47 protein-coding genes (2 of these 47 cut by a window edge) are annotated in these 57,671 nt (G+C 48.6%); 39 read left to right on the plus strand and 8 right to left on the minus strand.

All coding sequences use genetic code 11. From position 1 onward, the window contains the following. The 11 genes from BBD42_RS23180 to BBD42_RS23230 form a co-directional block, all read left to right on the plus strand. Positions 1 to 1,229: the 3' portion of a hybrid sensor histidine kinase/response regulator gene (locus tag BBD42_RS23180; RefSeq protein ID WP_237163200.1), read on the plus strand. Its footprint begins 1,900 nt before the window's first position; the window shows 1,229 of its 3,129 coding nt (coding positions 1,901-3,129); its start codon lies beyond the left edge, outside the window; the stop codon is at positions 1,227 to 1,229. 70 nt (positions 1,230 to 1,299) lie between these two features. Next, a complete protein-coding gene (locus BBD42_RS23185; protein WP_099520063.1) occupies positions 1,300 to 2,268 on the plus strand; it encodes a WD40/YVTN/BNR-like repeat-containing protein in 969 nt (322 codons plus the stop codon). Between the two features lie 44 nt (positions 2,269 to 2,312). Further along, complete coding sequence (locus BBD42_RS23190) at positions 2,313 to 3,401, plus strand: WD40/YVTN/BNR-like repeat-containing protein (RefSeq protein ID WP_099520064.1); 1,089 nt, start codon at positions 2,313 to 2,315, stop codon at positions 3,399 to 3,401. A 191-nt stretch (positions 3,402 to 3,592) separates the two neighbouring features. Next, complete coding sequence (locus tag BBD42_RS23195; protein WP_099520065.1) at positions 3,593 to 4,528, plus strand: ArsR/SmtB family transcription factor; 936 nt, start codon at positions 3,593 to 3,595, stop codon at positions 4,526 to 4,528. 186 nt (positions 4,529 to 4,714) lie between these two features. Further along, on the plus strand, positions 4,715 to 6,055 hold the full coding sequence (locus BBD42_RS23200) for an ABC transporter substrate-binding protein (protein ID WP_099520066.1): 1,341 nt from the start codon (positions 4,715 to 4,717) through the stop codon (positions 6,053 to 6,055). Between the two features lie 86 nt (positions 6,056 to 6,141). After that, complete coding sequence (locus BBD42_RS23205) at positions 6,142 to 7,032, plus strand: carbohydrate ABC transporter permease (RefSeq protein WP_099520067.1); 891 nt, start codon at positions 6,142 to 6,144, stop codon at positions 7,030 to 7,032. Further along, a complete protein-coding gene (locus BBD42_RS23210) occupies positions 7,032 to 7,838 on the plus strand; it encodes a carbohydrate ABC transporter permease (RefSeq protein WP_099520068.1) in 807 nt (268 codons plus the stop codon). The genes BBD42_RS23205 and BBD42_RS23210 overlap by 1 nt, the downstream gene beginning before the upstream one ends. A gap of 123 nt (positions 7,839 to 7,961) precedes the next feature. Beyond that, positions 7,962 to 9,716 carry a glycoside hydrolase family 2 protein gene (locus BBD42_RS23215; RefSeq protein ID WP_099520069.1) on the plus strand — a complete coding sequence of 585 codons (1,755 nt, stop codon included), beginning with the start codon at positions 7,962 to 7,964 and terminating at the stop codon, positions 9,714 to 9,716. A gap of 55 nt (positions 9,717 to 9,771) precedes the next feature. Then, positions 9,772 to 11,532, plus strand: a complete 1,761-nt coding sequence (locus BBD42_RS23220) for a glycoside hydrolase family 2 protein (RefSeq protein WP_172455596.1) — start codon at positions 9,772 to 9,774, stop codon at positions 11,530 to 11,532. Positions 11,533 to 11,758: 226 nt separating this feature from the next. Continuing rightward, positions 11,759 to 12,325, plus strand: coding sequence for a TetR/AcrR family transcriptional regulator (locus BBD42_RS31865; protein WP_172455597.1), 567 nt, complete (start codon positions 11,759 to 11,761; stop codon positions 12,323 to 12,325). Positions 12,326 to 12,338: 13 nt separating this feature from the next. After that, complete coding sequence (locus BBD42_RS23230; RefSeq protein WP_099520071.1) at positions 12,339 to 12,794, plus strand: hypothetical protein; 456 nt, start codon at positions 12,339 to 12,341, stop codon at positions 12,792 to 12,794. A gap of 103 nt (positions 12,795 to 12,897) precedes the next feature. On the opposite strand, the gene BBD42_RS23235 is transcribed toward BBD42_RS23230, so the two are convergent. After that, a complete protein-coding gene (locus tag BBD42_RS23235; RefSeq protein ID WP_099520072.1) occupies positions 12,898 to 13,761 on the minus strand; it encodes an AraC family transcriptional regulator in 864 nt (287 codons plus the stop codon). A gap of 220 nt (positions 13,762 to 13,981) precedes the next feature. On the opposite strand from BBD42_RS23235, the gene BBD42_RS23240 reads away from it, so the two are divergent. The 11 genes from BBD42_RS23240 to BBD42_RS32630 all read left to right on the plus strand — a co-directional run bounded on the left by BBD42_RS23240 (position 13,982) and on the right by BBD42_RS32630 (position 33,984). Then, positions 13,982 to 14,761, plus strand: a complete 780-nt coding sequence (locus BBD42_RS23240) for an SDR family NAD(P)-dependent oxidoreductase (RefSeq protein ID WP_099520073.1) — start codon at positions 13,982 to 13,984, stop codon at positions 14,759 to 14,761. A gap of 23 nt (positions 14,762 to 14,784) precedes the next feature. Continuing rightward, entirely contained in the window at positions 14,785 to 15,882 is a 1,098-nt protein-coding gene (locus BBD42_RS23245; RefSeq protein WP_099520074.1) for a mandelate racemase/muconate lactonizing enzyme family protein, read from the plus strand. A 17-nt stretch (positions 15,883 to 15,899) separates the two neighbouring features. Next, positions 15,900 to 16,673 carry an SDR family NAD(P)-dependent oxidoreductase gene (locus BBD42_RS23250; RefSeq protein ID WP_099520075.1) on the plus strand — a complete coding sequence of 258 codons (774 nt, stop codon included), beginning with the start codon at positions 15,900 to 15,902 and terminating at the stop codon, positions 16,671 to 16,673. A 41-nt stretch (positions 16,674 to 16,714) separates the two neighbouring features. After that, positions 16,715 to 17,632 (plus strand): fumarylacetoacetate hydrolase family protein, encoded by a 918-nt coding sequence (locus tag BBD42_RS23255; protein ID WP_099520076.1) that lies wholly within the window; start codon positions 16,715 to 16,717, stop codon positions 17,630 to 17,632. Positions 17,633 to 17,684: 52 nt separating this feature from the next. Next, a complete protein-coding gene (locus tag BBD42_RS23260) occupies positions 17,685 to 20,009 on the plus strand; it encodes a glycoside hydrolase family 95 protein (RefSeq protein ID WP_099520077.1) in 2,325 nt (774 codons plus the stop codon). Positions 20,010 to 20,189: 180 nt separating this feature from the next. Then, positions 20,190 to 22,490 (plus strand): helix-turn-helix domain-containing protein, encoded by a 2,301-nt coding sequence (locus BBD42_RS23265; RefSeq protein ID WP_099521764.1) that lies wholly within the window; start codon positions 20,190 to 20,192, stop codon positions 22,488 to 22,490. Positions 22,491 to 22,523: 33 nt separating this feature from the next. Next, positions 22,524 to 24,167 carry an extracellular solute-binding protein gene (locus BBD42_RS23270; RefSeq protein WP_099520078.1) on the plus strand — a complete coding sequence of 548 codons (1,644 nt, stop codon included), beginning with the start codon at positions 22,524 to 22,526 and terminating at the stop codon, positions 24,165 to 24,167. Positions 24,168 to 24,585: 418 nt separating this feature from the next. Continuing rightward, complete coding sequence (locus tag BBD42_RS23275; RefSeq protein WP_081418547.1) at positions 24,586 to 25,521, plus strand: ABC transporter permease; 936 nt, start codon at positions 24,586 to 24,588, stop codon at positions 25,519 to 25,521. Positions 25,522 to 25,539: 18 nt separating this feature from the next. After that, complete coding sequence (locus BBD42_RS23280; protein WP_099520079.1) at positions 25,540 to 26,463, plus strand: carbohydrate ABC transporter permease; 924 nt, start codon at positions 25,540 to 25,542, stop codon at positions 26,461 to 26,463. Between the two features lie 98 nt (positions 26,464 to 26,561). Continuing rightward, on the plus strand, positions 26,562 to 28,229 hold the full coding sequence (locus BBD42_RS23285; RefSeq protein WP_099521765.1) for an extracellular solute-binding protein: 1,668 nt from the start codon (positions 26,562 to 26,564) through the stop codon (positions 28,227 to 28,229). Between the two features lie 118 nt (positions 28,230 to 28,347). Then, the gene (locus BBD42_RS32630; protein ID WP_099520080.1) at positions 28,348 to 33,984 is read left to right on the plus strand and encodes a X2-like carbohydrate binding domain-containing protein; all 5,637 of its coding nucleotides are present in this window, start codon (positions 28,348 to 28,350) and stop codon (positions 33,982 to 33,984) included. Between the two features lie 74 nt (positions 33,985 to 34,058). Here BBD42_RS32630 and BBD42_RS23295 read toward each other — a convergent pair whose 3' ends face one another. From BBD42_RS23295 to BBD42_RS23305, 3 genes are read right to left on the minus strand one after another with little or no spacing between them, the layout of a single operon-like run. Beyond that, positions 34,059 to 34,772 carry a 2OG-Fe(II) oxygenase gene (locus BBD42_RS23295; protein WP_099520081.1) on the minus strand — a complete coding sequence of 238 codons (714 nt, stop codon included), beginning with the start codon at positions 34,770 to 34,772 and terminating at the stop codon, positions 34,059 to 34,061. Beyond that, on the minus strand, positions 34,765 to 35,313 hold the full coding sequence (locus BBD42_RS23300) for a methylated-DNA--[protein]-cysteine S-methyltransferase (protein ID WP_099520082.1): 549 nt from the start codon (positions 35,311 to 35,313) through the stop codon (positions 34,765 to 34,767). The genes BBD42_RS23295 and BBD42_RS23300 overlap by 8 nt, the downstream gene beginning before the upstream one ends. Before the next feature lie 19 nt (positions 35,314 to 35,332). Beyond that, complete coding sequence (locus BBD42_RS23305; protein ID WP_099520083.1) at positions 35,333 to 35,968, minus strand: bifunctional transcriptional activator/DNA repair enzyme AdaA; 636 nt, start codon at positions 35,966 to 35,968, stop codon at positions 35,333 to 35,335. 258 nt (positions 35,969 to 36,226) lie between these two features. On the opposite strand from BBD42_RS23305, the gene BBD42_RS23310 reads away from it, so the two are divergent. From BBD42_RS23310 to BBD42_RS23375, 14 genes are all read left to right on the plus strand, one after another. Then, complete coding sequence (locus BBD42_RS23310; protein WP_099520084.1) at positions 36,227 to 38,209, plus strand: AraC family transcriptional regulator; 1,983 nt, start codon at positions 36,227 to 36,229, stop codon at positions 38,207 to 38,209. A 154-nt stretch (positions 38,210 to 38,363) separates the two neighbouring features. Continuing rightward, positions 38,364 to 39,920 (plus strand): ABC-F family ATP-binding cassette domain-containing protein, encoded by a 1,557-nt coding sequence (locus BBD42_RS23315; RefSeq protein ID WP_099520085.1) that lies wholly within the window; start codon positions 38,364 to 38,366, stop codon positions 39,918 to 39,920. Positions 39,921 to 40,095: 175 nt separating this feature from the next. Further along, positions 40,096 to 40,554 carry an OsmC family protein gene (locus BBD42_RS23320; RefSeq protein ID WP_099520086.1) on the plus strand — a complete coding sequence of 153 codons (459 nt, stop codon included), beginning with the start codon at positions 40,096 to 40,098 and terminating at the stop codon, positions 40,552 to 40,554. A gap of 166 nt (positions 40,555 to 40,720) precedes the next feature. Next, positions 40,721 to 41,137, plus strand: a complete 417-nt coding sequence (locus BBD42_RS23325; protein WP_099520087.1) for an RrF2 family transcriptional regulator — start codon at positions 40,721 to 40,723, stop codon at positions 41,135 to 41,137. A gap of 102 nt (positions 41,138 to 41,239) precedes the next feature. Further along, positions 41,240 to 42,109 (plus strand): aldo/keto reductase, encoded by an 870-nt coding sequence (locus tag BBD42_RS23330; RefSeq protein WP_099520088.1) that lies wholly within the window; start codon positions 41,240 to 41,242, stop codon positions 42,107 to 42,109. A 129-nt stretch (positions 42,110 to 42,238) separates the two neighbouring features. Beyond that, a complete protein-coding gene (locus BBD42_RS23335; protein WP_099520089.1) occupies positions 42,239 to 44,185 on the plus strand; it encodes an AraC family transcriptional regulator in 1,947 nt (648 codons plus the stop codon). A 139-nt stretch (positions 44,186 to 44,324) separates the two neighbouring features. Next, positions 44,325 to 44,738, plus strand: coding sequence for a GNAT family N-acetyltransferase (locus BBD42_RS23340; RefSeq protein ID WP_099520090.1), 414 nt, complete (start codon positions 44,325 to 44,327; stop codon positions 44,736 to 44,738). 100 nt (positions 44,739 to 44,838) lie between these two features. After that, positions 44,839 to 45,285 (plus strand): GNAT family N-acetyltransferase, encoded by a 447-nt coding sequence (locus BBD42_RS23345; RefSeq protein WP_237163201.1) that lies wholly within the window; start codon positions 44,839 to 44,841, stop codon positions 45,283 to 45,285. 84 nt (positions 45,286 to 45,369) lie between these two features. Continuing rightward, on the plus strand, positions 45,370 to 45,816 hold the full coding sequence (locus tag BBD42_RS23350; RefSeq protein ID WP_348272574.1) for a nucleoside deaminase: 447 nt from the start codon (positions 45,370 to 45,372) through the stop codon (positions 45,814 to 45,816). A gap of 100 nt (positions 45,817 to 45,916) precedes the next feature. Next, complete coding sequence (locus BBD42_RS23355; RefSeq protein ID WP_099520092.1) at positions 45,917 to 46,606, plus strand: response regulator transcription factor; 690 nt, start codon at positions 45,917 to 45,919, stop codon at positions 46,604 to 46,606. A gap of 254 nt (positions 46,607 to 46,860) precedes the next feature. Next, positions 46,861 to 47,829 carry an ETX/MTX2 family pore-forming toxin gene (locus BBD42_RS23360; protein ID WP_172455598.1) on the plus strand — a complete coding sequence of 323 codons (969 nt, stop codon included), beginning with the start codon at positions 46,861 to 46,863 and terminating at the stop codon, positions 47,827 to 47,829. Positions 47,830 to 48,162: 333 nt separating this feature from the next. After that, complete coding sequence (locus BBD42_RS23365; protein WP_099520094.1) at positions 48,163 to 48,723, plus strand: GNAT family N-acetyltransferase; 561 nt, start codon at positions 48,163 to 48,165, stop codon at positions 48,721 to 48,723. Between the two features lie 94 nt (positions 48,724 to 48,817). Beyond that, positions 48,818 to 51,946 (plus strand): hybrid sensor histidine kinase/response regulator, encoded by a 3,129-nt coding sequence (locus tag BBD42_RS23370; protein WP_099520095.1) that lies wholly within the window; start codon positions 48,818 to 48,820, stop codon positions 51,944 to 51,946. A gap of 19 nt (positions 51,947 to 51,965) precedes the next feature. Then, positions 51,966 to 52,757 (plus strand): uracil-DNA glycosylase family protein, encoded by a 792-nt coding sequence (locus BBD42_RS23375; RefSeq protein ID WP_237163202.1) that lies wholly within the window; start codon positions 51,966 to 51,968, stop codon positions 52,755 to 52,757. On the opposite strand, the gene BBD42_RS23380 is transcribed toward BBD42_RS23375, so the two are convergent. Continuing rightward, entirely contained in the window at positions 52,754 to 53,527 is a 774-nt protein-coding gene (locus BBD42_RS23380) for a siderophore biosynthesis protein (RefSeq protein WP_099520096.1), read from the minus strand. The two genes, BBD42_RS23375 and BBD42_RS23380, sit on opposite strands and share 4 nt — an antisense overlap. 231 nt (positions 53,528 to 53,758) lie before the next feature. Here BBD42_RS23380 and BBD42_RS23385 point away from each other — a divergent pair, with 231 nt between their 5' ends. From BBD42_RS23385 to BBD42_RS23395, 3 genes are all read left to right on the plus strand, one after another. Beyond that, the gene (locus tag BBD42_RS23385; protein ID WP_099520097.1) at positions 53,759 to 54,367 is read left to right on the plus strand and encodes a DUF2087 domain-containing protein; all 609 of its coding nucleotides are present in this window, start codon (positions 53,759 to 53,761) and stop codon (positions 54,365 to 54,367) included. 103 nt (positions 54,368 to 54,470) lie between these two features. Then, positions 54,471 to 54,905, plus strand: a complete 435-nt coding sequence (locus tag BBD42_RS23390; RefSeq protein WP_099520098.1) for a GNAT family N-acetyltransferase — start codon at positions 54,471 to 54,473, stop codon at positions 54,903 to 54,905. Further along, positions 54,905 to 56,041 carry an SGNH/GDSL hydrolase family protein gene (locus BBD42_RS23395; RefSeq protein WP_099520099.1) on the plus strand — a complete coding sequence of 379 codons (1,137 nt, stop codon included), beginning with the start codon at positions 54,905 to 54,907 and terminating at the stop codon, positions 56,039 to 56,041. The genes BBD42_RS23390 and BBD42_RS23395 overlap by 1 nt, the downstream gene beginning before the upstream one ends. Here the strand turns inward: BBD42_RS23395 and BBD42_RS23400 are convergent. The 3 genes in view from BBD42_RS23400 to BBD42_RS23410 are tightly spaced (at most 37 nt apart) and all read right to left on the minus strand, a layout consistent with a single transcriptional unit that may run on beyond the window. Then, positions 56,031 to 57,125, minus strand: a complete 1,095-nt coding sequence (locus BBD42_RS23400; RefSeq protein WP_150131594.1) for a GerAB/ArcD/ProY family transporter — start codon at positions 57,123 to 57,125, stop codon at positions 56,031 to 56,033. The two genes, BBD42_RS23395 and BBD42_RS23400, sit on opposite strands and share 11 nt — an antisense overlap. Positions 57,126 to 57,153: 28 nt before the next feature. Next, the gene (locus BBD42_RS23405; RefSeq protein WP_150131595.1) at positions 57,154 to 57,384 is read right to left on the minus strand and encodes a hypothetical protein; all 231 of its coding nucleotides are present in this window, start codon (positions 57,382 to 57,384) and stop codon (positions 57,154 to 57,156) included. Positions 57,385 to 57,421: 37 nt separating this feature from the next. Further along, positions 57,422 to 57,671 carry the end of a Ger(x)C family spore germination protein gene (locus tag BBD42_RS23410; RefSeq protein WP_099520102.1) on the minus strand. Its footprint extends 905 nt past the window's final position, so only the last 250 of its 1,155 coding nucleotides appear in the window; the start codon falls outside the window, past its right edge; the stop codon is at positions 57,422 to 57,424.

The raw sequence follows: 57,671 nt of genomic DNA on the forward strand, positions 1-57,671 counted from the left end.
TCGTCCAATCCCAGCCGGGCAAAGGCAGCATGTTCAGCTTTAAATTGTCCGTGTTTGATGCGAGCGTGGAAGACGTTCTGCCTCAGACCATGATTCATGTGAAAAAAGAAGCGGAATCGCTGGCAGCTGTCGGCGCACAGCTTGCAGCAGGAGCGGACGCGATGGCAGCCGCCCGTTATGATTTAACTGAAGTCGCTCTGCCTGCCTCGAAGTCTGGTGGAGATGCAGACCGGATTCGTGTGCTGGCTGTTGATGATGATCCCGTCAATCTGAAGGTGCTGGTTCATATTTTGTCAGCGGAAATGTACCATATTGAGCTGGCGTTTTCCGCGCGGGAAGCGTTGGACAAGCTCCACCTAGAGCAGTGGGACCTTGTTATTGCAGACGTGATGATGCCCGGCATGTCAGGGTACGAGTTGACGCGATTAATTCGCGAGCGGTTTACGCTGTATGAGCTGCCGATTATTTTGCTGACCGCGCGCAGCGAGCCGGAAGATATTTATGCCGGTTTCGTGGCGGGAGCAAACGATTATGTTACCAAGCCCGTAGACGCACTGGAGCTAAAGTATCGGGCGGGGTCGCTTTCCTCGCTCAAGCAGGCAGTTAATGAGCGATTAAGCATGGAGGCCGCTTATTTGCAGGCGCAAATCCAGCCGCATTTTCTGTTTAATGCTTTGAACTCGATTTTGGCGCTAAGCGAAATTGATGCGGATAAGATGAGAAACTTAGCTGAGGCGTTTACGTCATACCTGCGTATTAGCTTTGACTTTCTCACCGCTGGCAAGCTTGTACCGCTGTCACGGGAGCTTGAGCTGGTAGAAAACTATTTATATATTGAGCAGCAGCGTTTTGGAGAGCGGCTTAAGGTGGAGTGGGAAGTACAGGCGGAAGTGGATAAGGACATGCCGATTCCTCCGCTTACCATTCAACCGTTAGTAGAAAATGCGGTCAGGCACGGGCTGTTGAGCCAGCGCAAGGGTGGGACGCTAGGCATTCGTATTGTACAGCACGCCGATACAGTGGAATTTTATGTGAGTGATACGGGGGTTGGCATGGATGCGGAGCAGCTTAGCAGGCTGTTAAGCCCGGCAGGCAGAGAAAATCGTGGGATTGGGCTGCTGAATACGCATAGCCGTTTGACGCGGCTTTATGGGAAAGGGCTTAGGATTGCGAGTAAGGTTGGCGAGGGGACCGTCGTAGAATTTGGCATTTCGAGGTTTGGGGAGTAGAAATTTTGCAGAATGCGATTGGCAGGGAACGTGCTGGCGTTCTAATATTGCAGGAATGGAGGGTATAGATTTGGACTGGAGAAAAATGCTTGGTACATTGTTGACCTTTGTTGTACTGTTGCTGCCTGGCAACACAGCGTATGCTGTATCAATGGATAGCTATACGTGGAAAAATGTATCGATTGGGGGAGGAGGGTATGTGACAGGAATTGTGATTCATCCTTCTGAACCGGATCTGGTGTATATCCGCACTGACGTTGGCGGGGCATACCGACTGGACCCGAATGATTCAAGCTGGATTCCGCTAATGGACGGACTAGGCCCGGAGCAAAGCAATTTATATGGAATTGATGGTATTGCGCTTGATCCACAAAACCCTGATATCGTCTATGCAGCAGCTGGAAAAACAGGGAGTGCATCTCCCAGTGATATTCTGAAATCTACCGACCGCGGGAATACGTGGTCCAGAACAAATTTGAACAAACGCAATGAGGCTAATGGCAATGTGGAGCGAGCCATGGGGGAGAGTATTGCTGTTCATCCCAATGTATCTAACATTGTGTATGCGGGTACCCGGTATGACGGGTTGTTTAGAAGCCAGGATGCAGGACAAACCTGGTCCAAAGTTAATGAGGTTCCCGCCGGGACAAGTGGCAAAGGGATTCGCAGCCTGATCTTCGGGAGCGTTCCCGGGGCAACTAACCTGGAGACAGCACTCTATGTCGGTGTAATGGGAATCGGGATTTATGAGACACATGGCGAGGGCTCTATTTGGAATCTGATTCCGGGAAGCCCTACCCATCCGGCTCGTTTGGCCACAGGACAGGACGGGTCGTTATATGTGACCACGCCCAATAACGGGGTACATAGGTATAAGGACGGAAGCTGGAGCAATATTACGCCTAATGCAGCATATACGTCCTATTATGGCATTGATATTGATCCGCATAACGATAGCCATCTCCTGGCAGCGGTCAGGACAAGCGGAGGCCAGCTTCCGCTGTACCGTTCTATAACAGGGGAGAGAGCTGGACGTTAGTGAACAAGGCTCAAACTTCCAAACCCGGTTGGTGGCAGCCCAATATGTTTTTTTCAGCCACTTCAACTGTCGTGTTTGACCCGCATCATGCCGGAACCGTTTATTCCGCTGACTGGTTTGGTGTCTACCGAACAAGAGACATCGGTACGTTATGGACAAAATGGGAGACCCTGTCCAAAGGCCATGAAGAAGTGGTTGCCCTTACAGGAGCAGCGCCGCCAGAAGGAGCACCGCTGTTCACGGGTGTAGCCGATGTTATTGGCTTTCGTCATATGGATGTGAATGCTTCGCCTGCAATGAGGCTGGAGATGAGCTCAATGCGGGAGTTGGTTAGTGTCGACTATCACGAAGCTAATCCGCAATATGTGGCCTTTATCGGGAGTGATGACTGGTATGGAACGGTTACCCGCATGTTCGTTTCATCGAATAATGGACAAACACTGGAAGCCCGCCCCGTACCTGTGGGCTCTAAGCTGGGCAGACTTGCTTATTCGGCCACAGATCTCAATACGATCCTATGGTTTCCCCAATCCGGCAGTCCAGTGAGGACAACAGACAGGGGAGCTACATGGGAGGCCATGACAGGGGCGCCGACGGGTACGGTGGGCGGGAGTATGATTTTTTCATACAATCATCCCGTAGCTGCTGATCGGGTGAACGGAAGCAAGTTTTATGCATATAAATCGGGCTATCTGCATGTGAGCTCGGATGCAGGACAAAGCTGGTCCATAGCTAACCAAACTCCGCTGCCAGGGGGAAGCCCTGTGAAGGTTGAGGCTGCTCCCGGAATGGAAGGCGTGCTCTGGATTAGCTTAGGAGCCAATGGCTTGTATGCCTCAGCCAATTCAGGATCCTCTTTTACCAAGCTGGATCAGATCAAGGAGGCGAGATTGTTTGCATTCGGGAAAGCGGCCCCGGGACAGACACAGCCAGCAGCTTTTATATATGGAGAGGCCGGCGGGTTGAAGGGAATATTCCGTTCGGATGATATGGGCAGCACATGGATACAGATTAATTCGCCGCAAATGCAAATCGGAAATGAGCCTCAGGTTATGGTGGCAGACCGTCAGGAATACGGAAAAGTCTATATTGGCACTAACGGACGCGGCTTTATGGCTGGAGCAAAGGATTAGGCTTGTGAGGCTGGAGGGGCTTGTCATGCAACGGGGCAACATCATTTTGATTATTTAAGATTGCAATGAATAGAAGACATAACATCATTCTTAGTTCATTCCATAAATATTGAAATAATCATATTCTTCAGGTAAAATCCAGGTAAAATCATTGTAATAAACAGATTAGGTATGGAGGGCGATATTTCAATATGCTGGAGCTAAGTTTTCGTGACCCTAACAGGCTTGTATCCGTCTCACATGCCTTATCCACCCGTGCCCGTGTCGATATGCTTCAACTGCTTAGCACCAAAAGCTTGAATGTAATGGAGATTGCGGAGACGCTGCAATTGCCGGTATCAACGGTTGCTAATAACGTGAAGATTTTAGAGGCGGCTGAGCTCATCAATACCGAGCTGCTGCCAGCTTCACGAGGAGCGATGAAGGTATGCAGCCGTAATTATGATGATATCCGCATTTCCTTTAATGTAGAGAAAACGTTCCCTAAAGGGGCGCTAAATGTATATGAGATGGAAATGCCGATCGGGCATTATAGTGAATGCGAGGCTCATCCGACCTGCGGCATGGCGAATGCCGAGGGGATGATCGTCAGGGAGGATGACCCTGCAGCCTTCTATCATCCGAAGCATACTGGAGCTCAAATTATTTGGCTGCGCAAAGGCTATTTGGAATATTTAATGCCGCTGGATATCCCCGCGAATGCCCGGGTTGAATCGTTAGAGGTGGCGCTGGAAATGTGCTCCGAAGCGCCAAACTACGACAATAACTGGCCTTCGGATATTACGGTATGGGTAAATGAAGTGGACATCGGAACTTGGACGAGCCCAGGCGATTTCGGAGATCGGCGCGGCAAGCTGAATCCAGCATGGTGGCCGGACTGGTCAACCCAATACGGGTTGCTCAAGACGTGGCGAATCGACCGGAAGCTGACAACGCTGGATATGGAGGAAATATCGGGCGTTACGGTCGATGACCTGCAGCTTATGCATCGTCCATATGTCAGGCTGCGAATCGGCGTTAAGCAGGATGCCGTCCACCAAGGCGGAATCAATGTATTCGGCAGACAATTTGGGGATTATGAGCAGGAGATTGTGCTGAAGATTTATTATTCCGAAACGCAGGAGTAAGCAAGGAAGCTCTTAACTACAGGTAAACTGTAGCTAAGGGCTTTTTTAATTACATCAATTCGGTTTGAAAGCGTTGACAAAAAGCGGATAGCGGCATAATATATAGACATTGGAACAAGAATATTGTATTAAAACAATAATGAGGTTTTGTTCCTGGAGATCATTTTAACTTTTAGGGGGGCAAACATGAAAAAGGTTTATGGTCCGGTATTGGCGGCAGTGATGTCGGTTGCGCTGCTGCTTAGCGCATGCTCGGGAGGCAATGGCGGCGGCAATGCAGCGGCAACGGGAGGAAACGCTGCTTCCGAATCCGGAGGCAGTGAGCAGGAATCGGCTGCCAGCGGCCAAAAGGTAACGTTATCGTTCTGGACGTTATTCAGCGGTGGCGATGGCGACAATATGCAAGCGCTGATCGATGAGTTCAACAAAACGCATCCAGACATTCAAGTGAAAAACACGAAGCTGGAATGGGGCGAATATTACACCAAGCTGATTACTGCTGTCGGCAACGGAAACGGTCCCGATATCGGTATTTCCCATACGTCCCGCTTGCCGGATTTAATTAATCAGGGAGTTGTCACGGAGCTCGACGATGTGGCGCAACTGGCAAATGTAAGCTGGGAGAGCTATAACGCCAATCTCTTGAATGCAACAATCGTAGACGGCAAGCATTTCGCCATTCCGATCGATACACACCCTTTCATCATGTACTACAATAAAAAGCTGTTGAAGGAAGCGGGTTTGCTTGATGACAACGGCAAGCCTGTACTAGAGCAGTCGGCAGACGGTTTTGTAGCCTTTTTGGATACGCTCAAACAGAAATTGCCTGCCAAGGTGACGCCGTTTGCCCTGTCGAACAGCAATGATGATCCATTCCGTCTATGGTGGTCGCTATACTCCCAATTAGGCGGCAATGATGTCGTTTCAGACGATCTTGCAACAGCGGCGCTCGACGCGGACAAAGGCACAAAGGCAGCCGAATATATCCAGAAGCTTTACACGAGCGGCTATATTAAGAAAAACGATCCGGATTTCTATAAGAACTTCCAAAGCGGGACGGCTGCGATTATGATGACGGGCGTCTGGGCGACAGGCACTTGGGAGGCGACGAAGGACTTCGAATTTGGGGCGATGCCGATACCGAAATTTTTCGATCAGGAAGCGACTTGGGGCGATTCGCATACGATCATTTTGCCAGTGACGAAGAAGGAAGATGAGGCGAAGCGCAAAGCTGCGATCACGTTCGCGGATTGGATTGCAGATAATGGCCAAATTTGGGCCAAGGCGGGACATATCCCTTCCAAGCCATCCGTTTTCGATAAGCCGGAGTTTAAAGCTCTTCCGAACCGCGGCGATTATGCTTCTGTAGCGGACACGGTCAAGTTCAGCAAGCCTTCTACGAAAAACTGGCAAATTAGGGACGATGCGTTGTTCAAATATTTGAACGAGGTTTGGGTAAGCAAAATGACGCCAGCAGACGTCATGACCAAAATGCAGGAAGCCATTCAAAAAATATTAAACAGCTAGTTTTGTAAAAGTTGGAGATTCCGCAAGCTTGCAGGCTGCCGCGGCAAGCTTGCCGATTCTTCATTAGAGAGGCGTGAGGCGCACGAATGAGGATAAGCAAGCTGAGAGCTGACCTTCTTGCATTATTGTTTCTACTGCCCTTTTTAACCATTTATGTGTTGTTTACGATTTGGCCTATGTTTAAGGGCGTCGAGATGACCTTCTACAAATGGACATTAATTAAGAAAATGGCTTATGTGGGCTGGGACAACTATCAACGTATGCTTCAGGATCAAGAGGTGTGGTCTGCAATTTGGCATTCCGCGATTTTTGTTGTCATTACGACGCCGACGATGATTGTGCTGGCGCTCGCGCTCGCGCTAATCGCTAATCGAAAATCGGTTTTGCAAAAATTTTATCGATCCATCTTTTTTATCCCGAGCGTTTTATCAGTTGCTGTCGCTTCATTTCTGGGCTTGTTTATTTTTCAGCCGTATATGGGACTTGTTAATACATTTCTCCATTTGCTGCATTTGCTTCCGGAGGAAATAGAAATTTTTTGGCTGACGGAAACGTGGTTGTCCTGGATTGCGATTGCGGCGATTACGTTGTGGTGGACGGTCGGCTTTAACTTTATTCTCTATTTGTCGGCGATGCAGGACATTCCGGAAGAAATCTACGAGGCGGCCCGTTTGGACGGCGCCAGCGATTGGAGCATTTTCTGGAACATTACGCTGCCGTATTTGAATCCGCTCACCAAGACGATTACGATGCTGCAAATTATTAGCTCATTTAAAGTGTTTTTGCAAATCTACATTATTACAGGTGGAGGCCCGCTTGACCAAACAAGGCCCATTATCCAATTGATCTATCAAACCGGCTTCCGCAAAAACGATTTGGGATACGCGGCAACGATGTCGTATGTCGTATTTTTTATTCTGCTTGCTTTGTCTGTCATCCAATATTGGTTCAACAATCGGAAAGGGGCGCATGTGTAATGAAATGGCTTTATCGGGCGATATCGCTGCTCGCGGCATTTTTCTTCACGGCCCCCATTATTTGGATGCTTGTCGTGTCTGTGAAAAGAGAAGGAATGAAGATTGTAACGCTGCTGGACTGGTTTACACCTCCGTATTCGCTAGACATCTATCAGCAAGTGCTGAACGAAACTAAAATTATGAGCTGGACCTTCAACAGCCTTTTCGTCGCCGTCTGTGTGACCGTTTTAACGGTGGCGATTGCAGCTTTGGCTGGCTTTGCGCTATCGAAGCTGCCGTTTCGCTATCGTTCGCTCATGTTTTTTGTCGTACTCGCCGGCTTGCTTATTCCTGGGGAAGCGATCATTATTCCGCTTTATCAGGTGGCCAAGGAGATGAACCTTTTGAACAGCTACCAGGGCTTGATTTTACCTGCGCTGGCCTCGCCGGTAGCGGTTATCGTGCTCAAAAGCTTTTTCGACGGCGTACCGAATGAGTTGATTGAAAGCGTGCAAATCGATGGCGGCGGCATTTGGCGCATTTTTGCCTACATTATGCTTCCCTTGACGCGCCCGGCTCTGGCCTCGATGGCGATCTTGACCTTCATCGGTTCGTGGAATAACTTTTTGTGGCCGTTCCTGTCCGTAACCGACGACAATCTGTTTACTATCCCAATGGGCATTCCGACCCTGATGAGCCAGTATTCGGAGGATTATGTGAAGCCGATGGTCATTAATACGCTTGCCTCAATCCCGATTATATTGCTATTTATTATTTTTGAACGGCAGATTGTTAAAGGAATCAGCTTGTCGGGAATTAAAGGATGAGTGCCACAGACGGAATCTGAGCCTGATGCAAAACTCGCATTCTGATATCCAAATGACAGCTAGAACTAGAAGCGCATCTTGAATGAGCAACCCCACAATTATACTGCAAAAGGAGTAAGAAAGATGAATCAGCAATTACTGCGCAGCGAATATCCCCGACCACAGTTTAGGAGAAAGCAATGGACTTCGTTAAACGGCACATGGGAATTTGAATATGACGATGAAGATACGGGTGAACGGGAAGGCTGGGAAGCCAGCGGCAAAAGCTTTTCCAAACGGATAGAAGTTCCGTTTTGCTATCAGAGCGAGCTCAGCGGAATAGCCGATACGGCGTTTCATGATATTGTGTGGTACCGCCGCGCCTTTGCGATACCTGCCGAATATGAGGGAAAGCGGCTGCTTTTGCATTTTGGAGCGGTGGACTATGAGGCCCGCGTATGGGTTAACGGCAAGCTAGTAGCGACCCATGAGGGCGGACATACGCCATTCCATGCCGATATTACCGATTCGCTGCACGAGGGCGAAAATATCATTGTCGTCAAAGCGATCGACCACAGCAAGGACGTTACGCTGCCAAGAGGAAAGCAGTACTGGGAAGAAAAGTCTGCTGGCATTTTCTACACCCGAACGACGGGCATTTGGCAGAGCGTTTGGCTGGAGCCGGTTGCCCCCATATATGTGAGCCGCATTCGCTTGACCCCCGACATCGACCGCAATGAGCTGAGGCTTCAAGCTTTTATTTCCGGGTTCAAAGAGGGAGCTGACATCTCCTTGCGAGCTTCGATTGGATTTGGGGACGAGGCGGTGGCGCAGGATGAGATTAAAATTACGAGGGGGTCGGTCACGCGGACAATCGGCATTCACGATTTTAACGATCACGGATTAGGGCGTTGGTGGACGCCGGAAAATCCGAATTTGTACGAACTTAAGCTCACGCTTCTCGTTGACGGCAAGGCGGTTGATGTGGTTGACAGCTATTTCGGCATGCGCAAAATATCAATCGAAGACGGAGTTGTCCTGCTTAACAATCGTCCTTATACGATGAAGCTGGTGCTGGATCAAGGTTATTTCCCAGCCGGGCTTCTTACGGCGACAAGCGACGATGAGCTGCGCCGTGATGTGGAGCTGACCAAAGCGATGGGCTTCAACGGAGCCCGCAAACACCAGAAAATAGAAGACCCTCGATACTTGTACTGGGCTGACCGGCTTGGCCTGCTGGTGTGGGGGGAGATGGCCAATGCCTATCATTTTTCAGAAGAATATGTAGGCCGTGTTACGAGGGAGTGGCTTCAAGCGGTGGAACGGGATTACAACCACCCTTGCCTTGTCGCGTGGGTGCCGATGAATGAAAGCTGGGGCGTGACCAACATCGTGGTAGATATTCAGCAGCAGCAGCATGCACTCGCCATGTATCATATGACGAAGTCGCTTGATCCGACGCGGCCCGTCATTTCTAACGATGGATGGGAGCTTGTCAAGACCGACCTGGTGACCATACATGACTATGAGTGGCGCAAAGACGTACTGGCGGATCGGTATTCCGAGCGGGAAAAGGCATTAAAGGCGCGACCCGGCAATCGCTGGATTCTCGTTCCAGGCTTCGATGACGAAGGACAGCCGATTTTATTAACCGAATTTGGCGGCATTTCGTTCAAGAAAAGCGGCTGGGACGGCTGGGGCTATTCAGGCGCGCAAAATGAGGACGATTACATTCAAAGATTGAAGGATGTCTTCGAGCCGGCGCATCGCTCGCCCATTTTACAGGGCTTCTGTTATACCCAGTTGACCGATGTCGAGCAGGAAATCAACGGCTTGTTAACGTATGATCGCCAGCCCAAGGCTCCGCTGGAGACGATTAGGCAAATCGTTGAAGGCTAGCTGCACCGGGCAATTCAAATTCGAGGAAGTAATAAAAAAAGGACAGGTGAAGATTGTGAGCTTAAAAAGTTACCGCAAAGAGTACCCGAGGCCGCAATTCGTTCGGGAGCATTGGCAAAATTTAAACGGCGAATGGGATTTTTGTTTTGATGACGAAAATATAGGCGAGCAAGCGCAATGGTTTAAGACGTTTCCGGGGGAATTGAAAATTCAGGTGCCGTTTGTCTATGAGACGCCAGCCAGCGGTATTGAGGAGTCCAGCTTTCATTCTACGGTTTGGTATCGGCGCAGCTTCACGATTCCTGCCGAATTTCGCAGCAAACGTATAATGATCCATTTTCAGGCCGTTGATTATACAGCAAAGGTATGGGTTAATGGTCAGCATGTCGGTCGCCATGAGGGCGGATATTCCGCTTTTTCATTCGATATTACCCCGTATTTGCGATCAGATGATAGTGACAATGTTATTGTCGTCAAGGTAGAAGACAGCAATGATTGCTCGCAGCCTAGAGGAAAGCAGCGCTGGAGAGAGCAGAACTTTGGCTGCTGGTATGTGCAGACCACGGGCATTTGGCAGACGGTATGGCTCGAATATGTAGAACAGCAGCATCTGAAGACGGTCAAAATAACGCCCGATTTGGATACCAATTCGGTTCGTTTCGATTATAGTGTCGATGACAGTGCCAGCAGCGGCGATCTTCATTTAATTACAAGGATTACAATGGATGGCGAACTGATTAAAGAAACAAGTCTCGCGATTGATCGCTCCTATTTGTCCGCAAGCGTTGAATTAATCAGCGACAAAAGGGAATGGCGTGTGGAGACGTGGAGCCCTGACCGTCCAAACCTCTATGAGGTGGAGTTCATCTTGCGCAACTCACAATCGGTAGTGGACCGCGTATCCTCCTATTTCGGGCTTCGCAAAGTGTCGATTCAGAAGGGCAAGGTTCTGCTGAACAATACGCCGATCTATCAGCGGCTTATTCTGGATCAAGGCTATTGGCCGGAAAGCCATCTTACACCGCCGTCGGTAGAAGCCATTATTGAGGATATTGATCAAGTATTAGCGATGGGCTACAATGGCGTGCGCAAGCATCAAAAAATCGAAGATCCGCGTTTTCTATACTGGTGCGATGTGAAAGGGCTGCTCGTATGGTCGGAAATGGCATCTACTTATGAATTTAATGATCAAGCGGTAGAGAAGTTCACCAAGGAATGGCTGGACATCGTTCAGCAGCAATACAATCATCCGAGCATCGTAACCTGGGTGCCCTTTAATGAATCTTGGGGAATAGCCAACGTATTCGTTGACCGCAAACAGCAGCAGTTCACGGAAGCAATCTATTATTTAACAAAATCGATTGATCCGCACCGGCCTGTCATCGTTAATGACGGATGGGAGCATACCATTTCCGATATTATTACTTTGCACGATTATGAAGAGTCAGGCGAAAAATTCCTCAAGCGCTACACGAGCAAGGATGCCATTACGAGCAATGAAATTTCCCATATGAATTGGAAATATGCGATGGCAGAAGGTTATGCTTATAAAGGACAGCCGATCATCATTAGCGAATTTGGCGGTATTGCTTTTAAAACCGAAGCAGGCTGGGGATATGGAAACCAGGTCGATACAGAGGAAGCTTTCCTCGAACGGTTTAACAAAATTACGCAGGCGATCAAAGCTACCGATTATATTTGCGGCTACTGCTATACACAGGTTACGGATGTGCAGCAGGAAGTAAACGGGCTATTGACGGAGGATCGCAAACCGAAGGTGGCGCTTGATCAGATAAGAGCAATAAATTTAGCATAATAAGTCGTAGGGAAGCCTTGAATATGAAAAAATAAAACGGCGGTGCAGGGCGTAGTTCCTGTAGCGCCATTTTTCTTTTTTCTGCAAGAGAGAATGCCTGTTTCTGTATGCTTAGAATAACGCAAGAGTGCAGCAAACAGCAGCATAGACGTTGCATTTGTATTCCACCCTCAACCTAACCATGTTAGATTAACGGTGTTAGGCTAGAGGAAGAAGGGGATAGTTTATGTCGAATTTGCCAAAAGAGCCATTAAGCCATGAGCGTATCATTCATGCAGCATTAGCCATACTGGATTCGCATGGTGTTACGGGATTATCGATGCGCCGACTCGGCGCTGCACTGAATGTGGAGGCTGCTTCGCTTTATCATCACATACCGAACAAGAACGTCCTGATACAGAAAGTGATAGATGCTGACAGTGCCAAGGCTGTAGTTGCGATAGAAGGCTCGCAGCCGTGGACACATACATTCCGCACTTTTGCAGCTCGTTTTAGGGAAGTATTACGCAGGCATCCGGGGGCTGTATCCCTTGTGGCTACGCACGCTGTTTCAGCAGAAGTAGGCACGAAGCTGGCTATGCCATTAATTGCCTCGTTGGAGCAGACGGCTGCCAACCACGAACAGGCGATTTTTGTTATCCAGTCGATTGCCGTGTTTGTCATCGGCCATGCGTTAGCAGAAGTGGGGAATTGGCCTGATCCGCCAACAGCGCCATTAAGCTATTACGATCAATGGTTTGAAATGGGCCTCTCTGCATTGATTAGCGGCTTTGAACAGCAATTTAACGAATAGGGTGATATCGTTTATGTTTATGATTTTACTTATTGTACAGCTTACAACATTTAGTTATCATCAGCTCACAACAAGGTTTGATTTTTACCCCTTTAACGGTATTCGCCATTATTCAGCCAAAGAACGCCGTAATGAGGCATTGATAAACGGTATTGTTATGGCGGTTCCCGTCATGCTCACGTTCGCTCGTACTCCGCTTTGGATTGGCATCGGCGGCTTGATCTGGACGCTTGTACTTGTCGGTGCCATACTAAACTGGTGGTTGCCGTATGTATCAGGTGTAACAGTATATAAAATGCCGAATAACGAAACATGGCAGCAGGTGTATGACAGGATTTTTTCGAAAACAATTATCCTATTGCCTTCGATTAAAAATAACCCGAGACCTAACTTGGAGCATATCATTCTTCATGTTCTCATCCTAAGCTCGGCGATTACAGCTTGGATGTATGTGCTTGGGCAGCCATAAAAGCATAAAAACAACACAAGCGGCCACCGCGCAAACGGTGGCCGTTTGGCGTTGGGCGAGTAGCCCCGAGGCGAGCCTGAGTGAGCCCAAAGTGAGAAAAAAATTAAGCTCTTGCCTGTGGCTGTAGTCGATATTGCTTCGGGCTGACCCCATAGTAGGCGCTGAAATGGCGTGTGAACGGATGGATGGCGGGGTAGCCGAGCCGCTCAGCGATGGCCGTCACACTCAGCTCGGTTTCCAGCAAGAGATTGGAAGCCCGCCTCATCAGCAGCTTGTGATGGTAGGCTTTCGGCGTTAGGCCAGTCTCGCGCAGAAACAGCGCGTGGAAGTAAGTGCGCTTCAAGCCGCAAAATGTCCACCAGGTTTCGACAGGCTCGCGCTGTTCTGGATGGTCGTTCAAGTGGTTGAGCAAACGGACAATCCGGTAATCGGTTGGCTGATGAGTGTGAACCGTATTGTACCAGTTCAGCATCCATGCATAGAGAAGGCTATTGATCATCTCCGTCCGGTAGAACGCTGCATTATGGTAAAGCTTGGCGAGCATAACGAACGATTCATACAGCTCAGGATAGGGCTGCAGCGAATAGACGCGTGGCAAACGGTCCAGCTCGTCACAAGGAAAGCTTCGTGAGGCTTCGCGCAGCTCAAACGGCTCGGGCGCGTAAATGAAGGTTCGATTGACGGAAACCGGCTCCTTGTCATCCCATAGATCGGCATAGAGATTATAAGATTGCAGAGGATGGCTAGGTGTAATATGAAAGGCATGAGGCTCATCCGGCTTCAAAAAAATAAGCGTTCTGCTGTCGAATGGGTAACGCACTCCGTTAATCTCCATCTCCCCTGGTCCGTCGGTAAATAGATGAAAAGCATAGACGCTGCAGACGCGGAGCTTCTCGTTGGAGCTGCCATCATACAAGTAGTTCATGCAGTCGCCGACATAGGGGGTCATCTCGTTCAGAAGCTTCATGCGAGCACCTCGTTTTAGATTATAGCATTTGAAAATTAGCGGATGAATCGTCAAATTAATGGATGACTGATCAAATACGAATATCTACATCAATGATACAATAACTGCAATGTTAAGCATAGCACTATTGATATATGAGTGGATAAATTAACAACAGAAAACAACAGAAGCGATTAGGATCTGCGCTTCGAGATTTGATCCCGTCCAAGGAGGGAAGCTATTGCGATTTAACCAAAAGGTTGTACTAGTCACGGGCGGCGGCTCCGGCATCGGTGAGGCATGTGTGGAGATGTACGCCGCCGAAGGGGCGCATGTTGTCATAGCGGATTTGAATGCTTTGGAGGCTCAGCGAGTAGCGGAAGGTCTGCTGCAAAAATATAGATTTTTGAAAGGGCTTCCAAAAATATTGGCGCTCCAAGCCGATGTCTCGCAGGAGGAGTCGGTTACTTCGCTTATGGAGGCCACGCTGCAAGCATTTGGACGGCTGGATGTGCTCATTAATAACGCTGCTATCATCTGTCCGAAGCCCATAGAGGACATCGACGAACAGGCTTTCGACCGGCTTTATGCGGTTAATGTGAAGGGCGTCTATTTGATGATTAAGCATGCCATCCCGCATTTGCGCAGCACGAAAGGCAATATTGTCAATCTGGCATCGCTCAATGGCCTAGTCGGCCAGCGGAACAATGCCGTATACGCCGCTTCCAAGGGGGCGGTTATCGCTATGACCAAATCGCTGGCCCTTGATTTTGCCCCAAGCGGCGTCAGAATCAACTGCGTATGTCCGGCAGGCGTGATGACGCCGCTGCTGGAAGAGTGGGTGCAGCAGCAGATCGATCCTGCCGCAGCACAGCGTACTTTGGACGAGATGCACCCGCTCGGACGTCCGGCCAATGCTGCGGAGATTGCCCAGGCGGTCCTCTATTTGGCATCAGAGCAAGCTTCCTTTATTACAGGTGTGGCGCTTCCGGTCGAAGGCGGCGCATCGCTAGGCTACTAACTGACATGGCAGGAGATGGGAAGATGAAAATTACAAAAGTAGAAACATTTGTGCTGCATGTGCCGATTGATCCGCCAATAACCGATGCGATTAACGTGGCGCAGCATTGGGGGCTGGCTGGCGTTCGGATTTTTACAGATGAAGGTTATGTCGGTTATGGCTACACGGGAACCTGTGCGCATGGTGACGATATGATCGTCGATACAATCGAGCGTTATTACGCTCCCGAGCTAATTGGCAAAGACCCTTTTATGGTGAAGGAAATATGGGATACGCTGCGTTACGGCAAAATGCATTGGATTGGCCGCGCGGGTATTGCCCATATGGCGCTTGCGGCAGTAGATATTGCGCTTTGGGATATTATGGCGAAAGCCTCGAACAAGCCGCTGTGGCAGTATCTTGGCGGGCATAAGTCAACGGGAATTAAAGCTTATAACACGAATGGGGGCTGGCTGAACTGGCCTTTGGAGCGTTTGCTAAAGGATGTAACGGACATTGTCGAGCAAGGCTTCACTGGGGTGAAAATCAAAGTGGGCAAGGCTGATCCGCATGAGGATTTCGAGCGGGTGAAGGCGGTCCGTCAGGCTATTGGCGATAAAACAATTTTTATGATAGACGTAAACCAGCAATGGAATATCAACACGGCGATGACGTGGGGCAAAAAGCTGGAGCAATTCGACCTGTTCTGGCTGGAGGAGCCGCTTAACCCGGATGATATTATGGGCCACCGGAAGCTGGCCGATGCGCTCAATGTGCCGATTGCTCTTGGCGAGCATGTCTATTCCAAATATGCGTTCCGCGATTATATCCATCAGGGGGCGATTGAATATTGCCAGGTCGATGTGACCCGTGTCGCGGGCATTACGGAGTGGCTGCAGGTGGCGGGGCTGGCCGCATCCTACGATATCCCGATTTGTCCGCATGTGGGAGATATGGGGCAAATTCATCAGCATTTGGTCGCTGCGACATCTGGAGCGATCATGCTGGAGTACATTCCGTGGATCAGGACGATTTTTGTAGAGCCGGCTACGGTCAAAAATGGGTTTTATGTGTTGCCGGAGCTGCCGGGAGCTTCGACTGAAATCATTCCTCGTTATTTTGATCAATATCGCATCAGATAACCGAAAGGAGCAAAGCGATGAGACTGCATGGCAAAATAGCGCTGTTGACAGGAGCGGGCTCTGGCATCGGAAAAGTGACGGCAGAGCGTTTCGCGAGTGAAGGGGCTGCGGTTATCGTTAATGACATTGACGAAGCGAAGGGACGAGATACCGTCAAAGCGATTCAAGCTGCTGGAGGTGAGGCATTGTTCCTGCACGCTGACGTGACGGATGCGGACTCCGTTCGCTCCATGGTCGAGAAGGCGATAGCAGCGTATGGCGTCATCGATATTTTGTTTAATAACGCAGGGATTAGCGGGGTAGGGGCTATACATGAAATAGAACCGGAGGATTGGGACCGTGTCGTTCGGGTCAATCTGCGCGGCGTGTTCCTGCCCTCCAAATACGTGCTGCCCTATATGATGGAACGCCGAAGCGGCAATATCATTCATATGTCCTCCTGTATTGCGGAGATAGGCCTCGCGCGAAGAGCTTCCTATTCGGCTACCAAAGGGGCAGTGCTGTCGCTTGCCAAATCGATGCAGGTCGATTATGCCAAATACAATATCCGGGTGAATGCTGTGCTGCCTGGAACAATCATGACGCCGTTTGTAGAGCAATATTTGAAAAGCTCCTACGAGGACCCGGATGCGGCAATTGCAGCCATCAAGCTGAGACAGCTAGGCGGACAATTGGGGAAGCCGGAGGATGTAGCGAGCGCGGTACTATTTCTGGCCTCCGATGAGTCTTCCTTCATCATGGGCTCTCCGCTGTATATTGATGGAGGCGTCGTCTTCGGCAAGGATGCATAATCGATGCGTAAACCATTTTGTTATAAAGGCGGTTGGATGAAATGAAGCTGGTAACGATTGATACGGACGGCATGTATCGTCTCGGTCTTAAGGTGAACGAGGGCATATTGGATATTCAAGCGGCACTGCGATGGCTGCCTGACTCCTCTATTGCATCCGATGTTATGGAGGTTATTGCGGGCGGTTCTCAGGCGCTTGCGCAGCTGGAATCTTACGCAAAGCGCGTCATGAAAGCGGCAGAGCAGGCGGGTGTGGCGTGTGGAGAGATTATTTTGGCGGAAGACGAGGTAAGATGGGGGCCTTGCGTCACCCGCCCGGGCAAAATCATCTGCGTCGGCTTGAATTATAGAAAGCATGCAGCGGAGACCAATGCGCGGGTTCCAGACTACCCCATTTTGTTCAACAAGTTTAACAACACACTTACTGGTCATGGCAGGGATATTGCATTGCCGGAGCGGGTAACGGCACAGGTCGATTATGAGGCGGAGCTTGTTATCGTCATCGGCCAAACGGCGAAATACATTAGCGAGGAGGAGGCCCTCCGGCATGTGTTCGGCTATTGCTGTGTCAATGATTTGTCGGCACGGGATCTTCAAATGCGGACGGCACAATGGCTGCTCGGCAAAAGCTGCGACGACTTCAGTCCGCTTGGCCCTTATCTGGTAACAGCCGATGAAATCCCGGACCCCAATGCGCTCGATATAAAGTGTACCGTCAATGGGGAGGTCAGGCAGCATTCCCATACGAGCGATATGATATTTTCCTGCGCCGAAATTGTAAGCTATATTTCACAGCATATGACGCTGTCGCCGGGCGACATTATCTTGACCGGAACACCGGAGGGTGTTGTGCTCGGCCTGCCAGAGGAGCAGCGGGTTTATTTGCGCCATGGCGATACGGTAACGATTGAAATCGAAGGCTTAGGCAGCTTGACCAACCGATTTGTAAGCGAGGCTTAGCAGGGGCGGATCTTTAATGGGACATAATGATATAGCTGAAGGGTGATGCATAGTGAGTCAAGCGAAGCTTTGGTATAACGGTCCGGGAGAGGACTGGAAGCAGGGATTGCCGATTGGTAACGGCCGGATTGGCGCAGTTATTTTTGGCGGCAGCGAGCGGGAAACTTGGTGTATGACAGAGCTGACGTATTGGTCTGGGAAGAAGGAGCGGATAGCCGGAAACGGAGGAGGGAAAGCAGGGCTTAACCGGATGCGGGAAGCCTTCTACCGAGGCGATTATAATGAGGGAGATCGGCTCGCTAAGGAGCAGCTGCAGCCGAGGAAGCAAAATTTCGGCACTAACCTTTCCGTTTGCGATATGGTGCTGCGGTTCGGACATCAGAGTGATGACATCATTCGCGAGCTCGACGTGGAGCAAGCTACGGCAGCGATGTCTTATTCAAGCGAAGGCCAGACGTTCACCCGCGAAGCTTTTGCAACGAATGTCGACGGCATCGTTGCAGCACGGTTTGCGGGCGAACAGGCGGGAAGTGTCAGCTTCACGCTCAGGGTTACCGGCCGCTCAGGGCAGTTCGCGGCTGTCGCAATAGGTGATGATTCGGTCGCCTTTCGTGGGCAAGCAACGGAGGATATGCATAGCGACGGCACATGCGGTGTATGGTGCGACGGGCTGGTGAAGCTGGTCGTGCAGGGCGGCAGCGTCCAGACAAGGACGGATAAGCTTGTTGTGACAGGCGCAGACGAAGCCTATCTTTATTTTGCCATGCATACGGATTACGGCCAAGCGGATGAGAACTGGAAAGTGCGAAGCGGGGAACAGCTCGCAGCCGCGATTGCCAAAGGCTATGATCAATTGAAAGCCGAGCATGTAGCGGATTACCGCTCGCTGTATGCCCGTGTAGCTCTGGACCTCGGAGCATCCGAGGCCGCTGCGCTTCCGACGGATGAGCGCATGCGGCGGCTGCGGCAGGAGGGACATGACGATCCCGAGTTTATCTCTTTGTTTTTCCAATATGGCCGTTATTTGACGATAGCCGGATCACGCGCAAATTCGCCGCTGCCGCTGCACTTGCAAGGCATATGGAATGACGGCGAGGCGAACCGGATGGCCTGGAGCTGCGATTACCATCTGGACATTAACACGCAGATGAATTATTATCCGACGGAAATCGTCAATTTGGCAGAATGCCATGTTCCGCTCATGCACTACATTGAGCGGCTGGCGGATGCGGGGAGACTGGCTGCACAAGATTTCTATGGCTGCGAGGGCTGGGTCGCTCATGTATTCTCCAATGCGTGGGGCTTCGCGGCACCTGGCTGGGAGACGGGCTGGGGGCTTAATGTCACTGGCGGATTATGGATTGCCATGCACCTCAAGGAGCATTATGAATATGGGCTGGACCGCACCTTCTTGACGGAACAAGCTTATCCGGTGATGAAGGAGGCAACTGCCTTTTTCCTTGATTATATGGCGATCCATCCAGCCAAGGGCTGGCTTGTAACCGGGCCATCCAACTCGCCTGAGAACAGCTTTTATCCCGCTGATCGGGAGCAGGGACCGCAGCAGCTGTCGATGGGCTCGACGATGGATCAGGTGCTGGTGCGGGATTTATTCGACTTCTGTCTGGCTGCGGCGAAATTACTCGGAACGGATATTGAGCTTCAAGCGAAGCTGGAGCATGCGATTTCCCTGCTGCCTCCACTGAAGATCGGCAGCAGAGGCCAACTGCAGGAATGGCTGGAGGATTACGAAGAGGCGCAGCCCGAGCATCGCCATCTTGCCCATCTGTTTGCCCTTTATCCAAGCAGCCAGATCAATCCGCGCGATACGCCTGAGCTAAGCGCAGCCGCAAGGCAGACGCTGCTAGGTCGTATGACGGATGAGCTGGAGGATATTGAATTTACGGCGGTATTGTTTGCAACCGGCTTTTCCCGCCTGTATGATGGCGACCGAGCATTGTGGCATATTGCCCATCTGATTAGCGAGCTATGCTTTGATAATCTGCTAACCTATTCCAAGGCGGGGGTTGCCGGGGCAGATACGAATATTTTTATTGCTGATGGCAATTACGGCGGTACGGCTGCGGTGGCAGATACACTCCTGCATAGCCATACAGGAAACATTCATCTGCTCCCGGCTTTGCCCTCGGCTTGGCGGTCAGGCTCCTTCAAGGGCCTGCGTGCGAAAGGCGGCATCGAGGTGGATGCCGCATGGGACAACAATCGGCTTACAGAAGCGGCGCTATATGCACACGCCTCGGGACAGGTGGTCGTTCGGTACGGTGAGCTTGCCGTGAAGGCTGAGCTTAAGGCCGGTCAGGCTTACAGGCTTGATGCCGAGCTGCAAATATCGGAGCGTATGGCGGTAGAGCAATAGAGGAATAAAGCAGTAGCCTGGGCAGTTCATCCTATAAAAGAAAAGACAACTACGCTTTAGTATAAAGTAGTTGTCTTTTCGCTTCGTTAGGTTATGATGTAGGTGCGGCCGTTTTTAGAGTGGGATGGCGATGCTTTCGCTTTTTATGAAAGCGCTATTATATAGAGGGGTGGGTTGGCTGTGCCCAAATATACGACGATTTTTCGCAAGTTTCTGGTGTCTTATTTAATTATACTAATCATTCCTAGCATAGCGGGTTATGTGTCGTATCGCACTTCGATTTCGGTTACGCAATCCATTTCCATCGAGAATAGCGTGACCCAACTGCAGCGCAGCCAAGAGATATTGGAGCGAAGAATGGTAGAGGTGGAAGGCTTCACCCGCCAGCTTGCCTTGAATCCTGACCTGAACAAGCTCATGAATGAGCAGAAAAAGGGAGACGCAATCAACGTCTATGGCATCTGGAGCATGGTGAAGCAGGTGACGCCATTTAGCCAGACGAATGATTTTCTGCAAAATTATTTTATATATTTAAAAAATTATGACGTTATATTCACCCAAGGCTCAGCCTACTTCCGTCCGGAGCATTATTACCAAAATTTCCACTACACGGACCTTTCGCTCGATGAGTGGAAGGATGAGGTGCTCGGAAAAACGCATAGCAGCGAGATGATGCCGCTCCGTTCGTTTATGAGCAATAAGAAGCAAAGCTCGGTCGTCACCTACATGCAATCGCTGCCGCTCGACAGCTTCAGCGGCTCGTCGCCAGCTACAGTCGTTGTTATGATCGATGAGGAGCATATTTCCAATCTGCTTGCTGGACTTGAAGACCGTTACGGCGGCTGGGCGCACATTAGTGATGCGCAGGGAAATACGATAGGGGTGCGGGGAATTACGGAAGCAGCGGCAAGGCAGCTTTCTACGTCCACTGAACTTGACCAGACGAAACGCAGCCAATTTTACCATGACGATCTTGTCATAACGATTCAATCGGACACGAGCGGTTGGACTTATCGCGCAGGCATACCGCGCCAGGTGCTAATGGAGAATGCGAATCAGATTAAGCATATGACCTGGATGGTAACCGGAATTGCATTAGTGCTTGGGCTGCTGGCGGGGCTCTTGCTCGCCTATCGAAACAGTGTGCCGATTAACCGGCTGCTTGGCGTGATGAAGGAGCATTTCGGCAAGGACGGTTTGGCGGAGCGCAATGAATATGATTTTTTGCAGGGCAATATTTCGAAAATGATTACGAGCAATCGCCAATTGGAGCTTGAGCTTGAGCGTCAACTGCCGCTCGTTCGAGACGGCTTTCTCAAGCGCCTGCTGGCAGGCGAATTTCATACGCTGGAGGAAATTGCGGCTGCGGCGGCGCAAGCGGACGTTAGCCTTGCAGGTGGGAAAGGTTACGTGGGCATTTTGCGAATAAACGGCTATTCTGGCATGGATAGCATCGATATATTAAAGGAGCTTTCCGCGGCAAGGCTGATTATGAAGCAGGCATTGTCCGAAACCGCGGGTTATTTGCTGATGACCGAGCTTGGATCGGATCGTTTAGTTATGATCTGGTTGGAGCAGGGGGAGCAGACTAGCGGGACTGATTTCCGTAAACGGTTAGATGAAGCGCTGACGGGGCTCGCACGAACAGCCTACTCCGAATACAAGGTTTCCTTGTCAGCTGCATTTGGCGAATGCTTCCACACGCTGATGGATGTCAGCCACTCTTACGAGCAGGCCGGACAAACGCTGGAGTATACCGAGCTATCCGGCCAGCAAAGCATACTATGGTTTAGTGATTCCAGCCGGGAAACGGCGACCTATTATTACCCGCTAGACATGGAGCAGCGGCTGATTAGTACGATTCGTGCAGGAGAGCCGGAGGAAGCTAAGCGGATCGTGTCGACGGTGATGGACAAAAATTCGGATCAGCACCAGTTATCTCCGGAAATGAAGCAGCAGCTTGTCGGCGAGCTGAAGGGAACGCTGCTCAAGCTGCTGGATCAGAAGGCGCTCGTCCAATCGGAGCTGCTTCATACGTTGAAAAATCAAATGATCGGCATCCAGGCAGCAGATATGCTGCCGGATATTCAGCAAGAGATCAACGGTATTATTGAAGCGTTATGCGGCATTATTAACAGCAAGAAAAATAGTGCCCATATTCAGACCGCGGGTGACATCAAGCGATTTATTGCCGAAAGTTATAGCGACTCCGAGCTCACCTTATACCGAATCGCCGAGAAGGTTGAACGTCCTGAGAAGTATATTTCTCAGCTATTCAAAGAAGTGACGGATATGAATGTGTCCGATTATCTGGAGATGGTCCGAATCGAGCGCGCTGCCTCTTTGCTGCGCACAGAAGGCTGTACAGTTGACGAAATTGCGTCACGCGTCGGCTATAACAGCTCGCATTCCTTCCGCAGAGCTTTCAAGCGGGTAATGGGCGTTGCGCCAAGCTCCTATAGGCAGTCTATTCATATCTAGGCGCCCATCAGGCGTGGAGGGAGTGAAGGAGAAATGAAGATGGGCCGGACCGGCATGGCTGTCCTTGTGTTTATGCTTGTGCTTGTGGGGCTGTTGCTCCTCGTCTCATGCTCTGCTAAAGAGAGTAATCTTGTGAGCGGAGATGAAGGCAAGCATGAGGAAGCGCCGACAGAGCTGCATGTATTTGCCTTGCAGGAGCCGGGAATTGAGCTGCAGACCAATGATTTCACTCGTTATCTGGAGCAAAAATTTAACGTGCATTTCAATTGGGAAGTTATTTCACCAGACGGGGCAAGGGAAAAGCGGCAAATATCGCTTGCAGGCGGCGACTATCCGGATGCTTATTTTCTGACTGCCTATATAGATCAATTCTCGCAATCGGATCTGCTGAAGTACGGCAAGCAAGGCATTATCCTGCCCTTAAATGAGTTAATCGCGAAATATGCCCCCCATGTGTTAGCTGCTATGGCGGAGCATTCGGAACTCAAAGCGCTCAGCACAGCTCCGGATGGGAACATTTACGGGCTTCCAGCCTACAGCGAATGCTTCCATTGCTCCTATCCGAACAAAATGTGGGTAAATGTGCAATGGCTCGCGAAGCTAGGTATGGATGTGCCAACGACAACCGAGGCATTTAAGGAAATGCTGGAGGCGTTCAAAAGCTCGGATCCCAACGGCAATGGTTTGGCTGATGAGGTTCCGCTCAGCGGCTCTACCGAGGATTTTGGCGTGCGAATTATTCCGTATTTAATGAACGGTTTTATTTATGATGATGATCGCCATTATTTAATGCTGACTGATGGCAAGGTTGAGACGGCTGCGGATAAGCCGCGTTGGAAGGACGGGCTGGCCTATATCAGATCGCTTTACAAGGAGGGGCTGATTGATCCGGGAGCTTTTATTCAAAATGCGGAAGCTTTAAAAAGAATCGGCGACAATGAAGGAGTATCTATGTTGGGAGTGGCGGCTGGAATGCATCCCGCTATTTTCGCAGGCGAGAGCATGAACGATTATGTGCCGATTCCACCACTTGCGGGACCTTATGCTTCCTATGCTACCTATCAAGGGGGCGGTATGCAGCCTGGAGCCAAGTTTGTCATCACGAACCGGGCGAGCAAGGAGGCGCAGCGCAAATTAATCGAAATCATTAACTATATGTACACCCCAGAAGGACAAACGACGTCCCAAAACGGTTTGGAAGGCATTGGCTGGCGCAAGCCGCAAGCCGGGGAGAAGGCGCTTGGTGCAGACGTCAAGCCGTTGTTCACAAGCCTCATTTTAATCAATGAAGCAAAGTCGACCAATTCCGGCTGGAGCGGGATGGCGCATCTATATATGCCTCGGGAGTATCGCGATAGCTGGGTAGCGGGCAGCGATATGTATACGCCTGATGGCTATGAGCGCCGGCTCTATGAAGCCACGAGGCTGTATGAAGGGCATGAGCCTAAAGATATTTTTCCCTTTTGGATGTTATGGCTGGACCCGGCCGAAGCGGACGAGGCTGGCATTTTGCATACAAATTTAACTAATTATATCGAACAAAGCACATTGCGCTTCATTACAGGCGATTGGGATTTAGACAACGATTGGGACGGATATGTAGCAGGCTTGCGTGATATGAGAATTCAGCGGTACGTGGAGATTATGCAAAGGGCTTATGATCTATATAAAAAATAAGCGAGTTTTTCTAGACTGTTGGACATCTGCCAATCACTCGGATAAGTTAACAGATATGTACATGGCAACTGACTGCTGTATTGAAAAATAAAATTTGTAAACCGGCTGATCGTTTAGCCGGTTTTTTTTCGTATGTCCGTTGTTATCAAGCTGGCCAGGACAAAAGGTTAGTTCAGAGCAACCGTTTTAGATTAAGCCTATCCTTACTCCCTTCCCCCGAAGCTTGCGCCAAATGTACGCCCCACAGCCAATTGTCCCCCTGAAAACGGCGTTATTGTACGCTAAACGACGCAATTGTACCTGTCGCAAGCGAGGCTGAATCCCCTATGATCAAGCGTATAGAAAGCGCTATCATTCATCATCAGGCAGTGACTTAGGGGGGATTGTTCTGGAGAAAGAGGTTGTACTGGAGCATCAAATGTTAAACGGCGGTGTTAAGCGAAGAGTAACGGAGGAAGCGGCAAGAAGCTTAAGGAAACATTGGCAGCTCTATTTGATTGTTATACCGCCGGTGTTGTTTTTCCTTATTTTCAAATATTATCCGATGCTTAATGCGGTGCTGGCGTTCAAGGACTATAACGTCATTAAAGGGATCTGGGGCAGTCCGTGGGTAGGCTTCAAAAACTTTCAGCTGTTTTTTGATAATCCGATGTTTTGGCCGCTCGTCAAAAACACCATTTTCGTCAGCGGCTATTTGCTGCTGGCTGGTTTCCCGGTGCCTATACTGCTGGCGCTCATGTTAAATGAGGTGGGCAGCGGCAGGTTCAAGCGGCTGGTCCAGCTCGTTACTTTCGCGCCGTATTTTATCTCGACGGTCGTCATGGTATCGATCATTATGCTGTTTCTTGCGCCGCGGCTTGGCTTTGCCAATGTGGCTCTGAATTTTTTTGGCCTGGACTCCATCAATTTTCTCGGCGAGGCCAGCATGTTCCGCTCGATCTATGTATGGTCTGATATTTGGCAGACGGCAGGCTATTCGGCGGTCATTTATTTGGCGGCGCTGGCGGGCATCGATCCAACGTTGTATGAGGCAGCCAAGGTGGACGGCGCTTCGCGCTTTCAAAAGATTGTGCATGTGGACATTCCCGGCCTGCTGCCGACGATTACGATAATTCTCATATTGAATGTGGGCAGCGTGATGGCGATTGGGTTCGAGAAAATATATTTGCTGCAAAATCCGCTGAATATGGTTCATTCAGAAATTATTGCCACTTATGTGTATCGAATTGGGCTGCTTAATGCCAATTACAGCTTTGCAACCGCAGTCGGCTTGTTCAACTCGCTTATTAATTTGGTGTTGTTGGTTACGGTGAATGGCCTGGCCAAACGTTTAACGAAATCGAGTATTTGGTAGAAGAAGGGGAGTACGCCTATGGCAGCAACAAAACCAGCTGGGCAGCAACGGCCGTTCAGGCTGAAAATCAGAGAATCGGCTGGTGACAGGCTGTTTCTGTTCATCATCTATACGGTGCTTTCACTTGTGCTGCTCGCAGTCATTTATCCACTTATTTATATTTTGAGCAGCTCGATCAGCAGCCCGGCCGCGGTGACTTCTGGACGTGTCTGGCTGTGGCCCGTCGATATTTCCTTCCGCGGCTTCGAGGTGCTGTTTAATACCCCGCAAATTATGACGGGCTACGGCAATTCGTTGTTCTATACGACGGCGGGAACGCTAATTAGCGTAGCGCTGACGGTTATGATTGCGTATCCGATGTCGCGCAAAAGCTTTTTTGGCCGTGGGGTTATTATGATGCTGATCACGTTCACCATGCTATTCAGCGGCGGCCTCATTCCAACTTATATGGTAGTCAAAGAATTCGGCATGATCGACTCGCGCTGGGCACTGCTCATTCCGAATGCGATCTGGGTATGGCAGGTAATCATCGCCCGCTCTTTCTTCCAGTCATCGATTCCCGATGAGTTGATGGAGGCGGCCGAAATCGACGGCTGCAGCGATCTCCGGTTTATGCGCAGCGTCGTCATTCCCTTGTCCAAGCCGATACTCGCCGTGCTGTTCCTAATGTATGGGGTAGGCCAGTGGAACGCCTATTTCGATGCCCTTATCTATTTAAAATCAGCTAATCTGTTTCCGCTCCAGCTTGTGCTGCGCAGCATCATCATTATGAATAATACCGCAGGCGTGACGGACGCCCTGAAACAAGTGGAGCGCCAGCAGCTATCCGAGCTGCTGAAATACTCGCTGATCGTCGTAGCTACGCTGCCGGTGCTTATTATTTATCCGTTCGTACAGAGGTATTTTGTCCAAGGCATGCTTGTCGGCTCGGTCAAGGGCTGATGCTGAAATGGAGAATGAAGGGAGGTGAGGCTTGGGATCGAAAGCGCAAATGCAAGGCAGACAGCCATTATTATGAGATGAAAAGGGAGCGAACAACAATGAAGAAGAGACTGTTAGGCCTGCTCGCCATTGCAGTGGTCGTTAGCATGATGCTTGCTTCATGCTCGCAAAACAATAAGCCGGCGGGCAGCGTGGCGACTGCGCCTGCTTCGCAATCGGAAGAGACGGGAAGCACCGCACCGGTTGAAATTACGATGTTTGCCGTGCAGGAGTCGGGCATTGATCTGACGACTAACAAGTTCACCAAATTTGTGGAAGAGAAGTTCAATATGAAGTTTAAGTTCGATACGACGCCACCGGACGGGGCAAAGGAAAAACGCCAAATTTCGCTTGCGAGCGGCGATTATCCAGATGCTTATATGCTTCCGGGCTATATCGATCAATTTTCGCAGGCTGATGTATTGAAGTACGGCAAGCAGGGCGTGATTGTGCCGTTGAACGACCTGATTGAGCAATATGCGCCGAATATTAAAGCCGCCATGGAAAAAGACGCAGATTTGAAAGCGTTTAACACGGCGCCTGACGGCAATATTTACGGTCTTGTCGCTTACAGCCAATGTTTCCATTGCTCGTATCCGAACAAAATGTGGATCAACACGAAATGGCTGGATAAACTCCAGCTTGAAATGCCTAAGACGCCGGAGGAATTTAAAGCGGTGCTGAAGGCGTTCAAAACCCAAGATCCAAATGGCAACGGAGTTGCCGATGAAGTTCCGCTCAGCGGCTCGATCGAGGATTTTGGCGTACGTGTTATTCCATTCCTAATGAACGGCTTCGTCTATGATGATGATCGCAACTATTTGAACATGACGGGCGGCAAGGTGGAATCGGCGGCGGTGAAGCCGGAATGGAAAGAAGGGCTGAGCTATATCAAATCGCTGTATGATGAAGGGCTGATTGATCCGGGCGCATTCGCGCAAAACGCGGAAGCGTTCAAAAAAATCGGCGAAAACGGCGATTCGCAAATTTTGGGCGCGGGAGCGGGCATGCACCCAGCTATTTTCATAAATATCGACGCTGGCAACAAAAATTCGGCCGATTACAATCCTGTACCGCCGCTTACTGGACCACATGGCTCCTATGCAACGCATGATGGGGGCGGCGTAGCTCCTGGCGCCAAGTTTGTCATTACGAATAAAGCATCCGAAGAGCAGAAAATCGCCTTGATTAAGCTAGTCGATTATATGTTCACGCAAGAAGGCCAGACGAATGGAGCCTCCGGCATGGAAGGCATTGATTGGAGAAAGCCGAAAGATGGCGAGGTTGCGCTTGGCGAAGGCGTAATACCGCAAATTGCCACGATTCCTGCCGCTGAAGGCGAAGCCCCTCGCAATGCGGGCTGGAGCGGAACCGCCCATTTCTATATGCCGAAGGAGTACCGGGACAGCTTCGTTCAAGGAACGGATATTTATGATTCCGCCAGCTACGAGCGCAGATTGTATCAGGCGACACTGCTGTACCAAGGCCATGAGCCGAAGGAGCTGTTCCCGCTGTGGTCGATCTGGGTCGATCAGAACGAGGTGGACGAAGTTAGCATTTTGCAAACGAACATTAAATCTTACATTGAGCAGAACGCCTTGCAATTTATTACCGGCAACAAAAGCTTGGAGAAGGACTGGGACGCTTATGTGAAAGGCTTGAAGGACCTGAAAATCGATCGTTATTTGGAAATTTTGCAAAAAGCTTATGACGCGTCGTTCAAGTAATCCTGCGGTTATAGCAAATTTCTTGGATTAATTAGAATCAGCAACGCCGAACTCACAGGATCAGGTTATTATTGCGAGATAATGGCCTGGTCTTATTTTCTGAAAAAGGAGCTTAATTATGATCCCATTCGTGAAAAAAATACAGCCTTGGCTGCTCGTTGTCGTTCTGCTCACGATGCAGCTTGGACTGGTAGCGCCTTACGGAAACGTAGCGAAAGCTGCGGACAATGGACTTGCCCAGAAGCCTTATATGGGCTGGAGCAGCTACAGCATGCAGGTGTATACGAACAACGGCCACTGGATTACCGCTGATCAGATCAAGGCGCAGTCCGATGCGATGCACGAGAAGCTGCAGCCTTACGGTTATGAATACATTAATATCGATGCGGCCTGGAATGGTGACATGGATGGCTACGGGCGGCCGATTCCAAGTACGACCCTTTATCCAAACGGCTTGCAGGAAGTGATCGACCATATTCACGATAACGGGCAAAAGGTAGGGCTGTACGGTATTCCGGGCATGTCGCCGCAGGCGTATGATCAGGATTTGCCGATTTATGGTGCGCCGGGCTGCTCCATGCAGGATATTGCTGCACAGCCGCTGCAAGAATCGGACTACTGGGGTCTCGGCTACAAAATCGATTTCAATCAGCCGTGCGCACAGAAATATATTGATTCGATTGCCAATTTATATGGCGAATGGGGAATTGACTTCCTCAAGTTCGACAGTGTGACGCCGGGTTCTGGCATATCGGACCTGTCGCTTGATGCGCGCGATGACGTCAAAGCATGGTCGCAGGCGCTTGAGCCGCACAATATTTGGCTGGAGCTTTCATGGGCGCTGGACATCAAATACATCGACTACTGGAAAAAATACGCCAACGGCTGGCGCGTAGATTGGGATGTGGAGTGTTATTGCGGCACTGGCGGCTTGACGGTATGGTCAAGCATTGCCCGTCTCTTCCCGAAAGCCGAGCAATTTTGGCGCCATGCCGGGCCGGGCGGCTGGAATGACTTCGATTCTTTGAATGTTGGAAATGGCTCGATGGATGGCCTGACGCAGGATGAGCGCAGAACAGCCATGTCGTTCTGGGCACTGTCATCCGCACAATTGTACATTGGCAATGATATGACCAACCTCGATGCTTATGGGCTAGAGCTATTGACCAATGAAGAGGTCATCGCTGTTAATCAGGCGGGCCGACCGGGACATCCCGTATCTACAGCTGCCGAGCAGCAAGTATGGTATGCGAACAATGGCGATGGCACATATACCGTCGGACTGTTCAATCTGGGGAGTTCGGCGGCAACGGTAAACGTGGACTGGAGCGATATCGGACTGGAAGGGCCAGCCAAGGTACGCGATCTGTGGACGCATCAGGATTTAGGTACATTTAACTCAGGCTACAGTTCGGCAAATTTGGCTTCGCATGGTTCGAGATTGCTGAAGGTTACGTCGCTTGGCGGAACTTCAATCGCTAACGATGACGATACTGGCTTTAAGTATACGGGGGATTGGACGCGCAATGGAGGGCAGGAGCTTGCCGGCGGCGCGCAAAACCTCGTTATCGATGTAGGCAATGCGGCAGCGCAGAGCAGCACCATCGCTCCAACAACTGCCAGCTTCAATAAAAAACAATCCGAGCAGGCCGATGTCGCCACGACATTGACGCTGAATGGCAATACGCTGGCGAGTATTTCGGCGGGCGGCACAGCGTTAACGGCAGGTACGGATTATGTGGTGAACGGGAACGAGTTGACGATTAAAAAGGAATATTTGGCGAGCAAGGCAGTTGGTACGCTGAATCTCTCCTTTGCATTTAGCGGCGGATTGCCGCAGACGCTGTCTGTTGCAATCAACGATACGACGATCAGAGACAGCAGGGTGACCCCGTCAACGGTCAGCTTCGATTTGCTGCCGTCTGCGCAAACGGATGTAACGCTCACAACGGCGCTCAATGGCAATATGCTGACAGACGTCAAGCATGATGGCATTACGCTCGCAGCAGGAACCGACTATACCGTAAGCGGCAATACGCTGACGCTCAAGAAGGCGTGGCTTGCTGCACAGCAGGCGGGAACGAAGGCGCTCACCTTTACCTTTAGTGCGGGAGCGGAACAGACGGTATCGCTTGTCATTCAGGATACAGCAGTTGGCGGATCAATCACCCTGAATGATGATGATTCATCCATCGTCTACACTGGCGGTTGGAATCGCAGCTGGAATCGTGGACTTGGCGATTATATGGATGATGTGCATTATGCCGAAGCGAATGACAACGATTATTTTTCGTATACGTTCACAGGCACAGGAATTGAATTTATTACGGAGCTTGACCCGTCACAGGGGGCAATCGACATTTATATCGACGATCAATTTCAACGGACGATCAGTACGTACCATATTGGAAGATTGGCGCAGAAGCCTGTGTTTAACATCACTGGTCTGGCTGACGGTACGCATACCCTTAAAGCGGTGAAAAAATCAGGTTATTTTCTTCTGCTCGATAAGCTGCGGGTACTACTGCCTGATCTTGTAAGCGCAGCGGGTGGCGGATTCGACAAGGCAGCGGGTCAGCAGGCAGATTTGGTCTTTACGTCGACAGGAGCTCGCAGCGGCTTCGCCGGCATTTCAAACGGTGCAGCAGCTCTGACAGAGGGAACAGATTACACCGTATCTGGCAATGACATTACCGTGAAGAAGGAATATATGGCGGCACAACCTATTGGTACAACAAGCTTGACGTTTTCGTTCGCAGGAGGGGCTGTGCAGACGCTTGCTGTAGCTGTCAGCGATTCGGCGGCGGCAAACAGTACAATTAGCCCTTTTGAGGCGAGCTTTGACAAAAAAGCTGCCGCCCAGGCCGACGTTGCTGTGGCCTTGACGCTGAACGGAAACACGCTCTTGGGCATCAGCAACCATGCAGCAGCTCTGACAGCGGGCACGGACTACACCGTATCCGGCAACGATGTGTTTCTTCACAAAGCGTACCTTGCCAGCCAGCCGTTAGGCACAACAAACTTGCGCTTTGATTTTAGCGCGGGGGCTCCGCAGACGCTGGACATCGAGATCACCGACACCACTGGGCAGAACAGTACGATTAGCCCTAGCACGCTAAGCTTTGATCATAAAGCGGAGGCTCAGGCAGATATTGCGACGACGGTTAGTTTGAACGGCAATATGCTAACTGGAATTGTTAATGGCGCGACAGCGCTGCAAGAGGGTACGGACTACCAATTTGCCGGAGACCAGCTTGCGATTCGCAAGGGCTATCTTTCCCAAATGCCAAATGGCATGACGAATTTGACGTTGTCCTTCAGTGGCGGTGCTGAGCAAACGCTGGCCGTTGCCATTAGCGATTCCTCCAGAGGCCGCTATGTGGCAGTCAACAACGATGACAGCGAGATTTCGTATAAGGGCGCCTGGCAGCATGGTCGCAACAGAGGACTTGGCGATTATAAGGATGACGTCCATTACACGGAGACGACGGGCGATTATTTGGAATATACGTTTGAGGGCACAGGCATTACGTTCATAACCGAAAAAGATTCGTCCCAAGGCGATATGGACATCTATATCGATGGCGTATTCCAGCAAACGGTCAGCACGTATTATCCTAGCCGCCAAGTGAATCAGACCGTATTTGTCGCTGAAGGCCTGACACTGGGCGAGCATACGCTCAAAGCGGTCAAAAAATCGGGCTACTACATGCTGCTTGACCAATTGAAATTCCGAATGGCCGATATGGTTACCCCCGACACAGGCAGCTTCGACAAAACCGCGCAGTCGGATATAACAACAACGCTTCAAGTCGATGGAAGCAATCTGCTGGGTGTGAAAAATGGCAATGCAATGCTCGCCGCTGGTGTGGACTATACCGTGTCGGGTAGTGACATTACGATCAAGAAGGAGTATTTGGCATCGCAGCCTGATGGAGCTGTGAGCCTAGCGATCTCTTATCGTGGCGATTATTACAACGATTTGCACGGTACGATGACCAATGGGGATTATGCTGAATTTTCGTTTACGGGCACAGGTGTTGCCCTGATTGCGCCAAAATCATCTGTACAGGGAGATATTGATATTTACATCGATAACATCTTCCAACAAACGGTTAGCGCCGTCAACGCAAGCCGATTGACGCAGCAGGAGATTTACGCCGTGGCCGGCTTGGCTGACACCGTTCATACGATTAAAGCGGTGAAAAAATCAGGGGATTACATGCTGCTGGACGGTGTTAAGTTTGCTGTTAGTGGTCAGCCGCAGCCATCGCAGCCATCGGCAACGCCAACTGGCGCGCCGTCAACAGCACCGTCGATGGAGCCTACAGCATCGGCAACGCCATCAACAATACCATCGTCGGAGCCTTCTGCAACACCAACGGAGTCCGCAGCAACGCCAATGTCACCTACAGCGACGCCGACACCCGCACCAACACAGGTGCAAAACGGAGGGGGAGGGGCAACCAATGCTCCTCCCCCATCGGGGGGAAACGCATCCTCGGAGCTGATTACAGTGGACGTAGGGAATGGAATCAAAAAGGTCATAAACAGAACGAAGCAGGTGGGCGGCAGCAAGCAAGATGAGCTTGTGCTGACGGCCGAGGAGGCCAGCAAAGCGGCGGCAAGCGCAGCGGCATCAGGCGCGAAGGCTGTGAACATTAACATTCCAGACACGCTGGATGAAGTTGGTGAAACAGCGTTCAAGCTTCCCAAGGATGCGGTCAAAAGCTTGACGACAGCAGAGGTTGGGCTGCAGTTAACTACTGCAAATGCTATTATTACGGTCAGCAGCGGCCCATTATCGGGCTTGCAGGATGAACTGTATTTTAAGCTGGCTCCAATGAAGGACGCAGGCAAGCAGCAGGAGCTTGCTGGTCAGGCGAATCGCCAAGCAGCCGTCAGCATTGTCATGGGTGATGGTGAGGCGACGGTTGTTGGTCGTCCGATGAACATTGAAACCAATTTGCAAAATGCGGAAGTTACGATTATTTTACCGTTAAAGGGCAGTAAGCTTGATGAAGCAGAGTGGCAAAATCTAGCCGTGTATATCGAGCATAGCGACGGAACGAAGGAACTGCTCAGGGGGACTGTCGTACCCTACAACGATCAGGGCGACAAAGGGCTTGCATTTACCGTAACAAAATTCAGCTTGTTCACGCTGCTTCATATATCGGGGCTGGACCAGTCTAGTCTAGGCATCGCTTATATGAAAGGATACGAGGATGACACGTTCAAGCCGGACAATCGGATTACAAGGGCGGAGATGGCCGCCATCCTGTCCCGTATACTGACGCGCCATAAGGCGGATACGGCGAATATAAATTATACGGATGTAGCTGCAGGGTATTGGGCTAAGGAATATATAACCGACATGACCCAGATGGGTTTAATGAAGGGATATGGCAATGGGGAATTTAGAGCTGGCCAATCGGTTACGCGTGCGGAGATGGCACGGCTTATGTCGCAATTGCTTGTAAGCGATTCGGACTCGCAATCCAGCAAAGGTTTTAGCGATATAGCGGGGCATTGGGCGCAAAGCGATATTATGAAGGTTCAGTCCTACGGCTTTATTAACGGCTACAACGACGGCACGTTCAAGCCGAATCAGGCGCTGACACGCGCGGAAGCAGCCACCATTATCAACAAGGTGCTGGGTAGGCCAAATGCGAACGCTTCGGCACAATTATTATGGAAGGATGTTCCAGCTTCTCATTGGGCATTCGGAGCTATTGCTGCAGCATCGCTAGAATAGTGGAAACGGGTCCTCCTGATGTCAGGGGACCCGTTTTATCGTTTTGTCTGGGAATGGAGGGAGAGTGATTGTCGTTATTTAGCGTCATGGAATATGATTCCCAGACTATATCTGGTTCCCGAAGTAATCGTGCCGACACCGTGGCGAAGCGTAATACGATAATAGCCACGCATTCCTGAAACAGGACGATGCTGAGTTGGGAAAATCAGTCCCTCACCTTGCTCTAATGTCAGGACATGTCCCCTGCTTTGTGCGCGTGGACGCTGCTCTACAAGTAGAAATTCACCACCAGTATAATCTTTATTCCGCTGCCCCAAAGCAAATACAACCTGGAAAGGGAAAAACCTATCTCCATATAAATCTTGATGCAAGCAGTTATATCCGTTTGTCTCGTATTTCAAAATCAATGGTGTAGGACGGAGTTGTCCTGCTTGATGGCATTGCTCAAGAAATTCTTCGAGCGAAGCAGGATATGCAGCAGTTTTGTTTAATTGCTCTGACCAACGATTAGCAGCTTTAGCTAGTTCAGGATACAGCTCTTCACGCAGCTGCCGAAGCTGATTGGGGAGTGGGTCAGCAAAATATTTGTATTCACCCATCCCGAATCGGTATCGTGCCATGTCGATTGTTTTACGGTACAGTGCTTCATCCTCATAGCTGCTGATGAAGCTCATGCAGGCTGCGGGGCTTAGCAAACGTGGGAGCTTGGCATAACCATACTCATCAAGCGATTGCTGCAGTGCTTCCCAGTCTAATTGGCGGATGAATGATGCCATCTCATTAGACATGTTGTAGGTTCCCTTTTGCACTGGTGCGGATACTCTCCAGCTGCAGCAGCTTTGTTTTCATATCTAATCCGCCCCGATAGCCGGTAAGTGTCCCATTTTTGCCGATTACGCGGTGGCACGGAACGGTTATGAGCAATGGATTTGCGCCAATGGCTGCACCAACTGCTCGAACCGCTGCAGGCTTTTGAATATGGTTGGCAATATCTGAATAGGACCAGATATGCCCATATGGAATGCTGCAAAGAGCCTGCCATACGGCCTCTTGAAAAGGCGTTCCTTGAAATACGGCAGGAACTGTAAAGTTTTCAAGCGTTCCTTGCAAATATTGGACTAGTTCAGCCTTATACGGAAGCAGCTTTTCATCATTATGGATCAAAGGGCTATGTGAAAAACGCGATGCAGCCCATTTCGCCAACTCTTCAAATGGCTGGTTTTGTGAACCGACGAAGCAAAGCCCTTCGTCGGTTGCAGCGACGTGCATATTCCAATCTTCATAACTAAACAGCGACCAGTATATGGTCCTATTAATTGAATTCGTCATTTTGAATGATCTCCTTTATTTATGTTAAGTCATCTTTGCTATGCTGCTGTCGATAGCTTTCGGGCGTATATCCAGTTTTCTGCTTGAACAGGGTAATAAAATAGGGCGTATTGGACAAGCCGACACATTCGCCAGCTTCTGCAATGGATATAGGAGAAGATAGAAGCATCGCCTTAGCCTTTTCGATTCTTATTTGCTGGATATAGTCGACAGGTGTTTTGCGCGTTACTTTTTTGAAGGTTCGGTGCAAATGATACGGCGTACCATGACAAATGGATGCAAGCGCAGCCAGCGTTAGCTTTTCTTTGTAGTTTCGATCGATATATTCGGTCACCATCGCGATCCATTCTTCATCAGGCAATCGTTGCCCAGTCGGTTTGCAGCGTTTGCAGGGACGAAATTGGGCAGCCAGCGCTTGTTCAGCGGTTCGGAAAAATCCGATATTCTCTCGATGGGGCGGTCTGGATTTGCAGGATGGCCGGCAAAAGATGCCCGTCGTTTTGACAGCATAATAAAATTGACCGTCATATGAAGGGTCATTGCCTACGATAGCTCGCCATTGTTCATCAGACACAGGTGCAGGAAGGACTGGCTCATCCTTATTGCGCAGGCTGTCAGAAGTCTGTTCTGAATTCGCTCTCCATTCATCGGACATGTTCATTCACCTCTAACGCTAGTATAACCGTGAATGGGGGTATTTGTGTGCAATCTGGAATGGAATAGCAAGATAACGAAATGACAAGGTCTGGTTGGCCCATTGCTGTCATATGAGGCAATAGGGGGGTGGTTTCGTTTGCACCAAGCCAAATCCATTGAGGTTTGCAGACAAATGAATTATAATTTTCAATATTGATAATAATTCTCAGTAATGATAAATTCGACTTATGATTCTACATAAAAAGGGGCTTATCACTTGACTGTCACGCTCAATGCGGAAGAGCATATCCAGCTATGGAATGCTGCTGCTATCAAGGTTATGGACGTAAGGCACTTCAGCATGAAGCATGGCGAGGAATTGCGGTCGTACCTCTTTCCGTCAAGTGTCTTCCTATATGCCATTCGCGGCGAGGCTCTGGTGCTGCTGGACGGGATCGAGCATTCCGCGAAGCGGTTCCAACTATGGCACGGTGGAAAAGGAACCTGTCTGGATATTTTTCCAACGGAAGCGGAGTTTGAATATTATTTGATCTTCTATAGAGCAACGATTCCATCGACTGGCAGGGGGGAAATCTTGCATCTCATGGAGCGGTATAATCCTTTTCAACTGCAATATAGTGTGGCTCCACTGCGTTCTGCTGTTTTATTTGACAAGGTGGATAATATGCTGAAAGAATGGCAGAACTCGCGCACGTTAGAAAAATTTCATGTTAAAACGTTATTTTATCAATTTGTTTATGAGCTGCTATGGCAGCTGGAGCATCAGCAAATTGGCATGAAAAGACCTAATCTCTCAGCCCAGGCCATTCGTTATATTCAGGAGCATTACAGGGAGCCATTAACCAGGGAATCGATCGCGCAGATTTTTCACTACAGCGTCCCCTATGTATCCAGACAATTTAGACAGGAAACAGGCATAAGCATAATTGATTATGTAATAAGAGAGCGTGTTAGCAAAGCCATGGAATACTTGCGCAAAACAGATATGACCGTGCAAGAGGCTTCTGCCAGTGTCGGTTATGACGATGTATCGTATTTCACAAGGATTTTCAAAAAATTTACCGGAATGACTCCTAAGCAATTTCAGGATCAGCATAAAGCAAAGAAAGCGGGGTTCGATTATCCTATCATTAGGGTTGGATCGTCCCTTTTCCCGAGCAGGCTGCAACGTTATATTGGTAGTGGATATGAGAACCATTATCGATATAAAAGAGAGGGAGATTTATCGATGTACAGAAACAAACCAGCTATGGGGGTCACTTTGCTTTTATGTCTTACGCTGTTGCTTAGCGCTTGCTCAGGAGCAGGCAGCTCCAATAATGGATCAGTTGCGTCACCTGCACCAGCAGCCGCGGCAGATGGAAACGCTCAAGTGCAGGCCTCAGCATCAAACGGTGGTGCAGCGAGCGCAGCGGAAATGGTGACTTATTCGGCAGTGAATGGCGATGTTAAAATCCCCAAAAATCCGCAGCGTATCGTTATCATAGCGGGCGCCTTTGTTGGCCATTTGCTGGCACTTGGCATTAAGCCGGTGGGCGCGGGGGAAGAAGCTTTCAACAGCTATACGGAAGGAAAGCTGGATGGGGTCGAAAGTATAGGCGACGGGATCGCGTATGAAAAGATTTTGGAGCTGCAGCCGGACCTCATTATCGTATGGAATGACCCGGCTGTGCTCGAGCAGCTGAACCAGATTGCTCCGACGGTAGTTGTCGATTATGGCGTGCCTGTAAGGGAGCAGCTGCTAGAATTCGGCAAAATGACGGGCCGTGAGGATCAGGCTAATGCCTGGATTACGGCTTGGGATAAAAAGATAGCCGATTACAAACCGAAGGTGCAAGCGGCTGTGGGTGACAAAACCGTTGCTATCTTTGACTCTGGCAGCGCTAAAGAGTTTTATGCTTACGGCAATAAGCTGGGAAGAGGCGGCGAGATTATTTATGGCGAATTCGAGTTGAAGGCGCCGCCTATTATTCAGAAGGAAGCGATCGACAGCGGTACAGGCTGGGCGAAGCTGTCTCTGGAGCTGCTGCCCGAATATGCAGGAGATTATATTTTTATTAACGAGTGGACTGGCAAGGACAATCCAGAGGTTGTTTTTGAAGGCAGCCTGTGGGAACAGCTGGACGCAGTCAAAAACAATCGCGTTTTCCGCGAAGAAGGAAGAGGCTTTATGTTCAGCGACCCTGTGTCTTTGGACGCACAGCTGGAGTTTGTTGTGGAGAGTTTTATTGGGGAATAATGGGTGTTTGACGGGTAGAAGCCAGAACCGTGGGTGTGCGGTTCTGGTTTTTTTATTCCAGCTCCTATATTATTTTTAAAATCAGTATGGAGTTGTGGCGCTATAACCTTTATAATTTGACGAGAATACTTTAATAAAGGAATAGGTGTTATTCATGAGCATATTAAATGTAGAGCGGCTGAGTCACGGTTTCGGAGATCGGGCGATTTTCAGCGATGTATCATTCCGCCTTTTAAAGGGCGAGCATATCGGTCTAATAGGGGCCAACGGTGAAGGTAAGTCTACCTTTATGAACATTATCACAGGCAAGCTTCAGCCGGACGATGGTAAAGTTGAGTGGGCAAGACGCGTGCGGACGGGCTATCTGGATCAGCACGCAGTGCTGACAAAGGGACAGTCGATGCGCGATGTTCTGCGTGGTGCGTTCCAATATCTGTTCGATATGGAGCAGGAAATGAACGACATGTACGGCAGAATGGGTGATGTCTCTCCGGAGGAGCTGGAGCAGCTGCTGGAGGATGTCGGAACGATTCAGGACACGCTAACGAATCAGGATTTTTATATGATCGACGCCAAAATCGATGAAACGGCTCGCGGGCTCGGACTGACAGACATCGGTTTGGACAAGGATGTTCATGATCTCAGCGGAGGTCAGCGTACCAAGGTACTGCTCGCTAAATTGCTGCTAGAGAAACCGGATATCCTTCTGCTTGACGAGCCTACGAACTATCTCGATGAGCAGCATATCGTATGGCTTACCCGATATTTACAGGAATACGAAAATGCCTTTATTTTAATCTCGCATGATATTCCGTTCTTGAACAGCGTCATCAACCTGATCTACCATATGGAAAATCAGTCGCTGTCGCGCTATGTGGGGGATTATGAGTATTTCCAGCAGGTGTACGAGGCGAAAAAGCAACAGCTTGAATCCGCCTTTAAACGGCAGCAGCAGGAAATTTCGGAATTGAAGGACTTCGTTGCACGCAACAAAGCCAGCGTGGCTACGCGCAATATGGCGATGTCCCGCCAGAAGAAGCTGGATAAGATGGATGTTATCGAGCTCGCCAGGGAAAAACCGAAGCCGCAGTTCAACTTCAAGCCGGCGCGCACTTCTGGCAAGGTGATTTTTGAAACGAAGGATCTCGTCATCGGCTACGATTCGCCACTGTCGAAGCCTTTGAATTTAAGCATGGAGCGAGGACAAAAAATAGCGTTGGTCGGTTCAAACGGGATCGGTAAAACAACACTGCTGCGCAGCATTCTTGGCCAAATACCGGCTATTTCAGGTTCGGCAAGGCTAGGGGATCTGCTGGAAATCGGCTATTTCGAGCAGGAAATGAAGGAAACGAACAACAACACCTGTATTGAAGAGGTTTGGAGCGAGTTCCCATCCTTTACGCAGTTTGAAATTCGCGCGGCTCTTGCCAAATGCGGTCTGACAACGAAGCACATTGAGAGCAAAATCGTGGTGCTAAGCGGCGGAGAGAAAGCCAAAGTCCGCTTGTGCAAGCTGATCAACCACGAGACGAATCTGCTCGTGCTCGACGAGCCTACGAACCATCTCGACGTGGATGCCAAAGATGAGCTGCAGCGTGCGCTTAAAGCGTATAAGGGAAGCATTTTGCTAATTTCCCATGAACCTGAATTTTATCGCGATATCGTGACGGACACGTGGAACTGCGAAAATTGGACGACAAAAGTGTTTTAGATGGTAAAACAGAAAAACAGAAAAACAGGAATACAGGGCTGCCTTCATAGAGGCGGCCTTTTTTTCGCTGTTTTGAAATTATACCTCAGTGAGCGTTATGATAGGATGGAATGTAAATAACAATCTATACAATGTATCCTAGCTTGAATCGAAGATAGCGAAAGGAATGAGCGAGATGAAACACCCTTTTTATCTGAAAGCGGTATGGAATGGCGGGCGTAACAGTGAAGGACATATCGATGCCGGCGGATTAAAAACGATTATTTCCATTCCGCAAGAGATGGGAGGGCCAGGAACAGGCACCAACCCTGACGAAATGCTTCTGGGGGCAGCAGCGACCTGTTATCTGATTACCTTAGCAGCAATGCTTGAGCGTTCGGATCTTACACCGCAGGAGCTGACTCTGGAGTCTGAAGCGATTGTAGATGTAACGAATAATGTGTTTACGTACGAACGGATCATACACAAACCGCGAATTGTGCTCAAAGCGGATGCATCAGAGGCTGAGCGGGCGAAAGCCGAGCGTCTGGCACATCGGGCAGAAGAGTCCTGTATGATCTCCAGAGCTGTTGCAGGCAATGTCTCTATAGAGACATTGCCTACTATTGTAATAACAGGGATTAATGCGGTGTAAGAGGCTGAATATTAGACAGCCCAAGCTTGGGCTGTGTAAGGATATTTTCTCGAAAGCCCGCTGCTTCCGCATCTTTAACTTCAATTGCTTAAAAAGTTTTATTGAAAACTAAATATAAATGATATATAGTATAATGAGATTTCCGAATAGTTAGGATGAGTAAAAAATGTCATACTCAACAGCTCTATCGCAAGGAATTGCGATATTGCTCTATATTCACACCATTGCGGAGGAGAATTGCTCTAATTTTTTGTCCACCAAAGTGATTTCAGAGCAATTAAATATTCCGGTTCCGACAACGGTTAAGGTTATCAGAAATTTGAACAATGCTAGGCTTACGCTTGCTAAAGAAGGAGCGAAGGGAGGCATACTGCTGGCAAGGCCGCTAGCAGAAATTACGTTATTGGATGTTTTTCTGGCAGTCGAGCCTGGCAAAGCGCTATTCAAGCTCCATACCGATACCACACTGCAAGGAAAAGATGTCGACGCAGTCAAACAAAAGATAGCCTCCAGTCTACAAACCGTTGAGGTGTCTATGCACAATCATTTGAAAGAAGTGAGGTTAACCGACTTTTTGAACTAAACGACGGTTGCCTTCTCTTTTTTTGAGATAACTAGATATAATGAATATTTAATATATTACATTTTTCTTTTTTAATTTTACACAACCGAAAGGAGCAATAATATGATTTTTGAAAATAGAGCAGTAAAAGCGAGCAATGGCGTTGAAATTCCGCAATTGGGGTTTGGGGTATACAAAATAACGAAAGAACGAGAATTTGAAATGGCGATCAGCGAGGCGATTCGAATCGGATATCGGCATTTTGATACTGCTAAAATTTACGGCAATGAGCAAGCTTTAGGAAGAGAGATTCAGAAAAGCGGGCTGCCGCGCGAGGATTTTTTTATCACTTCTAAAGTGTGGAATACGGATCTCGGGTTTGAGGCGACCAGGAAAGCTTTTGCACAAACTTGCAAGAAGCTGATGGTAGAATACCTGGACATGTACTTGATCCATTTTGCCGCACCAAATTATTTGGAAGCGTGGCGAGCGATGGAAGAGCTGTATTCCGAAGGTAGTATCAAAGTAATTGGCGTTGCAAATTTTGAGATTCAGCATCTGGAGCATTTAATGAAGCATGCTAAAATCCCGCCGATGATCAATCAGATCGAGACGCATCCCGAGTTTGCGCAAAATGATCTGCATCATTATCTCCATGAACATCAGATTTTGCATGAGGCATGGGGGCCGCTAGGGCAAGGGAATAGAGCGTTATTGGAGCACCCGCTATTGAAAAAAATGGCTGATCAGCATCATAAAACAGTGGCGCAGGTCATTTTGCGTTGGCACTTGGAACGAGGCATCATCGTCATTCCAAAATCATCGAGCTCTAAAAGAATGAAAGAAAATAGCGAGATATTTGATTTTGAGCTTACAAGTGATGATATGGAACAGATCAAACAGCTGAATATAGGTAAAAGATATTCGATTAATCCTACCGGTTATATCATTCATCCAATCTATAATAAATTAATGAAGATTTTTATGAAATAATGTAGTCGAATAACAGGATATAAGCACAGTCTTTGAAAGAGTTGGCGAAACTGCTATACTCAGGGCAGATATGCAAGCCTAAGCCAACCAAGTTAATAAAGCGATTACGGAAGGAGTATTTATCATAGGATGAAGCAGCAAGAAGAATACAAGGTTTGGAATTACGTACATATTGAGCTGTCTGACATCCGTCTGCATACGCTTGGTGCGGGAGAGTCCAGCATCGGTTACCGTTTGCCTGCAAGTGCTTTTATATTTCTGTATAAAGGCAAAGCGACGATACGGATGGATGGACTCATTCATCCTGTTGAACATTTTCATTGTCTGCATGGCTGCAAGGGAATGCGGCTGGATATTGAAGCAGCGGAATATTTGGAATACTATATGGTGCTTTATCGTGGCGAGTTTCCGCTGCGCCGAAGGCATTTTCTGGACAAGGGAGGAATCCCGCCGTTTCAGCAAATATTTGCTTTTGCTCCCGCGCAGCCTATAGGGCTTTATCAGCTTCTACAGCGAATGGAGGCTGCATGGAATCAATCGACGGAGAAAGAAAAATTTTTAGCGAAAACTCTCTTCTTGCCATTTATTCTGGAAATGCTTCAGCAAAAGCAGCAGTTAGGAATAGACTCCCTTCCTACAGAGATTGTTAAGCAAGCAGCACAGTATATGCGTGAGCATGTGGATGAGCCATTGACGCTGGAGCTGCTAGGGAAGAGGTTTGGCTACAACCCTCAATATTTGGCCCGCAGATTTAAGGAATTGACGATGCACAGTCCAATTGATTATCTAATAGGGCTTCGTATTGAAAAAGCGTGTCATATGCTCCAAAATACAGATGCTTCGATTGGTGACATTGCCCAAAGTGTAGGTTATGAGGATGTGTTTTATTTCAACCGCATTTTCAAAAAGAACGTTGGCCTTTCTCCCAGCCATTTCAAAAAAAAGCTGTCGGATAAGGAGGGTGTTCGGTTTAATCCATATAAAAAGTGGGGATTGTCCATGTCAGAGTCCACCGCCTCATGCTATAGTGATAATGATAATTGTTATCACTATAAAGAAAAGGGAGAGTCTTACATGTACCGAACATCCAGAAAAAATATGATGGCAGCACTTCTTATCTGTATGGCCTTATTGATTACAGCTTGCGGAGGGGGAAATACGAATTTGCAGTCCTCATCGGAAACCGCCGCTGCTGGCTCTAATTCTGCGGCACTAACTCAGAAAGCGACGCCAATAACAGACACCAAGATCGTAAATACCGCCTTCGGCGAAGTGGAAGTTTCCAAAAAGCCCGAACGCATTGTAGCGATTCAATATTTGAGCAGTCTTCTAGCCGTAAAGGCTAATCCAATCGCCTCTACGACACGCATTATGGATAATCCATATTTCAGCGGTTTAACGGACAATATTGAGATTGTCGGTTCTTCCGGCAGTGATGTTTCGTTTGAAAAGCTGCTCGATCTTAATCCTGATTTGATTGTCGTCATGACCTCGGAGGAGGAAGAATATAAAAAGTACAGTAAAATTGCTCCAACGATTGCTATTCCCTACGGGAAATTCACATCCATTGAGGAGGAAGTGAAGTTCTTTGGAGATCTGCTTGGACGGGACGAGGAGGCTTCTTCATGGATAGCCGATTATAATGCGCGAATCGCGGCTGCGAGTGCCAAGGTCCAAGCAGTTATACCTGCAGAGGCATCCTTTAGTATTATGCAGGAGACAGACAAAACATTAACTATATATGGCAGTGAGTTTGGCCGTGGCGGAAAAGTTATATATGAGAATCTAGGACGGATATCGCCCCCATCCTATGATGAAGCAGTTAAGGAAGAGAAATACAAGGATATCTCCATGGAAGTATTGGAGCAATATGCTGGAGATTATATTATTCTGACTACCGAGAAATCATTGGAGGAGCTTCGCGAGGATCCAATCTGGGGACGGCTGGAAGCAGTCAAAAATGGGAGGCTATATGCCTGGCCTAACATTCGCTCTTATTTTATTGACCCGCTGTCGATATTGATGCAGACGGAAGAATTGGCTGATTGGCTGACAAATACAACCCAGAACAAATGATTTAGAATATCGTATTAAAGCTTCTGCCCGTAGTCTGAGCAGGAGCTTTTTTCTTTGAGCAGACAATTATTCGGATGTCCTCTAGGGAAGTAAACAGGTGTATAATAATGTAAAAAAATATCTTAGAGGAGTAATTAAAATGAGGATTATTGCTGCCACTGATTCGCACTACGAATATATTAGAAAACATGACCATCACATCTTAGAAAATTTAATCTTAACGAAGATTAGAGGGAATGAGATCTATATTTTGCAGAATGAAGAATATCGTAGCGTTGGGTGGATGCGTCACAGTTATTTTTGGGACAACACGCCTTTTTTGAATATGATTTGGATCGATGATATCTATCGAAGTAAAGGATTAGGGAAGAAAGCCGTCCTTTTTTGGGAGGATGAAATGAAGAAGCTCGGTTTTAACTTGGTTATGACTTCTACACTAGCAAATGAAGAGGCACAGCATTTTTATAGAAAATTAGGTTATCGAGATTCAGGGTGCTTAATCCTTGAAGATGAGCCTCTGGAAATCATACTTACTAAAAGGCTTGGCATATAAATTAAGCATTATGCGGGGGCCAAGAAGGCTCCTTATTTTTTTATGGTCTGTATATGTTAAAATAGATAGTATTTGAGCTCAATGAAAGGTTTGATTTAACTTGGAAATTAGAATCATTGAGAAGGAGCAAGCTTGGCAATTGCGTCATCAGGTCATGTGGCCGGACAAGGACTTTGATTTTATAAAGCTTAAAGAGGATGGCGAGGGCACTCACTATGGACTTTTTGAAGAGGAAGAACTGGTCTCAGTGGTGTCCATCTTTATTCATGGCGTTCAAGCTCAGTTTAGAAAATTTGCTACTCTGTCCCGTCATCAAAATAAGGGCTATGGAAGCAAACTTCTGAATTACGTACTCAGCGAAACAGAGCGCCTAGGCGTTAAGCGGATATATTGCAATGCAAGAATGGATAAAGCAATGTTTTATGAGAAATTCGGGCTTTCAAAAACGGACGCCACCTTCAGTAAAAGCGGCAAAGATTATATTGTGATGGAACGCCACATAAAAGGAGAAATGAATATGAGTCAAGACGAGCTTTTTAAAATATAGGAAAGCATATGAATTTTCCATCCTTTCTCTATATTTCTCGGAATGAAACGCGCCGCCAGAGGACGGCGAAAGCCGTTTCACCTTGTGAGAGAAGCAATTAAGCTTTCTAAGCTTGCGGTTGAACACGGAAACGAACCTTTTGGAGCCATACTCGTTAAAGACGGGGAAATTGTATTTACAAATGAAAATCAAATTTATTCGGCAACCGACCCAACTTTCCATGCAGAGGCTGGGCTGCTGCGGCGATTTTGCGAAGAAACCCACATTACGGATTTACATGAATACACCTTATATTCGAGCTGTGAGCCTTGTTATATGTGCAGCGGTGCGATGGTTTGGACAAATGTGGGACGGCTGGTTTATAGCGCCAGCAACATGGAGCTGTGCAGTATATTGGGCGAGCAGGGAAGCCCTTGCTCACAAATCGTATTTGAAAATTCTCACCATAAGCCTGATATCACAGCTGGGATATTACGGGAGGAAAGTCTTAGTATATTGGCTGCCTATTTTTCGCACAACACTAAGGGCTGAAACATTCCAGTAAGCTTCGATTGGAGAAACTAACTTCATCCATACGCCAACCGTGCCATTGCTGCCAAAAGAAATCCTACTCCCCCAAGGAGGCCTAACCTTGCAAACGATTATGATCGTCGAAGACGAGCCGGCTATTTCCCGCGTTTTGGCGGCGTATATACGAAAGGCAGGCTTTGCGAGCATTATTTTTGACCGAGGGAAAGAGGCGGTGGAGAAGCTGGCCGTGCTTCAACCCGCGCTTATTTTGCTTGATGTCATGCTGCCGGAAATGGACGGCTGGGAGGTGCTGTGGGAAGTACGGCGGCGCAGCGTCTGTCCGGTCATTATGCTCACAGCTAAAGGGGAGATTGCTGACCGCCTGACAGGGCTTAACAGCGGCGCGGATGATTACATTACCAAGCCGTTCGAGCCGCAGGAGGTAGTAGCACGGATTCAAGCTGTATTGCGCAGAGGTACGCATGCATTAATTGCGGGAAATCAGATCCAGTACGGCAGTCTGAAAATCAATGTAAATGACAGAAGCGTTTATTTGAATGAAGTATGCCTATCGATAACGCCGAAAGACTTTGCACTGCTGCATTTTTTAATGGAGCATCCTAATCAAATTTTTAATCGGGAGCAAATGATCGAGCAGGTATGGGGAATCGGCTATGATGGGAGTGACCGGGCTGTGGATCATGCGATTAAACGCTTGCGACAGGCGCTGCTGCATTTGCCTCCAGAAGAAGGAGAAATTCGTACCTTGCGGGGAACGGGGTACCAGTTTTATACCAATCGTGAAAATTAATCAACGACTGCTGCTTTGCACTTCCAGTCACAAAATGTCGGATTCAGCGAGCCAAATCTAATCCCTTCTATTTTTTTGCCATACGCCTGACACATTCTGCCATTATTCTGTAGTAGCTAGATCCTCTAAGTGATCTACTCCAAGATGTAGCTAATGATAAGGAGTCAAAGAGCTGCGAGCATCCACGATTGCAAACGTTGAATAGATGACGAAGAGGATTCTTTATCAAATTGAGCGGAAGGTGGATGAAGGTTATGGCGGATGTAATTGAATATCAGGTAATTGTCTCAAAAGCGAGGACCTCAGATAATAAGCTGCTTGTTATTACAGCGGCTGAGAGTGGGGAAGGCATAACGATATTGCCACAGGTGTACGGAAATGAACATCAATTGTGGGAAAAAAGAAAGGTGCGCGCTGGAGATGACAATGCTTATGCGCTCGTTAACAAAGCGACGGGCAAGTGCATTGGAAGAAAGGACACCACGCAGGGCTCAAAGATTTATCAGGCACCCGTTACAGAAGCGGACGTCAATGGTCTCATGGTATGGCGTGACGACAATGTTGCCGGAACGCACAATGCGATTAACAGCTATGTGGACTGGGAGCAGAAGCTCAATATTCCTGGCAACGGCCCATTTAAAAGCGGCGACTCGCTTGTGACGTGGGAATGGTGCCACGGTCAGATCAATGAATTATGGGTTTTCGTACCCGATCGCAAGAAGATTACAATCAAGAAAATGGAATTTCAAATGGACAGCAAAATTGTGATCAATAGTGTACCAATCGTAGCAGCCAAACAGCTTGTGACCAACCATTCGAATATCCAGCAAACGCAGCAAGTTACATTGAAATTTTCCAAAAGCCAAACGTACAATTTCAAATGGGAGAGAGGGCTGAAGGTATCGGAAACGCTTGAGTTTAAAGCAGGGCTGCCGCTCGTAGGTGATACGGGTGTGAAAATTTCCGTAGAGGGCTCGCGCAGCTATTCGGAAACCAAGACACAAGACGAGTCCCAGGAGGTTTCGCTGCAGGTTCCAGTCGTTATGCCAGCAGGTGCAACTATCGAGGTTTCCGCTATTTTATTGCAGGGCGTTATCGATGTGCCTTATACGGTGACGTTTGAAGTGGAGTACCCGAATGGGAAAACAACCGAAACGGCTTCAGGCAAATATACCGGCGTGAACACGTTTACCGTTAATACCGAGTATAAAACGATCGTATAGCTTATGTATTCAATGCCATCATAATATAAAGAAAAACGATAGCAGGCTCATTTGGCCTGCTATCGTTTTATTTTTGTTCAGAATGGAAGTAGGTCGCTCATGGATTGAATATAAGTTAAACTATCTTTAAAAAGAAAACATGAGGTGGATGCCTCTGATCTATGTCGTGGTGTTATGTTTAATTGCTGGAATTTGAAAAGCAGTAGGAGAAGAAAGGCGATATGCCGGGCGATAAGGATAAATAATTTAATCGCCGAATGCCTTATGTTATATTTAAATTCTAGCCTAATAATAAAAGTATGAATCCAAAAATTTCTGCTAACGAGGTGCATGATGGCAAATATCAAAATAATCAATTCGTCCGTTAACGACGACATATATGCTGTTCAAGCTGGTCCCGAGGACGAGGATGCGGTACGCGAGCTGATTTTGGCAACGGCTCGTTGGCTGAACAGCATGGGCTCCATTCAGTGGGGCGGCCTGCTTCAAGGAGAGGATAGCCATGACCTTAAGGGAGCGATTGCTCGTGGCGAGGTTTTTGCATTTCGCAAAGAAGGGGGAGTGGAGCTTGCGGGCGCTGTAATTTTGCAGCAGGAGCCAAGCGAGTGGGATCGTAAGCTTTGGGGCGAAGCGGAGGCTGGCAAGGGAAACGCAGTCTTTTTGCATCGGTTAGTCGTTAATCGCCAGTTTTCCGGCAAAGGACTGGGCGGCGACATAATGGCTTGGGTTGAACGGGGTATCCAATTTCCCGGGAAAGACCGAATGAAGCTGGATTGTATCGCAAACAATGAAAAGCTTAACCGCTTCTATAAGCAATGCGGCTATACCTACAAAGGAGAAGCGAGTGGCTGGAGCATTTATGAAAAGCGGCTTCCTGATGTAAAAGTTCATTGAACAACGGCTGTTTATTAATAGGTCAAAAGTAATTCTAATGGAGGCAGGCTAACGAGAAGGGATTTAGCAAAATCTGTCGAATACCTGTGAAATTATGCTAACTAAACGAAAAATAATTCTCGTCACCGGCCTGTTCCTCTGTCTGCTCATATCGATCCGTTTAATTTGGATTTATATGACCCTCCCTCCCGATCATCCTGCTATCGTGCAAGGGCAATTGGATTTGCGGGGGTATAACCTGGCAGACTCGAAGGCCATCAGGCTGGATGGCGAATGGGAATTTTATGCTCATCAATTACGAATACGCGGCCCAGAAAATGCGGAAGCAGCCAAAGGGCAGGCGTTCATTCAGGTGCCTGGAAACTGGAATACGGCGTTATCTTCGCAGGCGGATTCGGCGTATGGCTATGGAACGTATCGTCTGCGCATATTCATCGATTCAGTTAAAAGCCAAACGTACGGCATCCGCTTGAAGAACATTCCGTCGGCTTCCGCCGTATATGTGGACGGAGAGCTTGTGGCTCAAGCAGGACAGCCAGCACCAGAGAAGGAAGGCTACATAGCACGCAACGTGCCTTATTCAGCGTCCTTCATATCCGACAAGCCAGTGATCGATATTGCTATTCAAGTCGCGAACTATGATTCAGCGAGCTCGGGAGGCATTCTTGGCTTCATTTCATTTGGCACGGAGAAAGCGGTAAGCAAGGAAACGGCAGTTAGCCTCCATTTGCAAATAATAGTCGTTATTATTTATTTACTGCATACCCTGTATGCTTTTATTTTGTTTTTTATTGGCTTGCGGCAGCGGGGGTTGCTGTTTTTCGCCGGCGCTATGTTCTTCTCTGCACTTTGGCTCCTCGTATCGGATGATATGCTGCTGATGGTCTGGCTGCCAATGAACAATGATTGGAGCTTAAAGATCCAGTTTGTTGCCTATATGGGTGCTGCAATATTTATGCTGGAATTTACGAAGCGCTTATTAACCGAATACCGGAATGTGCGAATTTTTCGCTGGTATACATCGCTCGGCATGTTGTTTGCTGTATATGTGCTGCTTGCGCCAGCCTCTTATGTAGTAGCGGTAGCTGGCTTGCTCTTTATTTATGTTTTTCTTCCCTTCCTCGTCAATCCGGTCATCACCTTGCGAACCGCGATGAGAAGCGATAAGGATGCGATTGCGCTGCTGCTCGGTGTGGCTGCGATGTCGAACAATATCATTTGGAGCGTCGCGAAGGATATAATTGGCGTAGAAAGCTCCTACTACCCTGTCGATCTGGTCGTCTCCTTTCTCGGCTTCGTAGCGTATTGGTTTAAGCAATACATTCATACCTTCGCCCAGTCGAAGCAGTTAGCCGAGGAGCTGCAGCAGGCGGACAAGCAAAAGGATGATTTTCTGGCAAACACGTCCCATGAGCTGCGAAATCCGCTGCACGGCATGCTGAATATGACGCAAATTGTGCTGGATAGAGACAAGCAGGCGCTCAGTGATCAAAGCGTGAAGCAATTGGAGCTTATTTTAACAGTCGGCCGCCGGATGTCATTTATGTTGAATGATCTGATAGACTTGACCCAACTGAAAGAACAGCGTATTCGGCTGAATAGAGGCAGCCAGCAGGTACAGAGCGTCGCTGCCGGCGTAATCGACATGCTCCATTATATGGTGGAAGGCAAGCCTATTCGCCTCGCGAGTACGATTCCAGATGCATTTCCCCATGTCCTTGCGGATGAAAATCGTCTCATTCAAATTTTGTTTAATCTGCTGCACAACGCGATTAAATTTACGAGCGAAGGACATATTGCGATTCATGCCGTTCAGCAGGGGGGAATGGCGTATATCAGCATTGCCGATACAGGCATGGGAATGGATGAGGAGACGCAGCGCACGATTTTTGAACCGTATGAGCAGGGAGATTCGAGCATGGCCGCTGCACCTGGCGGCGGAATTGGGCTTGGACTTAGCATTTGCAAGCATTTGGTCAAGCTGCATGGCGGAACGCTTGAGGTCCGTTCGCAGCCGGGGCAAGGCTCCGTGTTTACTTTTACGCTGCCGCTGGCAGAAAGGGGTGCCGCTTCAGAAGCGAGTAACGAACATGACCATGATCATAAGCTTCTGCCGTCCGTTCCGTCTGCGGAAATGCTCGTTGCCGCGGCCAATGTCACAAGCACAGCCTATCTAGGGGAGCAATCAATAGAGCACACTGGCGATAGGCATCTACCTCTACCATCCCAAGCGAAAGATCGTCCAGCTATATTAGTGGTAGATGATGACACGGTTAATTTGCAGGTGCTCGAAAATATGCTTGGCATGCGAGATTTTGACATTGTGTCGCTCACAAGCGGCAAGGAAGCACTAGCTCTGCTGGATTCGAGAAGGTGGGATTTGGTTATTACCGATATAATGATGCCTCATATGTCGGGATATGAGCTCACGCGCCTCATTCGCGAGCGTTATGCTCTCTCGGAGCTGCCGATTCTTCAGCTAACCGCACGCAATCGGGCGGAGGATATTGCCGCAGGCTTCCTGTCGGGAGCGAACGATTATGTGACGAAGCCGTCCAATGCGCTAGAGCTGAAATCGCGCGTCCTCGCTTTGATCCATGTGAATCGATCGATGAATGAGCGGCTTCGTATGGAAGCGGCCTGGCTGCAGGCGCAAATCCAGCCTCATTTTTTACTTAATTCGTTGAATGCGATTGCGGCTCTGAGCGTGATTGATTTGGACAAAATGCATGTGCTGCTCTTGGAGTTCAGCAACTACTTGCGGTCGAGCTTTGATTTTAGAAATTCAGAGCAGCTGATTCCGCTGGAGCGGGAGCTAGATTTTGTCCGTTCCTATTTATATATTGAGCAGCAGCGCTTCGGCAATAAAATGCAGCTGCATTGGCAGGTGGAAGCCAGTCTGAAAAACATGCTTCCGCCGCTGTCAATCCAGCCGTTAGTAGAAAATGCGGTAAGACATGGCGTTATGAAGCGTGCTGCGGGCGGAAGCATTTCAGTGCAAGTGTCAGAGAGCGACAATCAAATGGAGATCGTGATTACAGACGATGGTGTCGGCATGGATGCGGCGGTATTGGATAAGCTATTGGATAGAAGTTCCAGCGAGCGGCAGGGAATTGGGCTGCTAAACGTGGATCGGCGATTGAAGCAAATGTATGGACAAGGCTTGTTTATTCAAAGTGTATCAGGCCAAGGCACAACAGTGTCTTTTAAGGTGAGGAAGTAAGCAGGAGGGTTACAGCGGAATGGAGAGGAGAGGTTTGCCATTGTCTTTATCCACTGAGTATTTGCATTATGAGCCGTTTATAAAATCGCTGCCGCTGAAGGCCCGATATGAGCCTGCGGATTTGCTCGTTCAGGATTTGCTAATAGACCGTGAAGGGGAGGTTGAAATGTTCTACGCCCCTCATAATGAATACCGGAACAACGCGGCGAGCCTTTTAATTGTCGGCATCACGCCCGGCTGGACCCAGATGGAGCTGGCCTACCGGACGGCAAAGCTCGCTTTGGAGCAAAATAAACCGGCGGACGAGGTGTGCAAAGCCGCCAAAATCGCCGCCAGATTTTCCGGTGCGATGCGCCGCAACCTGATGCAAATGCTGGACAGCCTGAAGCTGCCGGAGTATTTTGGCCTTCCAGACAGCGAGGCTTTGTTTGCTGAAAATAATTCGCTCCTGCATACGACTTCGCTGCTCAAATATCCGGTATTTGTAGCTGGGAAAAACTACACGGGGCATAAGCCCCCACTTGCTGGCAATGCTTTTCTGCATCATTATGCGCTGAAATTTATTAAGGCTGAGCTAAAGCTGTTGCATAAGCCGCTTATTATTCCTTTGGGCAAAACCGTGGAAACGATGCTTAAAGAGCTTGTTGGCAGCAAGGAATTGGGGGATACGCTAGAGGACAAGCACTGCTTGTGGGGATTTCCCCATCCTTCCGGAGCCAATGGCCACCGACACAAGCAGTTCGCTGATGCGAGAGAGCAGATGGAGGCGAAGGTCGCCGCTTTTGCTGCTGAACGAAGCGGGCTGGCTTAGGTGTATTCAAAACAAATGACGGCCTTGCGCAGCTCCTTATCGTAGAACAAAAATACATTATCTGCGCCATAAGCCTGAAAATAATATCCGGTTAAGGAGCCGATGTAATCAAAGACTTCCCCATTTGCTTTTTTGGGAACATGAAATAGATTGGTGTTTTCAAACTTGCGGAGCTCTTCAATCGGTTCATTATATTTTTGCATAAATCCTTGGGCTTCATCGGACATAAATGCGATATCGTCCCATATGCCATTAATTTCGGGATAGCTTAGTCCCCACCCATCCGCTTGCTTCTTGTTAAAATCCGCTAGCAGTTCCTCAGCAGAGGTGAATTCTTCGCTAAATCGGGAGTAAGGGTAAATCTTCTGATTGTTTTGGTAAAATTGCTTGCGGATATGATAATCCAAATCATTTTGCGAATAGGCAGCCTTCAAATCCTCATCGATTTCATTGTCTGCTGAATGCTCCTGCTGATGCAAGGTGAAGTAATTCCAGTCTGCCTCAAATTTGTATTTGCCATCGATGACATCAAACCCGAGCATATCTTCTTTTGTAAAAAGGGTATGGTAGCTTTGTGTGCTGTCACCCACACAGCCATCATAAATTTCCTTGGCTGATATAATATGCAGCCACTCATCAAGCTCGGGATCGATGCATTTTAAATGAATCGAGCAAAGGGGAAGAAAGTGCTGGCGATGCTTTTCAATTTCGTCATAAAAGACATCCTCATACGCGGGAAACGGCTTAATAAAGGCTTCAGGAATGTTCATCCGGCAGTGTACCTCCGACCTGTTGGTTAATTTGTGGTTATGAAATGGAAACTACTCTTAATAGTAAACGATTAGAGCTAAAGGCAAAACAGGCCGCCTAAAAGATTCACATAAATTTCCTAGCCTATTGACTTTGGGAATCTAATTAGAATAATATCTAATTAGATGATTGTTAAATTAGATATGAGCTAAATATGACGCGTCTAACATTTGGTCTGGAGGTGGAAGTAGATGCAATTGGACAAAGTAGTCGCTTACCATAAAGCGCTTGCAGATCCAACCAGGATCAAAATATTAATTTTGCTATCGGAAGGAGAGCTTAATGGCCAGGTTTTAGCAGAAAAGCTAGGTGTCTCTCCAGCTACGATAACCCATCATGCTGCAAAGCTGCGTGAAGCAAGCTTGATTAATGAGAGAAGAGATAAAAATACGATCTTCTTTTCTTTAAATCACTACTTCATCAAAAGCAGCGCTACTGCTGCTGCGGAGTTAATTTACAAAAACACAAATGCAATAGGAGGTGTGGATATTTTGGAGGATGACAAAAACAAGCGGCTTCAGCAGTCTGTCGTTAAAAACTTTTTCACATTAGACAATAAATTAAAGCACGTACCCGCGCAGCTTAAGAAAAAGCTGATCGTATTGGAGCACCTAGTGACTCAACTAGAAACAGGGCGCAAATACAGCGAAAAGGAAATCAATGCATTCATTAAACGTTATCATGATGACTTCGCCACCATACGCAGGGAATTTATCATGCACCAATTTATGTTCAGAGAAAACGAAATTTACGTATTGAACCCGCCAGAGATGTGGGCGAAATGGGAAAATCTAGCGTGAGAATATGCTCCATTTTAAGCTAAAGAAGGTGTAGAAGCTGATTCACTTAAAGTTAGTATCTGATCCGCTCTCGACAGAAAGTATAACCATTCAAAAGGCGATTATGAATTCACAGCCTCTGTTTAATCTCTTAGTCCTTGGTAAACGACTCCAAACGGACGAAGAGATTAGGGAAGAAAACCAGAAAAATCTCGAACAGGGCGAAAAAATGTTTCACTTGATTGAAAATAACGAATGCGTTGGAATGATGACGTATCTTCCGAAAAATCCTAATGATCATCATCCGTGGATTGGGCTGCTTATTATTCATAAGGAGCAAGAAAGGGCAGGAATCGGATCGCTTGCATTGAAATTGTTAGAAGAAGAATGGGCAGCACAGCGCATAGACAAAGTCAGACTTTGTGTTCAGCATGGCAACCATAACGGGGCTTCCTTTTGGAATAAGAATGGGTTTCATAAAATTAGCGAGGGGCTCGACAATCACAACAATCCAATTGATATTTACGAAAAATGTATAGAAATGAGGAGGAGTGTGTGATGCCGCAAGAGGATCGCTTAAAGGTATATCCGTTATCCGAAATCGCTCATCTTAAGGTTCATGGCCGGACGACTGGCCAACTTGATCCATTAACGTTATTTTGGACCGGAAGCTCGGTGGAATTAAATGCGCAAGGATCTGAGCTTTGGGTTGAAGTCGAGGTGAATTACGACCAGTATGAGCCTTGGATCAGCATCCTGATCAACGGTGTGCCGGTCAGCAGACTAATGTTAACGGCGGGCAGGTACTGGGTTTGTATTTATAGAGGCATGACTAAGACCGCCATTAAAAATGTTCGTATCGTAAAGGATGTACAGGCGATGAGCGCGGATTCGGAATGCCTCCTGCAGATTCACGCTGTGAAGTTTGACGGTGAATGTACACCGATTGAAGAAAAGCCATATCGCATCGAATTTATAGGCGACAGCATTACTTCTGGAGAAGGGGCCATCGGAGCGAAAGCGGAGACGGACTGGATTCCGATGTGGTTTAGCGCGATTGACAATTATACGGCGATGACAGCGGAAGCGCTGGATGCTGACTACCGTGTCCTTTCACAAAGCGGATGGGGCGTCCTTACGAGCTGGGACAACAACCCGCATGCCAATCTTCCTGATTATTACGAACAGGTTTGCGGTCTTCTTACCGGGGAGAACAATAAAGCTTTAGGCGCGCACGAAAAAAATGATTTTGCCTCCTGGCAGCCGGATGTCGTCGTCGTGAATTTGGGAACGAATGATGACGGCGCTTTTCATTCTCCGGAATGGGTAGATACAGCTACTGGAAAAGCTTACAAACAGCGGTTAAAGGCCGATGGCACGTATGATGATGAGGATTTAGCTGCATTTGAGGAAGCAGCTGTGCGCTTTCTAAACAAAATTAGAAAATATAACCCAGATGCTCCTATCATATGGGCCTACGGCATGCTGGGTATACCGATGATGCCAGCCATCTACCGTGCTGTAAATGCTTATCGAATGCAAACAGGGGATAAGCAGGTAACCATTTTTCAGCTTCCCAATACGACTGATGGCACATTAGGCGCAAGACAGCATCCCGGCAAATTAGCCCATGCGAAAGCAGCCAGTGAGCTGGCGGGCTATATCAAAGAAGTTTTGCGTTCCTCTAAGCCTTAGCCGGCCGAAACATTGCTACAACCATTACGACAAGCAGCGGAACGAACAGCACCAGCCCCGTCCATATCGGATGAATTTCTGTAACAATGCGAGCCCACTGGGTGTTGCTGTCATAAGTGACGAGCCCCATCAGAAAACCTGCCAATGCCAGCGGCATAATGATGACATTGTTATCCTTCATGCCGCAAAGCTTGGCCATAAAGAGGCTGAGCACATAGAGGGAAAGCGTAGCTTTCATATAAGAGCCGAGAATGAGCGACATGCCGATAACGGACTCAATGCGCTGGAAAATTTCCTGAAATTCAATGAGCCGGGCTACGGAAAATAGCATATAGGGCCCTGCCCCTGCAACCGGACCGAATACCATTAAGGCGCATACCGTCACAGCGCAGAGTACAAGCAAGCTGGCGGCGAAGGAGAAGGACATCGTCATCATCAGCTTTTTGTTCGGCTTTTGCCCTGCGGCGAAGGGCAGCAGCATGCCGAATAAAAACACTTCGGAGAAAGGGAAGCCAAACGTATAATAGGCTCCAGCCGCTACGGGCATCAGTCCTTTAGGCAGCAGCGGCAGCAATTGCTCAGGACGGTATTCAGGAATCGCAAACAGCAGCACGATGACAATGAAAAAGGAAGTTAATAGCATAATCAGAGTGAACATTCGTGCGATCACTTCTATTCCTGCGCGGGCCGTCAAAGCAGAAATTATAAAAATAAGGGAAGTAAAGGCGTACATCGGAGTTTCTCTCATCATCGCCCCAATCATGAACTGGCCTACGCCTACGACAATAGCTGCCTGCATTTGCAACAAATACGAGATAGTCAGCAGCCCTAACAGCACCGTTAGTACATTGCCGATCACCTTGCGGCTGTAATCAATGTAATCCTGGCCGGGAAATCGGCGATTTAAATACATCAGCATCATTAGGATGCCAAACCCGATTGCTCCAGACAGCAGCAGGGAGAGCCATGCAGCGGCACCTGCTTTTCCAATCAGCGGGCCAGGCACAAAAATAATCGAGGAGCCGGTCAAGAATACAAATAAAAGCACGCCCATTTGAAAAGAACTGACCTTTTGTTTATTCAAGCTGATTCTGCTCCTTTCTTCGCCCAACCTAGCCTTTCACCCCCAGCATGCTGCTAATCTGTTTGGCAGGCCCGCCCAATATTTGCTCAACGACGTCGAAATAATCGAACCAGTCTTTGTTCAAGACATAATCTATACTCATATACAAGCATGCCGCTGTAATAAGTGAATAGAGCCAAACTGCAGGGCCTTTCATCTTCCCGCGTAGAGTGAGGCTGTCATAAAGCAGCATGCCCCCGAATAAAAGCGTTGCAATCAATGCCCGCTCCCACATCAATATCTTCCTTCCCGCCTTGCTACGATGCAGGTTTGCTGTTCATCGTCCCGACCGTAACGAGTTTAAACTCTATCTTCACATTAATTGGCAGCTCCGCAAAGCGCTCATCCCAGTCCGGCTGCAGCTTATGCCATGCCCCCGGGCTCTGGCGGTAAATCTGGTTGCCGATGCCGATAACCTCCAGCTTATTTTTTTGCAAAAATTTTAACGTCGCTGAAGTTTGTCTCAATAGTGCCGCGCTAAATTTTTCGAGGAAGGCTTGCTCGTCC

It is taken from the genome of Paenibacillus sp. BIHB 4019 (genome assembly GCF_002741035.1).
In the GTDB taxonomy this organism is placed as follows: domain Bacteria; phylum Bacillota; class Bacilli; order Paenibacillales; family Paenibacillaceae; genus Pristimantibacillus.

Bases quoted from the DNA above. Each gene is read 5' to 3' on its own strand.
- BBD42_RS23190 (WP_099520064.1), top strand. From the start codon at position 2,313: ATGTTTTTTTCAGCCACTTCAACTGTCGTGTTTGACCCGCATCATGCC.
- BBD42_RS23195 (WP_099520065.1), top strand. From the start codon at position 3,593: ATGCTGGAGCTAAGTTTTCGTGACCCTAACAGGCTTGTATCCGTCTCA.
- BBD42_RS23200 (WP_099520066.1), top strand. From the start codon at position 4,715: ATGAAAAAGGTTTATGGTCCGGTATTGGCGGCAGTGATGTCGGTTGCG.
- BBD42_RS23205 (WP_099520067.1), top strand. From the start codon at position 6,142: ATGAGGATAAGCAAGCTGAGAGCTGACCTTCTTGCATTATTGTTTCTA.
- BBD42_RS23210 (WP_099520068.1), top strand. From the start codon at position 7,032: ATGAAATGGCTTTATCGGGCGATATCGCTGCTCGCGGCATTTTTCTTC.
- BBD42_RS23215 (WP_099520069.1), top strand. From the start codon at position 7,962: ATGAATCAGCAATTACTGCGCAGCGAATATCCCCGACCACAGTTTAGG.
- BBD42_RS31865 (WP_172455597.1), top strand. From the start codon at position 11,759: ATGTCGAATTTGCCAAAAGAGCCATTAAGCCATGAGCGTATCATTCAT.
- BBD42_RS23230 (WP_099520071.1), top strand. From the start codon at position 12,339: ATGTTTATGATTTTACTTATTGTACAGCTTACAACATTTAGTTATCAT.
- BBD42_RS23235 (WP_099520072.1), bottom strand. From the start codon at position 13,761: ATGAAGCTTCTGAACGAGATGACCCCCTATGTCGGCGACTGCATGAAC.
- BBD42_RS23245 (WP_099520074.1), top strand. From the start codon at position 14,785: ATGAAAATTACAAAAGTAGAAACATTTGTGCTGCATGTGCCGATTGAT.
- BBD42_RS23250 (WP_099520075.1), top strand. From the start codon at position 15,900: ATGAGACTGCATGGCAAAATAGCGCTGTTGACAGGAGCGGGCTCTGGC.
- BBD42_RS23255 (WP_099520076.1), top strand. From the start codon at position 16,715: ATGAAGCTGGTAACGATTGATACGGACGGCATGTATCGTCTCGGTCTT.
- BBD42_RS23270 (WP_099520078.1), top strand. From the start codon at position 22,524: ATGAAGATGGGCCGGACCGGCATGGCTGTCCTTGTGTTTATGCTTGTG.
- BBD42_RS23275 (WP_081418547.1), top strand. From the start codon at position 24,586: ATGTTAAACGGCGGTGTTAAGCGAAGAGTAACGGAGGAAGCGGCAAGA.
- BBD42_RS23280 (WP_099520079.1), top strand. From the start codon at position 25,540: ATGGCAGCAACAAAACCAGCTGGGCAGCAACGGCCGTTCAGGCTGAAA.
- BBD42_RS23285 (WP_099521765.1), top strand. From the start codon at position 26,562: ATGAAGAAGAGACTGTTAGGCCTGCTCGCCATTGCAGTGGTCGTTAGC.
- BBD42_RS32630 (WP_099520080.1), top strand. From the start codon at position 28,348: ATGATCCCATTCGTGAAAAAAATACAGCCTTGGCTGCTCGTTGTCGTT.
- BBD42_RS23295 (WP_099520081.1), bottom strand. From the start codon at position 34,772: ATGTCTAATGAGATGGCATCATTCATCCGCCAATTAGACTGGGAAGCA.
- BBD42_RS23300 (WP_099520082.1), bottom strand. From the start codon at position 35,313: ATGACGAATTCAATTAATAGGACCATATACTGGTCGCTGTTTAGTTAT.
- BBD42_RS23305 (WP_099520083.1), bottom strand. From the start codon at position 35,968: ATGTCCGATGAATGGAGAGCGAATTCAGAACAGACTTCTGACAGCCTG.
- BBD42_RS23315 (WP_099520085.1), top strand. From the start codon at position 38,364: ATGAGCATATTAAATGTAGAGCGGCTGAGTCACGGTTTCGGAGATCGG.
- BBD42_RS23320 (WP_099520086.1), top strand. From the start codon at position 40,096: ATGAAACACCCTTTTTATCTGAAAGCGGTATGGAATGGCGGGCGTAAC.
- BBD42_RS23325 (WP_099520087.1), top strand. From the start codon at position 40,721: ATGTCATACTCAACAGCTCTATCGCAAGGAATTGCGATATTGCTCTAT.
- BBD42_RS23330 (WP_099520088.1), top strand. From the start codon at position 41,240: ATGATTTTTGAAAATAGAGCAGTAAAAGCGAGCAATGGCGTTGAAATT.
- BBD42_RS23335 (WP_099520089.1), top strand. From the start codon at position 42,239: ATGAAGCAGCAAGAAGAATACAAGGTTTGGAATTACGTACATATTGAG.
- BBD42_RS23340 (WP_099520090.1), top strand. From the start codon at position 44,325: ATGAGGATTATTGCTGCCACTGATTCGCACTACGAATATATTAGAAAA.
- BBD42_RS23360 (WP_172455598.1), top strand. From the start codon at position 46,861: ATGGCGGATGTAATTGAATATCAGGTAATTGTCTCAAAAGCGAGGACC.
- BBD42_RS23365 (WP_099520094.1), top strand. From the start codon at position 48,163: ATGGCAAATATCAAAATAATCAATTCGTCCGTTAACGACGACATATAT.
- BBD42_RS23370 (WP_099520095.1), top strand. From the start codon at position 48,818: ATGCTAACTAAACGAAAAATAATTCTCGTCACCGGCCTGTTCCTCTGT.
- BBD42_RS23375 (WP_237163202.1), top strand. From the start codon at position 51,966: ATGGAGAGGAGAGGTTTGCCATTGTCTTTATCCACTGAGTATTTGCAT.
- BBD42_RS23380 (WP_099520096.1), bottom strand. From the start codon at position 53,527: ATGAACATTCCTGAAGCCTTTATTAAGCCGTTTCCCGCGTATGAGGAT.
- BBD42_RS23385 (WP_099520097.1), top strand. From the start codon at position 53,759: ATGCAATTGGACAAAGTAGTCGCTTACCATAAAGCGCTTGCAGATCCA.
- BBD42_RS23390 (WP_099520098.1), top strand. From the start codon at position 54,471: ATGAATTCACAGCCTCTGTTTAATCTCTTAGTCCTTGGTAAACGACTC.
- BBD42_RS23395 (WP_099520099.1), top strand. From the start codon at position 54,905: ATGCCGCAAGAGGATCGCTTAAAGGTATATCCGTTATCCGAAATCGCT.